The organism is Peribacillus sp. QJM3NY_7, assembly GCF_056173225.1.
The window spans coordinates 4,755,781-4,813,451 of record NZ_CM149663.1 but is presented as its reverse complement, the minus strand read 5'-3'; the positions used below and the strand labels follow the sequence as shown (position 1 = coordinate 4,813,451).

Annotated in this window: 50 protein-coding genes, 1 riboswitch and 1 other annotated feature (2 of these 52 only partly in view); of the genes, 35 read left to right on the top strand and 15 right to left on the bottom strand. The window is 40.9% G+C overall.

Annotated features, from left to right (window positions below; genetic code table 11):
* The 6 genes from AC0VX1_RS23170 to galE all read left to right on the top strand — a co-directional run.
* A protein-coding gene (locus AC0VX1_RS23170; protein ID WP_057279115.1) for a DsbA family protein crosses the window boundary here: on the top strand, positions 1–189 show its final stretch. Its footprint begins 504 nt before the window's first position; only the last 189 of its 693 coding nucleotides appear in the window; its start codon lies off the left edge, out of view; the stop codon is at positions 187–189.
* Positions 190–191: 2 nt separating this feature from the next.
* Positions 192–602, top strand: a complete 411-nt coding sequence (locus tag AC0VX1_RS23165) for a disulfide oxidoreductase (protein ID WP_063574908.1) — start codon at positions 192–194, stop codon at positions 600–602.
* 377 nt (positions 603–979) lie between these two features.
* Complete coding sequence (locus tag AC0VX1_RS23160) at positions 980–1,621, top strand: NAD(P)-dependent oxidoreductase (RefSeq protein WP_475469242.1); 642 nt, start codon at positions 980–982, stop codon at positions 1,619–1,621.
* Positions 1,622–2,024: 403 nt separating this feature from the next.
* The gene (gene galU, locus AC0VX1_RS23155; protein WP_098864690.1) at positions 2,025–2,912 is read left to right on the top strand and encodes a UTP--glucose-1-phosphate uridylyltransferase GalU; all 888 of its coding nucleotides are present in this window, start codon (positions 2,025–2,027) and stop codon (positions 2,910–2,912) included.
* A 137-nt stretch (positions 2,913–3,049) separates the two neighbouring features.
* Positions 3,050–6,652 (top strand): CDP-glycerol glycerophosphotransferase family protein, encoded by a 3,603-nt coding sequence (locus tag AC0VX1_RS23150; RefSeq protein WP_475469241.1) that lies wholly within the window; start codon positions 3,050–3,052, stop codon positions 6,650–6,652.
* Between the two features lie 93 nt (positions 6,653–6,745).
* Positions 6,746–7,717, top strand: coding sequence for a UDP-glucose 4-epimerase GalE (gene galE, locus AC0VX1_RS23145; protein ID WP_413022066.1), 972 nt, complete (start codon positions 6,746–6,748; stop codon positions 7,715–7,717).
* A 172-nt stretch (positions 7,718–7,889) separates the two neighbouring features.
* Here galE and AC0VX1_RS23140 read toward each other — a convergent pair whose 3' ends face one another.
* Positions 7,890–8,714, bottom strand: coding sequence for an ATP-grasp domain-containing protein (locus tag AC0VX1_RS23140; protein WP_475469239.1), 825 nt, complete (start codon positions 8,712–8,714; stop codon positions 7,890–7,892).
* Between the two features lie 65 nt (positions 8,715–8,779).
* Positions 8,780–8,992, bottom strand: a binding site (T-box leader).
* A 146-nt stretch (positions 8,993–9,138) separates the two neighbouring features.
* Here AC0VX1_RS23140 and AC0VX1_RS23135 point away from each other — a divergent pair.
* Positions 9,139–10,029, top strand: coding sequence for a PhzF family phenazine biosynthesis protein (locus AC0VX1_RS23135; RefSeq protein ID WP_413022067.1), 891 nt, complete (start codon positions 9,139–9,141; stop codon positions 10,027–10,029).
* Positions 10,030–10,153: 124 nt separating this feature from the next.
* On the opposite strand, the gene AC0VX1_RS23130 is transcribed toward AC0VX1_RS23135, so the two are convergent.
* Positions 10,154–10,858, bottom strand: coding sequence for a pentapeptide repeat-containing protein (locus AC0VX1_RS23130; protein ID WP_475469237.1), 705 nt, complete (start codon positions 10,856–10,858; stop codon positions 10,154–10,156).
* A gap of 32 nt (positions 10,859–10,890) precedes the next feature.
* Positions 10,891–11,169, bottom strand: coding sequence for a PadR family transcriptional regulator (locus AC0VX1_RS23125; RefSeq protein ID WP_222620182.1), 279 nt, complete (start codon positions 11,167–11,169; stop codon positions 10,891–10,893).
* A gap of 227 nt (positions 11,170–11,396) precedes the next feature.
* Here AC0VX1_RS23125 and AC0VX1_RS23120 point away from each other — a divergent pair, with 227 nt between their 5' ends.
* From AC0VX1_RS23120 to AC0VX1_RS23105, 4 genes are all read left to right on the top strand, one after another.
* On the top strand, positions 11,397–12,017 hold the full coding sequence (locus AC0VX1_RS23120) for a class I SAM-dependent methyltransferase (RefSeq protein ID WP_336059400.1): 621 nt from the start codon (positions 11,397–11,399) through the stop codon (positions 12,015–12,017).
* Between the two features lie 337 nt (positions 12,018–12,354).
* Positions 12,355–13,056: a class I SAM-dependent methyltransferase gene (locus AC0VX1_RS23115; protein ID WP_413022070.1), complete on the top strand. Its 702-nt coding sequence runs from the start codon at positions 12,355–12,357 to the stop codon at positions 13,054–13,056.
* 135 nt (positions 13,057–13,191) lie between these two features.
* The gene (locus tag AC0VX1_RS23110; protein ID WP_413011447.1) at positions 13,192–13,395 is read left to right on the top strand and encodes a hypothetical protein; all 204 of its coding nucleotides are present in this window, start codon (positions 13,192–13,194) and stop codon (positions 13,393–13,395) included.
* Positions 13,386–14,219: an STAS domain-containing protein gene (locus tag AC0VX1_RS23105; protein WP_475469234.1), complete on the top strand. Its 834-nt coding sequence runs from the start codon at positions 13,386–13,388 to the stop codon at positions 14,217–14,219. The genes AC0VX1_RS23110 and AC0VX1_RS23105 overlap by 10 nt, the downstream gene beginning before the upstream one ends.
* 120 nt (positions 14,220–14,339) lie before the next feature.
* Here the strand turns inward: AC0VX1_RS23105 and AC0VX1_RS23100 are convergent, their stop codons facing one another.
* Positions 14,340–14,996, bottom strand: coding sequence for a potassium channel family protein (locus AC0VX1_RS23100; RefSeq protein ID WP_034310793.1), 657 nt, complete (start codon positions 14,994–14,996; stop codon positions 14,340–14,342).
* 23 nt (positions 14,997–15,019) lie between these two features.
* On the bottom strand, positions 15,020–16,351 hold the full coding sequence (locus tag AC0VX1_RS23095; protein WP_475469231.1) for a TrkH family potassium uptake protein: 1,332 nt from the start codon (positions 16,349–16,351) through the stop codon (positions 15,020–15,022).
* A 152-nt stretch (positions 16,352–16,503) separates the two neighbouring features.
* Positions 16,504–16,646: riboswitch (cyclic di-AMP (ydaO/yuaA leader) on the bottom strand.
* 329 nt (positions 16,647–16,975) lie between these two features.
* Between AC0VX1_RS23095 and AC0VX1_RS23090 the strand changes: the two genes are divergently transcribed.
* A complete protein-coding gene (locus AC0VX1_RS23090) occupies positions 16,976–17,167 on the top strand; it encodes a hypothetical protein (protein ID WP_034310797.1) in 192 nt (63 codons plus the stop codon).
* Positions 17,168–17,577: 410 nt separating this feature from the next.
* Here the strand turns inward: AC0VX1_RS23090 and AC0VX1_RS23085 are convergent, their stop codons facing one another.
* Positions 17,578–18,177 (bottom strand): TetR/AcrR family transcriptional regulator, encoded by a 600-nt coding sequence (locus tag AC0VX1_RS23085; protein ID WP_063589913.1) that lies wholly within the window; start codon positions 18,175–18,177, stop codon positions 17,578–17,580.
* A gap of 118 nt (positions 18,178–18,295) precedes the next feature.
* Here AC0VX1_RS23085 and AC0VX1_RS23080 point away from each other — a divergent pair, with 118 nt between their 5' ends.
* Both AC0VX1_RS23080 and AC0VX1_RS23075 read left to right on the top strand, forming a co-directional pair.
* Positions 18,296–19,021 carry an ABC transporter ATP-binding protein gene (locus tag AC0VX1_RS23080; RefSeq protein WP_475469228.1) on the top strand — a complete coding sequence of 242 codons (726 nt, stop codon included), beginning with the start codon at positions 18,296–18,298 and terminating at the stop codon, positions 19,019–19,021.
* A complete protein-coding gene (locus AC0VX1_RS23075) occupies positions 19,018–20,034 on the top strand; it encodes an ABC transporter permease (protein WP_475469226.1) in 1,017 nt (338 codons plus the stop codon). Before AC0VX1_RS23080 ends, AC0VX1_RS23075 begins: the two co-directional genes overlap by 4 nt.
* Before the next feature lie 95 nt (positions 20,035–20,129).
* Here the strand turns inward: AC0VX1_RS23075 and AC0VX1_RS23070 are convergent, their stop codons facing one another.
* Positions 20,130–20,417, bottom strand: a complete 288-nt coding sequence (locus AC0VX1_RS23070; RefSeq protein WP_475471867.1) for a GNAT family N-acetyltransferase — start codon at positions 20,415–20,417, stop codon at positions 20,130–20,132.
* 1,317 nt (positions 20,418–21,734) lie between these two features.
* On the opposite strand from AC0VX1_RS23070, the gene AC0VX1_RS23065 reads away from it, so the two are divergent.
* The gene (locus tag AC0VX1_RS23065; RefSeq protein WP_413022078.1) at positions 21,735–22,433 is read left to right on the top strand and encodes a GntR family transcriptional regulator; all 699 of its coding nucleotides are present in this window, start codon (positions 21,735–21,737) and stop codon (positions 22,431–22,433) included.
* Positions 22,434–22,508: 75 nt separating this feature from the next.
* Here AC0VX1_RS23065 and AC0VX1_RS23060 read toward each other — a convergent pair whose 3' ends face one another.
* The gene (locus AC0VX1_RS23060) at positions 22,509–23,096 is read right to left on the bottom strand and encodes a TetR/AcrR family transcriptional regulator (protein WP_463500665.1); all 588 of its coding nucleotides are present in this window, start codon (positions 23,094–23,096) and stop codon (positions 22,509–22,511) included.
* A gap of 152 nt (positions 23,097–23,248) precedes the next feature.
* Here AC0VX1_RS23060 and AC0VX1_RS23055 point away from each other — a divergent pair, with 152 nt between their 5' ends.
* The gene (locus tag AC0VX1_RS23055) at positions 23,249–24,166 is read left to right on the top strand and encodes an ABC transporter ATP-binding protein (protein ID WP_413022080.1); all 918 of its coding nucleotides are present in this window, start codon (positions 23,249–23,251) and stop codon (positions 24,164–24,166) included.
* On the top strand, positions 24,166–25,770 hold the full coding sequence (locus AC0VX1_RS23050; RefSeq protein ID WP_475469223.1) for an ABC transporter permease: 1,605 nt from the start codon (positions 24,166–24,168) through the stop codon (positions 25,768–25,770). Before AC0VX1_RS23055 ends, AC0VX1_RS23050 begins: the two co-directional genes overlap by 1 nt.
* An 80-nt stretch (positions 25,771–25,850) precedes the next feature.
* On the opposite strand, the gene AC0VX1_RS23045 is transcribed toward AC0VX1_RS23050, so the two are convergent.
* The gene (locus AC0VX1_RS23045; RefSeq protein WP_475469221.1) at positions 25,851–26,600 is read right to left on the bottom strand and encodes a sulfite exporter TauE/SafE family protein; all 750 of its coding nucleotides are present in this window, start codon (positions 26,598–26,600) and stop codon (positions 25,851–25,853) included.
* Between the two features lie 524 nt (positions 26,601–27,124).
* On the opposite strand from AC0VX1_RS23045, the gene AC0VX1_RS23040 reads away from it, so the two are divergent.
* Positions 27,125–27,868, top strand: coding sequence for a hypothetical protein (locus tag AC0VX1_RS23040; RefSeq protein WP_475469219.1), 744 nt, complete (start codon positions 27,125–27,127; stop codon positions 27,866–27,868).
* Positions 27,869–28,563: 695 nt separating this feature from the next.
* Here AC0VX1_RS23040 and AC0VX1_RS23035 read toward each other — a convergent pair.
* On the bottom strand, positions 28,564–28,941 hold the full coding sequence (locus tag AC0VX1_RS23035) for a hypothetical protein (RefSeq protein ID WP_057279094.1): 378 nt from the start codon (positions 28,939–28,941) through the stop codon (positions 28,564–28,566).
* 46 nt (positions 28,942–28,987) lie between these two features.
* The gene (locus tag AC0VX1_RS23030) at positions 28,988–29,284 is read right to left on the bottom strand and encodes a hypothetical protein (RefSeq protein ID WP_475469217.1); all 297 of its coding nucleotides are present in this window, start codon (positions 29,282–29,284) and stop codon (positions 28,988–28,990) included.
* Positions 29,285–29,580: 296 nt separating this feature from the next.
* Here AC0VX1_RS23030 and AC0VX1_RS23025 point away from each other — a divergent pair, with 296 nt between their 5' ends.
* Together AC0VX1_RS23025 and AC0VX1_RS23020 are read left to right on the top strand one after the other, a co-directional pair.
* A complete protein-coding gene (locus AC0VX1_RS23025) occupies positions 29,581–30,993 on the top strand; it encodes a glycoside hydrolase family 18 protein (protein ID WP_475469215.1) in 1,413 nt (470 codons plus the stop codon).
* A 303-nt stretch (positions 30,994–31,296) separates the two neighbouring features.
* Positions 31,297–32,082, top strand: coding sequence for a PhzF family phenazine biosynthesis protein (locus AC0VX1_RS23020; protein ID WP_475469213.1), 786 nt, complete (start codon positions 31,297–31,299; stop codon positions 32,080–32,082).
* A 225-nt stretch (positions 32,083–32,307) separates the two neighbouring features.
* Here the strand turns inward: AC0VX1_RS23020 and AC0VX1_RS23015 are convergent, their stop codons facing one another.
* Positions 32,308–32,892, bottom strand: a complete 585-nt coding sequence (locus tag AC0VX1_RS23015; RefSeq protein WP_063574929.1) for a LysE family transporter — start codon at positions 32,890–32,892, stop codon at positions 32,308–32,310.
* Positions 32,893–32,995: 103 nt separating this feature from the next.
* Here AC0VX1_RS23015 and AC0VX1_RS23010 point away from each other — a divergent pair, with 103 nt between their 5' ends.
* From AC0VX1_RS23010 to AC0VX1_RS22970, 9 genes are all read left to right on the top strand, one after another.
* Complete coding sequence (locus tag AC0VX1_RS23010; protein WP_098936291.1) at positions 32,996–33,550, top strand: helix-turn-helix domain-containing protein; 555 nt, start codon at positions 32,996–32,998, stop codon at positions 33,548–33,550.
* A gap of 182 nt (positions 33,551–33,732) precedes the next feature.
* On the top strand, positions 33,733–34,206 hold the full coding sequence (locus AC0VX1_RS23005) for a MarR family winged helix-turn-helix transcriptional regulator (protein WP_413022086.1): 474 nt from the start codon (positions 33,733–33,735) through the stop codon (positions 34,204–34,206).
* Positions 34,207–34,277: 71 nt separating this feature from the next.
* Entirely contained in the window at positions 34,278–35,129 is an 852-nt protein-coding gene (locus AC0VX1_RS23000; RefSeq protein ID WP_475469210.1) for a pirin family protein, read from the top strand.
* 1,364 nt (positions 35,130–36,493) lie between these two features.
* Positions 36,494–39,304: a bifunctional metallophosphatase/5'-nucleotidase gene (locus tag AC0VX1_RS22995; RefSeq protein ID WP_413022088.1), complete on the top strand. Its 2,811-nt coding sequence runs from the start codon at positions 36,494–36,496 to the stop codon at positions 39,302–39,304.
* Positions 39,305–39,358: 54 nt separating this feature from the next.
* On the top strand, positions 39,359–43,690 hold the full coding sequence (locus tag AC0VX1_RS22990) for an endonuclease (RefSeq protein WP_475469207.1): 4,332 nt from the start codon (positions 39,359–39,361) through the stop codon (positions 43,688–43,690).
* Between the two features lie 725 nt (positions 43,691–44,415).
* The gene (gene sdaAB / locus AC0VX1_RS22985; RefSeq protein WP_034310833.1) at positions 44,416–45,078 is read left to right on the top strand and encodes an L-serine ammonia-lyase, iron-sulfur-dependent subunit beta; all 663 of its coding nucleotides are present in this window, start codon (positions 44,416–44,418) and stop codon (positions 45,076–45,078) included.
* A gap of 40 nt (positions 45,079–45,118) precedes the next feature.
* Complete coding sequence (gene sdaAA, locus AC0VX1_RS22980) at positions 45,119–45,994, top strand: L-serine ammonia-lyase, iron-sulfur-dependent, subunit alpha (RefSeq protein WP_096340651.1); 876 nt, start codon at positions 45,119–45,121, stop codon at positions 45,992–45,994.
* Positions 45,995–46,274: 280 nt separating this feature from the next.
* A complete protein-coding gene (locus tag AC0VX1_RS22975; protein ID WP_214792514.1) occupies positions 46,275–46,433 on the top strand; it encodes a YuzK family famiily protein in 159 nt (52 codons plus the stop codon).
* A gap of 162 nt (positions 46,434–46,595) precedes the next feature.
* Positions 46,596–47,132: a DinB family protein gene (locus tag AC0VX1_RS22970; RefSeq protein WP_475471865.1), complete on the top strand. Its 537-nt coding sequence runs from the start codon at positions 46,596–46,598 to the stop codon at positions 47,130–47,132.
* A 286-nt stretch (positions 47,133–47,418) separates the two neighbouring features.
* Here the strand turns inward: AC0VX1_RS22970 and brnQ are convergent, their stop codons facing one another.
* Complete coding sequence (brnQ, locus tag AC0VX1_RS22965; protein ID WP_323603437.1) at positions 47,419–48,759, bottom strand: branched-chain amino acid transport system II carrier protein; 1,341 nt, start codon at positions 48,757–48,759, stop codon at positions 47,419–47,421.
* A 332-nt stretch (positions 48,760–49,091) separates the two neighbouring features.
* Between brnQ and AC0VX1_RS22960 the strand changes: the two genes are divergently transcribed.
* The 6 genes from AC0VX1_RS22960 (at position 49,092) to AC0VX1_RS22935 (ending at position 55,811) form a co-directional block, all read left to right on the top strand.
* On the top strand, positions 49,092–49,313 hold the full coding sequence (locus AC0VX1_RS22960; protein WP_475469203.1) for a hypothetical protein: 222 nt from the start codon (positions 49,092–49,094) through the stop codon (positions 49,311–49,313).
* Positions 49,314–50,079: 766 nt separating this feature from the next.
* The gene (gene speB / locus AC0VX1_RS22955) at positions 50,080–51,018 is read left to right on the top strand and encodes an agmatinase (RefSeq protein ID WP_475469201.1); all 939 of its coding nucleotides are present in this window, start codon (positions 50,080–50,082) and stop codon (positions 51,016–51,018) included.
* 56 nt (positions 51,019–51,074) lie between these two features.
* Positions 51,075–52,442 (top strand): APC family permease, encoded by a 1,368-nt coding sequence (locus AC0VX1_RS22950; protein ID WP_475469199.1) that lies wholly within the window; start codon positions 51,075–51,077, stop codon positions 52,440–52,442.
* 43 nt (positions 52,443–52,485) lie between these two features.
* Positions 52,486–54,129 carry an amidohydrolase gene (locus AC0VX1_RS22945; protein ID WP_475469197.1) on the top strand — a complete coding sequence of 548 codons (1,644 nt, stop codon included), beginning with the start codon at positions 52,486–52,488 and terminating at the stop codon, positions 54,127–54,129.
* Between the two features lie 111 nt (positions 54,130–54,240).
* Positions 54,241–54,819: a TetR/AcrR family transcriptional regulator gene (locus AC0VX1_RS22940; protein ID WP_413011787.1), complete on the top strand. Its 579-nt coding sequence runs from the start codon at positions 54,241–54,243 to the stop codon at positions 54,817–54,819.
* A gap of 497 nt (positions 54,820–55,316) precedes the next feature.
* On the top strand, positions 55,317–55,811 hold the full coding sequence (locus AC0VX1_RS22935; protein WP_475469195.1) for a DinB family protein: 495 nt from the start codon (positions 55,317–55,319) through the stop codon (positions 55,809–55,811).
* Positions 55,812–56,074: 263 nt separating this feature from the next.
* On the opposite strand, the gene AC0VX1_RS22930 is transcribed toward AC0VX1_RS22935, so the two are convergent.
* On the bottom strand, positions 56,075–56,605 hold the full coding sequence (locus AC0VX1_RS22930; protein WP_475469193.1) for a PadR family transcriptional regulator: 531 nt from the start codon (positions 56,603–56,605) through the stop codon (positions 56,075–56,077).
* A 46-nt stretch (positions 56,606–56,651) separates the two neighbouring features.
* A protein-coding gene (locus AC0VX1_RS22925) for a YhgE/Pip domain-containing protein (protein WP_475469191.1) crosses the window boundary here: on the bottom strand, positions 56,652–57,671 show its 3' portion. The gene runs 162 nt beyond the window's last position; the window shows 1,020 of its 1,182 coding nt (coding positions 163–1,182); the start codon falls outside the window, past its right edge; it ends in the stop codon at positions 56,652–56,654.

Here is a 57,671-nt window from a genome sequence, read left to right as displayed (position 1 = left end):
GATGTGAAAAAAGTCGTTACCTCGTTTAAAGCCAAAAAGTCCGAGGACCAATGGAACAAGGATATGGAGTTGGCCGACGAATTGGGCGTTACTGGAACACCTTCCTTATTTGTCAATGGCAAGAAGTTTGAAGGAAATACAATCGATGATTTAGTGAAAATGGTTGATGATGCAGCGAAGGAGAAATAGTGATGAACAAGCCTCTATTATTTTCTTGGATCCTGTCCATCATTGCCACTGCCGGAAGTCTCTACTTTAGTGAGGTTCTCCATTATGTACCCTGCACCTTTTGTTGGTACCAAAGGATCCTGATGTACCCGCTCGTCATCTTATTGGGCCGGGCATTTTATGAACAGGACCTGAAAATCTATCGATACATCCTCCCATTATCGATTTTGGGCATGGCGGTGTCAGGGTATCACTATAGTCTGCAAAAAATTCCAGCATTACAGCATTTCGAAATGTGCCAAAGCGGTGTTCCCTGCTCAGGTGAGTATATAAATTGGCTAGGATTCATCACGATCCCGTTTTTGTCATTCATCGCCTTTACGCTCATCACAATCTGCATGGCACTGCTAATGAAAAAGAAAATCAGCATGTAATGAAGCGCACCATTCTAAAAGGAATGGTGCGTTTTTATTTATATCGGATGAAAATATCGACGAAAATCAGGATATTTCATCAAAACTCGGACTATATCGACGAAAATTAGCAATATATCAGCGAAAATCGGATTATATCTCCAAAAATTAGCAATATATCATCGAAACCTGGATTATATCCACGAAACTTCGGATATATCTCCGAAAATTGCAATATATCAGCGAAAATCGGCAATATATCTCCGAAACTGCGGATATATCTCCGAAACATCTCTAAATAATAAAGTTGACAAATTGGTAACCTGTAACTTATATTGTTACATGTAAGTAATTTAGTTACAATTAATTTTAAAAACAATATATAGGAGGAATGTAAAATGAAAATCGGTATTATTGGTGCGAGCGGAAAAGCTGGAAGTCTGACTTTAAAGGAAGCATTGACTAGGGGACATGAAGTTACGGCCATTGTCAGGGATGAAGCTAGAGTCCAAATTCAAGGAGCTTCCGTATTGGAAAAAGACATATTCGATCTGAAAGCAGAGGATATTAAAGAATTCGATGTTGTAGTGAATGCATTTGGCGCTGCTCCGGGGAAAGAACATCTGCATGTGGACGCAGGAAAAATCTTGATTGAAGCAATGAAAGGCGCTCCACAAACGAAACTGATCGTTGTTGGCGGAGCTGGAAGCCTTTTTGTTGACGAAGCAAAAACGATTCGTGTCCTGGATACGCCTGAGTTTCCTAAAGAATACTTTGCAACAGCGTTTAATCAATCCAAGAACCTTGGAGATCTGCAAAACGCCACTGATATACAATGGACCTTCATCAGCCCTTCCGCCTTCTTTGATCCGCAAGGAAATAGAACAGGCAGGTATAAACTGGGTAAAGACAATCTTCTTGTAAACTCAAAGGGCGAAAGCTATGTAAGTTATGCCGATTTTGCCCTTGCAGTACTTGATGAAATTGAAAATCCGCAGCACATCAACCAGCGCTTTACCGTTGTTGCCGAAGCTGAATAATTTAGTGACGTCTCTCCTCTGGGGTGACGTCTTTTTTTTCGCTAGTAACTTCTGAAATCGGCGCAGACTCGCCAAGGAAGCCGTTAATGTATATTTCATTGCTGATGAGGATCAAAGAGCTGACGGTGGGCACCGATAGGGAAGAAGCCAAGCGGAAATTTGAAGCGGGTGAGATGATCAATAATTGATAAGTCTTTAGATCTATGGGCTGAAAGTAAGAAAAATAAGACCTTTTCCTTAAAAACGGGGAAAGGCCTTAAATATTTTGGTTACGTTTACAAATGAAGGAATTTTTTCTGTTAATATATTTACAAAAAACGAGTCTATGTTACTATAAAAAGGATGATTCAGAAAAAAATGGGGAATTTTGTTGATTTATCCTAATGTGAAGGAGCTACAAAGAATGAAAAAAGTTAAAAAGGCCATTATACCTGCAGCCGGATTGGGAACCAGATTCTTGCCCGCAACGAAGGCTATGCCTAAAGAAATGCTGCCAATAGTCGATAAACCAACTATACAATATATTATAGAAGAAGCCGTGAAAGCGGGAATTGAAGATATAATCATTGTCACAGGAAAGAACAAACGAGCGATAGAGGATCATTTTGATAATGCGTACGAACTAGAGAATAACTTAAGTGAAAAAGGGAAATTCGATTTATTGGAGAAGGTGCGATACCCATCCAATTTGGCTAATATCCATTACATTAGGCAAAAAGAACCGAGAGGCCTCGGACATGCTGTTTGGTGTGCACGTAACTTTATTGGTGATGAGCCGTTTGCCGTCCTTTTAGGCGATGATATCGTGGAAAGCGATGTGCCCTCCCTGCGTCAATTGATCAACGAATATGATGCGACAGGTTCGTCCATCATTGGTGTGCAGCCGGTGAATGAGAACGAAACACATAGATATGGCATCATCGACCCGCTTACGCAAGATGGCAGGAGATACGAAGTGAACCGTTTCGTCGAAAAACCAAAACAAGGAACGGCACCATCCAACTTAGCCATAATGGGAAGATACATACTGACTCCGGAAATATTCGATTTCCTGGCCAAGCAGGAAACAGGGGCTGGCGGTGAAATCCAGTTAACGGATGCCATCCAAAAACTGAATGAAATCCAAAGTGTCTTCGCTTATGATTTTGAAGGGAAACGCTATGATGTCGGAGTTGTCGATGGCTTTGTGAAAACGACAATTGAATTTGCCCTGCAACGTCCCGATTTAAGAGACGACATTTTAAAAGTAATGGAAAATATCCTCGAAATGCACAAGGCAGTGGATAAGTGATCTTTTAAATTAATAGAGTAATTAGTTTAGAAAAAATCTCCAACTATTGATCATTCATAGTTGTTATTTTTGGTTACTGAAATGCAAACATAATTTTGAATGGTGAATATAAATCCATAAAAGGGGATGCCTATTTAGTGAATAAGAAGGTAATAAAAAGAAAAGTCGATTTCCTTAAACAGCCTATTGTTAATTTCCTATTAAAGGAAAATCATCAGCGTGTAAATAGATATGCAAAGTATTATGAGAAATTAAGCATTCAAAAAAACACCATTCTATATGAGAGCCGTGATGGAAACAGTATGACCGACAGTCCATACGCGATGTTTAAATATATGCTGGAAAATCAGGACTATCAAGATTTTGTGCACATTTGGTCCATCCAGGATTTCAGTGTCCTCTCAGGTGTAATGGCGAAGTATAAGGATATGCCGAATGTTCAATTTGTTCAACGTAATTCAAAGGAATATTTAAAGTGGTTGGCGACAAGTGAGTATTTAATCAATAATTCCACATTCCAGTCTTTCTTCATCCCTAAAAGCGATCAGATTTACATCAATACCTGGCATGGAACGCCCCTTAAGAATATGGGCTTTGATATACCCGGTAATCCTTCGGTCTCTCAAAACGTGGTCAGGAACTTCTTGAGTGCAGATTTCATTTTGAGCCCTAATGCCCATACTACCAACATATTTACACATAGCTATAAGTTAAATGGATTGTATAAAGGTGAAATAATAGAAGAAGGATATCCGAGGATCGATTTGACGCTGAATACGAATCCGGAGGAGTATAAGGATTATTTAAGGACCCTGGGTTTGAAAATCAGTGATGCTAAGGAAAATATTTTATATGCCCCGACTTGGAAGGGGACGAACCTGGCCAAGGTGGATAATGATCTTCTTCAAATCATTGCTGATATTCATTATTTACAAAGTCAAATCGGTGAACAATATAACTTATTAATTAAGGTGCATCCATTTCTATATAAAGAAGCGGCCAAGCATTCGGAAATCAAGGATCGGCTAATACCAGACCATGTGGATACAAATGAATTGCTTGCTGCAGTCGATTTGCTTATCACGGATTATTCCAGCATTTTCTTTGATTACCTTGTTACCGATAAGCCCATTCTATTTTACACTTGGGATACGGACGTTTATGCAGAGCAAAGGGGACAATATCTCCAAAATGACGAACTTCCGGGACCCATGCTTTTTAACTCAAAAGAATTGGCGCTAGCCATTAAAGATATTAAAGATGTGAAATTGAGATATTCCGATAAATATAAAAAAATGCAGGAAAAGTTCACGAACCATGAAGATGGAAAAGTAACAGAGAGAATAGTCAAAAATATATTCAATAAGTCTACGAAACAACTAAACACAATTACCGGGCTGGATTCCGCAAAGGAAAAAATATTAATTTATCCGGGCGGTTTGAGGGATAACGGGATTACATCCTCTTTCCTTAACTTAATGAATAATATTGATTATGATAAATATGATGTCAGCTGTTTTACGGGCACTCCTCACTCATACGAGGTTTTGAAAAATATGGGCAAGGTTAATAAGAATGTGCGTTTTCTATTCAAACCTGGCTTGCCTGTTTATAACATATTGGAAGTCTATAAAGATAAATTCATCCATAACAGAGGGGAAAGAGGTTTCTTAGGGAAGAAGCTTTACCCGGAAAATGCCTATATTAGAGAGCATGCACGTTTATTCGGCAAAACAAAGTTTGATTTTGTTATCGATTTTAGCGGTTATAGCCATTATTGGGCTAAGTATCTGCTTGCGGCGGATGCAAAAAAGAAAGTTTGTTATATGCATAATGATTTGCTTTCTGATAGTGAACGCATCATTAACGGAAAAAGACCGCACCGGATTAATCTAAGGGGGATTTTTTCGGTATACAATCGATTTGATAAACTGGTAAGCGTGTCTGAGGGAACGATGGAATTAAACCGAAAGAATCTATTGGAGTATGCAGACTTCGATAAATTTGATTATGTAATGAATTCCATCAACCCGGATAAAATCCTTCAAATCGAGTCAAATGAGCCTGAAGGTAGCGAAAATGATGAAAAGGCGATGATCACAGAAAACTTCAAAGCGAGGGCGATTTTAAGGGATGTCAAGGATCATCCTGTTTGGAATACCCTTCCTGGAATTTCGAATGCCGCTCAATTTCCATTGGAAGAACGATTTGAAGGTGCTGAAATCGTGATTTCGAGGAAAACCCATGCTGATCAAAAGACTTTTTATAAATTCAGTCATGACAATCAAATAATAGGCTGGATTAGTGAAGAAGCTGTGGAGCTTCTGCCAGACAGCATCATTTATGAAAAAGAAGTGGATAAAATAGCAAGGTTAGTAAGACCTCGATCGAACTATATTTGGTCCTTGCCGTATAAAGTTGAAGGAACGTACAAAGTTTCCGGCAGTCATGATTTTAAAGGGATCATTGTAAAAGTCGATAGGGAAGCAAAAACCCAGCATTCGATTTATAGCAGAATATCAGTAAAAGACAAGATCATAGGCTGGATAGATAATTCGGCTTTATCCGTGCTTGAACATTGTACAATCAATGAAGACATGAGCTATAATGACAAGCTGCAAATCATGATGAAAAGAAAATATATAATATCGCGAAACTATAAAAACAATAAAAAGTTCATCGATAAGATCGAGAATAGAACGCTGAAGGAAATAAACACCGGTAATCAGAAGTACGGTAAAATAACCAACCCGGAAGATCATACAATCTGGACGAAGGCATATCCGAACTACAAGGCTAAAAGAGTGAGCAAGGCAATCGATTTTGAAGGGCAAATCGTTAGAATCATCAAGTATAATAGAACCAACAAAGGCGGCTATTACCTTTTCGAGATAGACAATAAGATAATAGGCTGGCTAAATACTGGAGCATTTGAAATGATAGAAGAGCCAATGGTGTTAAAGGAACGGGAAGTGCGCGGCACTGCCGAAATTAAATTAGGCGATTATCATATATGGGATAAGCCTTATGGGCTGCAAGATGCCATGGTCTTGGAAAATGGGCCATCCTTTAATGGCCGGATCGTTGAATTCGATAAAGAAGCGGTTACTCAACTTGGTACATATGCCCATATATCATTGGATGGGGTATCTATAGGCTGGATCGATAAACAGGCGTTAATCGTACAAGGGGTCCATGGGTTGGAAGTGAATGATCAATTCGTTCCATATCCTGATAAAAATGATTTTAACTTTGTCAATATGGGAAGGTTATCCCCTGAAAAAGGGCAAGATAATTTGATTCGTGCATTCGCAGGCTTTCATGGGAAACACAAAAATAGTAAACTGTATATTTTAGGACAAGGACCTTTAAAGGAAGATTTGCAGGCAATCATTGATGAGCTGGACTTAAATCATTCCATTCATCTTTTGGGTCAGCTTGAAAATCCATTTTCGTTCATGGAAAAATGTGACTGCTTCGTTCTTTCCTCACATTATGAAGGCCAGCCTATGGTATTATTGGAGGCAATGACCTTAGGAATGAAAATCATGGCTACTGATATAGTGGCTAACCGGACCGTTTTGGAAAACGGTAAATATGGTTTGCTTGTCGAAAATAGCATAGATGGACTGGAAAAGGGCTTATCTACCATGGTTAGTGATGATAATCCTGAACTAGCGAAGTTTGATTACACCCAATATAATGGATTGGCCATGGAAACCTTCAATAAATGCTTATAAAACGAGGGAGGTCCTTATAATTAGACCTCCCACTAATGACATATGCGAGATTTAAAGATTCATTCAAGCTTAAAGTAAAAGGGGTAATACTATATGATTTTGGTCGTTGGCGGTGCAGGATATATTGGAAGCCATCTTGTAAAAGAGTTAGTGAATACTGAAGAGGTTGTCATTCTGGATAATCTCTCAACTGGATTTCGTTCGCTGGTTGATTCGAAGGCCACCTTGGTGGAAGGGAATTTAGGGGACGAAGCGGTCTTGAATGAAATTTTCCTTAAGTATCCGATTAAAGCGGTCATGCACTTTGCCGCTAATAGCTTGGTCGGGGAGTCTGTTCAAGATCCTTATAAATACTATGATAATAATGTAGGTGCAACTCTTACATTATTGAATACCATGCTTAAGCATGATGTTAAGAATTTCATTTTTTCATCAACGGCAGCTACGTACGGGATACCAAATGTGGATATGATTGATGAAGGTCAGCCAACGAATCCGATTAACCCATATGGCCGCTCTAAATTGATGGTGGAACAGATCTTAGGGGACTTTGCAAAGGCATATGGACTTCATTATGTCGTCTTGCGTTACTTCAATGCGGCCGGAGCACATGCGTCAGCAGAAATCGGTGAAAGCCATGATCCGGAAACACACCTGATTCCAATCATTTTACAGCATTTATTAGGTCAACGTGAGAAGATTTCCGTGTTTGGTACGGACTATGACACAGAAGATGGCACATGCATTCGTGATTATATCCATGTAACGGATCTAGCCCAAGCTCATATAATCGCGCTTCAAGCCCTATTAACCGGGAAGAAGGATACGGCCATTTACAACCTTGGGAATGGAAAAGGATTTTCGGTTAAGGACGTAATCGACACTTGCGAAAAAGTCACAGGAGTTAAACCGACAGTTGAGTATGCAGACCGTCGCCCTGGAGATCCAGCCCGCCTGGTTGCTTCGGCCGACAAGATATATGAAGAACTCGGTTGGAAGGCATCGATAAATTTGGAAGAAATCATTGAAAGTGCGTGGAAATGGCATAAATCTCAAATGAATTAATGGTCCCTTAGGGCTCGGTAGTCATTTCAGACTGCAGACAAACTCGAAGAAAAAAAACGAGTTTGCCTGCAGTTTTTTTATTTGAAGAATGTTCCAGCTGTTTTCAGAAATCCGCCCCCTTTCCGCCAACTGTGTCGGGTCTTGGCTAGCCAGTAATACGGCAGTTTTCATTCTAAGCTTGAAGAGCTTTCCGGATTGATTTTTTCAGGGCTTTTACAAAGTTCTGACGTGTTTCTTCGGTTAATTCCAATAGGGAAAGGTACGGATTTAAATCTTCCAGCTCTACTAATAAAAGTTCACCTTGCTCATTCCGACAGGCATCTACTCGTTGGATGCCCCAATCAAGATTGTTCCAATCAATAAATCTTTTAGCAAAAGCCAGGTCTGCTTCAGTAGGGACATATTCTTTTAATTCCCATCTTTTCTCTTTATCAGGCGCATAAAGGGCGTATTGAAATTCCTTATCGATAAAATAAAAAGAGACTTCATACTCAAAGTTGATAAATGGCTGTACCAATGTGTTCTTTGATTTTGCATCCATTTTATCTCCCAATTCTTCTTTCGCGGCAAATTCCAAACCGATGGAATCCGCGCCATCTTTAGGCTTCACTATATACGTTTCCACATTGGGAAGTTTATGTAAAGATTCAAGTGTATCGATGGTCGGAATGACAGGGAATTGGGCATTCGTCAGTTCAATTAAGTATTCCTTCCCGTTCATATCAGCCTTTCCAACAAATGAGTTGTATGTTTTCAGATGGCCAGCAGCCACTCTATTACGGAATGCTAGATATTTGTCTATAAAATTGGCTACTGGACCGGCATTTCGAAAGACGATCAAGTCAAAGTCCTTTTCAAACGTTTCAATGTCTTCAGGATGGCAAAGCACTAACTGAAAATCCTCCCTAAGCTTCGAGGTAAGGAACAAATCCTCCTCATAATAATTTCTTCCCTTTGCCTCATAGTATAAATCCGTTACGAATAATAGTGTCTGCATGACTCCTGCACCCGCTTTCCCGATATTTTCATTGATTGGTTTACATACAAAAAAACCCCATCTCATTAAGAGACGAGATTTGAACTCACGGCACCACTCTTGTTTAATAATTAAACGCACATCCCATTTAACGGGGGGAAACCGGTAAAGCTTACTGAATCTTCGGCTTTACTTCTCTGGGATGATATTCGGCCAGATTCTGGACACTGGCTTTCAGCAAAGCACCAGCTCTCTTTGGAACAGAACGATAACGTACTCCTTCCCTTCATGGAATTTTACATTTGATGAATTTGAGTAATTGTATAATAGTCAGAAAATAAAATCAATGGTTGTTTCACTTACTATAGGACGAAAAGGGAATATGGATAGAGATATAGAATTACTATTCAAGTGAAGCACCATCATTTAATAGGAGATGTTAGATTTGAAAACGGTAAGGGTTTTTCATTACGATGCGTTCAGCAGTAAACCGAATAAAGGAAATCCGGCAGGTGTGGTTTTAGATGCGGATGGACTGACCGAAAAGGAAATGCAGGATATAGCGATGAAGGTGGGGTTCAATGAAACCTCTTTTCCGATGGAATCAGATATTGCCGATCTTAGGATCCGTTATTTTACACCGGGACACGAAATGAATCTTTGCGGACACGCGACGATGGCTACCATCCATGCACTGAAGACCAGGGGATTATTGGATAAAGATGAGCTGATGATTGAAACAGGAGCGGGAATATTGCCAATCAAGATCCATGCGGCGGCGGGGCCTGATATATATATTACGATGAAGCAGGCCGCACCGCAGTTTGAAGCGTTTAACGGAGATAAAGCTGGCTTAGCCAGTTCTCTCGGCCTTGATATAGAAGATCTGGAAAGTGAATTACCTATTGTTTATGGAAGTACAGGTTTATGGACTTTACTGGTTCCGGTAAAAGAAAGAAGCTCATTTAAAAGGATGAAGGCCAACAATAGCCTGTTTCCGCAATTATTAAAGGAAATGCCAAGAGCTTCCGTTCATCCCTTTTGTTTGGAGACGTACGATAGTGATGCCCATATGCATGCCCGGCATTTTTCCTCGCCCTTTTCAGGTACGCTTGAAGACCCGGTTACAGGAACGGCTTCAGGTGTAATGGGGGCTTATTATGCAAAATACCTAAAGGGTGATCTTGAAGATGAGGTGCATCTGTTAATCGAACAGGGGCATGAAATCGGAAAGGATGGCAGAGTTCGCGTTACAGCTACCAAGAACGATGGCACATACGATATTGAAATCACCGGGAATGCTGTCTACGTTAAAGAATTTGAAGTGGAAGTCTAAAGACATAATGAGATACAAGCCTGAAAAAGTATATTGAAAAAAACCCTGTGCCAAGACGTTACGTGTCTTAGCACAGGGTTCTTGTAAATCAGAAACACGGGGTGGAAGCGCCAATCGCTGTCCTTTAGATGAGGGTCACGCCGCTAAGATCAACCTTTGCTCCATGTAAAAAGTTGTAAGTGAGTTTATCCATCGAAGCTCCAGTAAAGTCGATTTTCTTTAAATCGGACATCCGAAATTGAACATTGATGAGGGTGGTATCGCGGAATGATGCCTTTCTCAATGATGAGCCTTCGAACATGGTTTGTTTGAAAGTTTCCCCATCGAATATAAGTCCAGATAAATTACAGCTTTTAAAATGGGTTTTATTATAAATGCTGTTCTTGAAAGTTACGCCTTTTAAATTGGCACTTTTAAATAAGGTGCCAGTTAAATTGGCGTTTTCGAAGATGCAATGATCTAAGTTACTGTTTTTAAATGTGCTGTTCGTCAGGTCGGAATGGCTGAAGTCAGAACGGCTTAAATCGCAGGAATTGAACTTCCCATCATGTACCGAAACCGAGCGGAAGTCGGAATCCAACAAGCGATGCCTGGAATAGTCCATGTTTATCGCCTGCTCAAGCACATTATATTGCAGGTTGAGGGATTCCATGAGCTCTGATACCTCCCCAATCGAATCAACAGTCAGTTTATACGCTTCCTGTTCACTGGCATCATTCCTTCTATGGTCACTATATTTTTCCAGTAAGTTTTGCAGCAGTTCTTCTTCCAATTCCTTTGCTGATTTTTGCACTTTTGTACGGAGCAAAAATGCTATGAACATGTGCATTCAGTTTTTCAATCACATTTCATCTTCCCTTCTTAGAGAAGGCGCTCAAGTATTCGCTTGGCCTGCTCCCAGTCATTTTTATTTTGGATATATGTGTTTTCCCCGATTGGGGTGATTTTGTAATATTTCCTTCTTCCGCCTTGTGTGGCATCTCCCCAATAAGAGATGATGCAACCATCCTTTTCCAGACGCTTTAGGCTGGAGTACATCGTCGCTTCCTTAATTTCATATTGCTCGTTGGAATTCGTATATATCAGTTTGCTGATTTCATAACCATATTTATCGCCACTTTGCAGGAGTTTCAGAATCATCGTATCTACATGTCCGCGAAGCAAGTCAGAGGATAGTTGTCGTTGAACCAAGGTAGTTTGGTTACTATGGATCATACAGATTTGGAGGGTTTATGAAAAGAAACATGCCAATTTTCGTGAAACACTGCATCGCATACTTTTTAATTGTACTAATTTTCCAGAGATATTATCCGCTTGGAAGGGATTTATGATGTTTCATGGAAGAAGTATGTAAGGGGGTGGGCATGTTGAATAATTCGTGGAATAAAGTGATTTATAAATTTTGGTCGCCCGTTTATGACAAAATCTTCAACTCTCATCTCTTTTTAGATGCCAGGAAAAGAATGTTTGAAGAGCTGGATTTTCATGATCATGCAAAGGTCCTGTTTGTGGGCGTAGGTACGGGGGCCGATTTGGAGTTGATCAAAAACCTTGACCTTGAGATAACGGCAATAGACCTGTCAGCGGATATGTTAAAAAAAGCGATGGGGAAATTTGATGATGCATCGATCAATTTCCTCGAGATGGATGCACAGCATATGGAATTCACTAATGAATCGTTTGACTATGTAGTGGGAAGTTTGGTTCTTTCCGTCGTACCTGATGCCAATGAATGTCTTCGGGAAATGATCAGGGTTGTAAAAGGCGAGGGGAAAATAATACTATTCGATAAGTTTATTTCTAAAGATGAAATTCTTTCAGTGCCCAAAAAGCTTCTGAGGCCGATCATTCAATTTTTGGGAACGGATATTGGCTTGAGGTTTGAAGACTTGTTCAGTGGACATGGGGATATTATGGAAATTGAAGAAGATCGGCCGATCATGCTGAATGGAATGTATAGAAAGATAATCATCAGTAAACGGTTATGAGGACATCACCAGATAGAGCTGAGTTTTGCTTTTTGGAAGCTAAACCGGATACGCTGTAAAGAGCATGTAATATTTGACATGCATGTATAAAACCCATGTCTTCACTAACATGGTTAATGAGCTGATCATCGGGTTATTGAGTAAGAACGGATCATACCATCAGAAGGCAGTTTACATGCATCATTGATTCCTTTAAATTCTAGTGAGCAATATATAACAACAAGGTCCAATGGTGTCTGAACGTCATATGTAACGCATTTTTGATGCACCTGTTACATAGGCACTGGGCGAAATCAGTATAATTAAATCGTGGGATAAAATGGAAGAGGTGATGGTTTTGTCGGAGACGATTACAACCTATGAAGATCTATTGAACATGCTGGACTCATTATTGCGTGAACCAACTGGATTCTGGAATGGTTTTTATGAAGATCGCACAAAAGGGGTTCCCTTTTTCGAAAATTTCCCAGATGAGAATTTGGTTTCATATTTTGATGGTGGGTTAATTGGGCCAGGGAAGGTTCTTGAGCTTGGATGCGGACCTGGCAGAAATGCCATTTACCTTGCTCAAAAGGGCTGTTCCGTTGATGCGGTGGACCTTTCGAAGGAAGCCGTTGAATGGGGAAAAGAACGGGCAGGAGATAAAAATGTCCAAGTGAACTTCATTCAAGGGAATATATTTGATTTGGATATTGCAAAAGGACAATATGACTTCGTATATGATTCAGGTTGTTTTCACCATATTGCTCCACATCGAAGGATGAATTATTTGGAGATGGTGAAAAAGGTGTTAAGGCCTAAGGGGTTCTATTCGATTACTTGTTTTGTCGAAGGCGGCATATTGGGTGGTGCCGATATTTCAGATTGGGAAGTATATAGGCAAAGAAGCCTTAATGGCGGTTTAGGTTTTACTGAAGAAAAACTCAGAATGATCTTCAAGGAATTCGAAGTGGTGGAAATACGGAAAATGAGGAAAATGGAACAATCGGATGAAACCTTTGGGGTGCAAGGTTTATGGACGGCTTTATTTATGAAGTGAGAAGGAGAAATGGTTTTAAACCGAAGGATCTGGGATCAGGTCCTTTTTTGCGTGGAAATTGTTAACAAAAAATAAAAATGGTAAACTATAACAACACTATAAAGTTTTAGAAACGGGTATTTACCAGAATGATAGATGAAGGCTTTTGCTGATCTTTTTTTAAAAAACATGGTTTCAAAAACAGCTGGGAAGGTAAATGGAAAGAGGGGGCCATCAGGAATCAGAGAGCTTAAGGTTTTAAGTATGGAAGAGGTTGTCTTTGATGCTTGCTGTTTTGATAAATTAGATTTATCGATTGCTTTTTATAAAAAACTAAATAGGAGGAGTTTATGCACGTAAATAAAGAATTATATGCCTTTTTATTGGGTGTGGCAGCACAATTGACTGAGGATTGGTACGCATCCTTGAATAAAAGTGATAGTACTGGTGTATATAGCTCAACCGATCCCAAAGTGATTAAAAAACTTAAGCAGCAAAATAATGAATTCCATTTACGTTTCTTTCAGGTTTTTGATACAGAGGAGAGGGAATTCTTTAAGCAGCTTGGTGATTGGATTGAAGCGATCGGTCAGGATCAGCAGCATTTAAACACACCCATCTATTTTATATTGAGGGAGTTTTTCCGTACGCAAGAGCAATACCTGGGTTATATTGACCGGTTTGTGAAATTACATGGAGATCAATATACACAGGAGGAAATAAACTCCTGGTATCGGATTGTGGTGAAGGTGTTCAGTGAAGTGATGGAGAGGTTTACGGAAGCGAATCATAGGTATGCCAATAAAATCATGAAAGCCCAACAGGCAACGATCGATGAATTGAGCACACCCATCATTTCCCTTAAAGATAACACGGCATTGCTTCCCCTGATAGGCGATATTGACACGACGAGGGGCATGTCCTTGCTTGAAAACACCTTACAAAAGTGCGCTGAAAAAAATGTCACCAGGCTTTTCATTGACCTATCCGGCGTTCATTCAATAGATAGCGGATCCGCACACCAGCTGTCTCAATTGATTGAATCCTTGCATTTGATCGGAATTCAAACAACCCTTTCAGGACTTCGGCCGGAAATAGCCATGACTGCCGTTAAGCTTCAACTGCCTTTTGATAAAGTGACAATAAAGTCCACTCTTGCCCAAGCGATCAGTACGATAAAATAATACATACATACCCAGGGCTCGGGGATGTTCGTTATAAGTTTCATCGAGAAGGCCTCCATATGGCGGTCTTCTCGTATGTATTAGCCTTCAAAAGGAGCAAGAGCCGGAACCTGCCGGATTTTATTCAATATTGGCAAAGACGGCTAGATCTTCTTTATTGCCAACCACTAAAAGCATATCTTTTTCATGGATATCCTGATCCGGTGACGGTGCTATGATGATTTCTCCATTACTCACGATGGCAATGACGCTGATATTATATTTTGCCCGTAAATCAAGCTCCCTGAGGCTTTTTCCCTTCATGCTCATGGGGAGGATGATTTCCTCGATATTGTATTCTTTAGAAAGCTCGATATAGTTCAGCATGTTAGGGGAAAGGAGCTGGTTCGCGACCCGTTCCCCCATATCCCTCTCAGGATAGATGACCCAGTCGGCACCGACTTTTGTGAGCACCTGACCGTGATTTTTATTAAGTGCTTTGGCAATGACTTTTTTGATCCCAAGCTCTTTTAAAAGCAAGGTAGTTAAAATGCTCGATTGCATGTCATTTCCGATGGCTACGATGACACAATCGAAATTACGGATTCCGATTGCTTTCAATGTCTCTTCTTCGGTCGTATCCGCCATGACGGCATGGGTAACGTTCAGTTCCGCATTTTCGACTCTTTCCTCGTTCACATCAATACCCAAGACCTCTTGGCCTGCCGTATATAATCTATGGGCCACACTGGTTCCGAATCTGCCTAAACCTATCACGGCGTATTGTCGTTTTCCCATCTTTTACACTCCTTCATTCATTATTAACCAATCATGATTTTCCCTTTTGGACGTCGGAACGGATCTGGCTTGCGCCTCATGGCGATAGCAAAGGCCAAAGTCAAAGGACCGACACGGCCTGCAAACATCGTGAAAATGATGAGCATCCGGCCAACCGGTGATAATTCCGGGGTCAAACCCATTGAAAGTCCCACGGTGGCGAATGCTGAAGTGGCTTCGAACAAAATCATCAAGAAATCAGTTCCGCTTTCAGTGATGGTCAGCAGAATGGAGATGATGGAAACCATGAATACACCAATGAACGTAACGGATAATGCTTTAAAGATCGTTTCACTCACGATGCGGTGACGGAACAAGACCACATCACCCTTACCTTTGATCTGTGACCAAACCGTTCCTACAAGCGTGGCCAATGTCGTCGTTTTAATCCCGCCGCCAGTCGATCCGGGTGATGCCCCAACGAACATCAAGAAAATGATGAGCAGTAATGCAGGCTGTGTTAAATCAGGGATATTCAGCGTGTTGGAGCCTGCCGTCCTTGGTGATACCGATTGAAATAAGGACGACAGCATTTTACCCATGAAAGATAAAGGCTGCAATGTCTTGGCATTGCCGTATTCGAATAAAAAGATTAAAATCGCGCCGGCAATCGTAAGGGTCACGCTAGTCGTCAGAACGATCTTCGTATGTACGGATAAACGATGTGCATTCCGATATTCGTATAGTTCATTCATCACGATAAAGCCTATCCCGCCAACCGTGATGAGGAAGGCGACGGTAAGGGTTACGAATGGATCCGATGCATATGGGGTCAAACTCCTGAATTCCCCCATTAAATCAAAGCCGGCATTATTGAAATTCGAGACGGAATGAAAAACCCCGTAATAGATCGCTTTGCCGGTTGGCATGTCAAAAGAAAAGCGAATCGATAAGATAAGGGCACCCACACCCTCAATGATGGCCGTGAAAATTAAAAGCCGTTTCACTAATCTGACTACACCCGCCATGGATAGATTATTTAAGGACTCCTGCAAGAGTAACCTGCCTTTTAAGGAAATCTTTTTGCCTAGAAGGAAAAAGAAAAACGTCGCAAATGACATGAACCCTAAGCCGCCTATCTGAATCAGTGTTAAGATGACCAACTCACCAAAAGTGGTGAAGGTCGATCCCGTGTCCACTACGACCAGCCCTGTTACACATGTAGCGGAAGTCGAGGTGAATAAAGCATCCAGAAAAGAAAGACCATGGCCATTTTCTGTGGAAACCGGCAGGGTCAATAAATAGGCCCCGATAAGTATCAGGATGGCAAAGCCGAGTACAAGTATTTTTGGCGGATCCAATAAATTTTTTGTCATTCTCAAATGATCATCCCTACTGTATGACTTTTAATCAACAATCTGCTTTTCGAATCTTTTTAAAAGCATAATAAAAAGACCTGCGAAAACATCGAATAGCTGTATTGCCACAAAAAGCGTGCAAAAAAAGCTCCCGAAATAGGCGGTCTTATGACCTCCTTCGCTTTAGCCGACGAAGTTAGCTGACGGGTAGGATGGCGAAAGAGCTGATCTCATCCCTTCTGCAAGGCAGAATTAACCCCAAATGATTGGGTCCTCCGTACTCATTTACCATGAGTTTTGGCCGAAATGCATTAAATTGATAAACGTATTCTACTCCCATCATTTAGCAGTTGTAAACCCCTAAATCGGAAAAATATATTTCTTTAACAAAACTGAAAATTTACGTTTTATTTACATTAAAAAAACGTATTGACAAATATTAGTTAGCACATTATGATAGGTTCGATTAATCCAATTATGATAACCGGCATCGATGTACTTTATTCAATAATTTCAAGCAGAACATGCTATTGCCAATCAAAATTTGTAATAGATATATTATATTTCTTTTGTAAAAGATAAAGAAAAAAGCAGTACATTATTAGTTAAATTCAATACATTTTATTAAAAAGGCGGGCAATTATGGAGAAGACGTTCAATAGATATGTTATCAATGCTACAGGCAAGGGTGGCCAAACATATTTAACACAATGCCAGGATAAAGATGCACTAAGGAAATGGATAGCCGATCATGAGGATCAAATCATCATGAATGAATTAAGGATAACGGATAAGAAAAAGAATCCGTTTTTAAAACTGTTTTCCCCAAGGTAAATCAACTGATTCCAACATTCATAGCGGTATTCAATTATTGTAATCCCTGTGTTCTATCCAGGAACGGTGAGCGAAAAATCCATATCTTGTTTTGCTTTTAAACTCATTATATTTAATGAGTTTTTTTGCGTTATTTACAGTATCGAACTATTAATGTTAAAATTTAGTAATTAATAATGTGGACGTAGAGAAGAGAAAAGTAAAATGAAATGAAATGACCACTTTCCGAGAGCAATCGAGGATTGTTGGGTATGTATGGGGGGCATCGCAAATTGGTCGCGTTCCTTGGGGACGGGGTTTTTTATTGTACGGTCAAAGGGGGAGAAGCGATGACATTAAGAAATGCATTAGTATCCTGGAAATACCCTTCCATTCTTTTGTGTGGAATAGGTATCTCCAACTAAAATCGTTCATTGGATGAATGTGCGCAATTGGCTGATGAAGTTCAAGATTTGAAAATGGATTTTCGCCATTTCTTCCGCCGTTTGTTCCTCACAGTTCTCCAGCCACTCAGTAATCACCCCTAAAATCGCCGATGTCAGGAAGGCGTGCATATACATGCGGAATGCTTCATCTTTAGCTGCAGGATGCAGGCTGATCAAACGCTCCAACAGTACTTCACCGAAAACCCGTTTTATTTTTTTCGCAAAAGAAGGGTCTCCCTGATCACCAAGAATGGCCCTTAATGCGTGAGCATGTTCACTGATGAATTGAAAAATCGCTATGAAAGGCGGATAAAGTTGCTGTTGATTAAGAGCCAAAAAAGCCTCTTTAGGCAAAATGGCAGTAATGCGGGTTTGAAGTTCATGTAACAATTCCTGCTGTAAGTGATCCATCAATTCATATTTATCTGTGTAGTGCAAATAGAATGTGCCCCGATTAATATTGGCGCGCTCTGCAATTTTCTTCACGGATACATGTGAGAACCCCTCTGCTTCGATAAGTGCAATAAAATGATGTTGTATCTGTTTTTTCGTCTTTTGTACCATATCCTCATGAATCGATGCCATGGAATGTCTCCTTCACTAAACATTTTTCCAAATGTGTTGATTGTATTAGACCGAATGCTACCTTAGAATGATGATACACTCAACACCGTGTTAATTAAAGAGGGAGGATGTGTGTGCAATGAAAAAGGCGATTTCCATTGATGGAATTGCTAAGGGTTTCAAGCAGAAGAAGGTCATTCAGCCAATGAGCCTGGATATTGAAAAAAGCGGAATTTTTGGTTTGCTAGGTCCATCCGGATGCGGAAAGACGACCTTGATTAAAATGATTGTCGGATTGATTAAACCCGATACGGGTAAAGTCACGGTTCTGGATCATGAAGTGCCAAATGAAGCCCTGTTAATGGATGTCGGCTATATGGCACAGTCCGATGCTTTATATACAGAATTGACGGGAGCTGAAAACCTCGAATTTTTTGCGAAGCTATACCGTTTTTCGAAAAAGGAACGAAGGGAACGCATTCAATATGCAGCTGAAATCGTACAGCTGACGAATGATTTGAACGTTCGGGTTGCCCATTATTCAGGGGGAATGAAACGCCGTCTTTCACTTGCGGTTGCACTCATCCAAAATCCGGAGATTCTCATATTGGATGAACCGACAGTAGGAATAGACCCTTTGCTGAAACAATCGATTTGGGAGGAACTTGAACGTTTAAGAAATGAAGATGATAAGACGATCATCATCACGACGCATGTGATGGATGAAGCGGAACGATGCGATAAACTGGCGATGCTGCGTGAAGGTGAAATCATCGCGGCAGGAACCCCTGCAGCTTTAAAAACTCAATTTGCCGCGGAAACGCTTGATGATGTTTTTTTAAGGATTGGAGGCGGCCTAAAATGAGAATTGCCTCTCTTGTTACTCGCATTACCCAGCAGATGCGCCGGGATCGAAGGACGCTCGCTTTATTTTTCCTGGCTCCATTGCTCATTTTAACGCTCATGTATTTTATTTTCGATACAGAGGCAAGTGATTTGAAAATCGTTGTTACAGGCAGTGATGAAACGATCGTTAAAGCATTGAAACAAGTGGATTTTCAAGTCACGGCTTCTGAGGAATTCTCTCAGGAAAAGATGATTGAAAAGGATACGGATGGCTGGCTGCATGTTGAAAATGGCAAAATGAAACTCACACTTTTGAACGACGAACCGACCCGGGCAAAGGCCGTTCAAATGCAAATGATGCAAGGCTTGCAAGGGAATGAAAAAAAAACTCCTTCAATTGAGGAGAAATATGTTTACGGAGATGCCAACACAAAGGGTTTTGATACCTTCAGTCCGATGCTCGTCAGCTTTTTCGTTTTCTTCTTTGTATTTTTAATAGCGGGGATCGCGCTTTTGAAGGAGCGTACAAGTGGTACGTTGGAACGGCTGCTTGCCACACCGATTAAAAGATACGAAATCGTAGCGGGCTATGTGATCGGATATGGCTTATTTGCTCTAATTCAAACCATAATTGTCGTGCTATATGCTGTCAATGTATTGGATATCGTCCTTGTTGGCTCCATTTGGCTCGTTTTACTGACGAATATACTGGTCGCGCTCGTTGCATTATCGCTTGGTACATTACTATCGAGTTTCGCGACATCCGAATTCCAAATGGTACAATTCATTCCATTGGTCATCGTGCCGCAAGTCTTCTTTACAGGGATTTTCCCATTGGATGGCATGTCAGACTGGCTCCAAAAAATCGGCAAGGTCATGCCTCTCTATTACGCATCGGATGCCATGAATGGCATTATGTACAAAGGTTTCACGTTCAATGAGGTCTTACTGGATCTGCTCATTCTCCTGGCCTTTGCCATCGTTTTCATCACCATCAATATCATTAGCTTAAAAAAATACCGTGCACTATGAAATCAACAACAACTTAACAAAAGAAGCCGGATCCCTGGAAAGTGAGGAAGCGGCTTTTTTTACTGCATACTTTTAGTTGAAAGGGATTTTGATACTTACACCTTTTTGACTATGAGCTTTTCATTGTTATAATCTGATTCGCCATTGAATGCAAAGCCGAATTTCCTATACAAATGAAGGGCAGCCTGATTATCTTCAACTATGCTTAAATAGATTTCAGGACAATCATATTCTTCTATTATTCTTTTTATTAAAGCCTCCAATATGATACTTCCAAGCCTGAAACCCTGATGTGCAGAGGCAATGAAAAAGCGGTCTAACCACACTCTGCCATTTTCGCCTTCCCCAGTGAAAAATCCATACATCGCAAAGCCGACCAAGATATCATCATAAGATTTCCACTCCAGGCCCTCGGGGTCTCCCTTCGACGCGCTTTTCCCACAGGAGTCTCGTACCTTCCGTTCTAGTCACCTTTGTTTTATTTAGATAGAACCCTTTTGTTCACAAACTAGATAATAATTGTTTGCCGACAGCTTTTTTGTGGGTTTGTAAAATGGGAACGTTGATTTCCACTCCAGGCACTCGCTTTCCGCGGGCGCGCCTGCGGGGTCTCCCATGCCACGCTTTTCCCGCAGGAGTCTCGTACCTTCCGTTCCAATCAACTTTGTGTTTTAAAAGAAAAGCTGCAGGCAGTTCACAAGTTTAAGACTAGGTTATCCTTTAAGTTTTTTTACCTATAATCCTCATTGGATGGAAGAAATATGCGACACTCCTGCCGAAAACTGTCTAGCCGAGACCCCAAAGGCGCTTGCGCCGAGGAGGCTTGGCAGACAGTCGGCGGAAAGGGAGCGGATTTCTGGAATCGACTGAAGCGTCCTTTAATTTAAAAAACTGTGCAGGCAAACTCTCTTTATATGTTTTTTATTGTTTTATGAATACGATATAGGATGGAAGAAGTGCGACACTCCTGCCGAAATACTGTCTAGCGAGACCCGGCAGGCGCTTACGCCGAGGAGGCTTGGCAGACAGTCGGCGGAAAGGGACGAATTTCTGGAATCAGCTGGAATGTTTTCTAGAACAAACTGTAGGCTGATCTATTCCGAACCAAGTTTAAAACTAGTTTATCCTTTAAGTTTTTTTCTGTAATCCTCATTGGATGGAAGAAATATGCGATACTCCAGCCGAAATACTGTCTAGCCGAGACCCCACAGGCGCTTAGCCAAGGAGGCTTGGCAGACAGTCGGCGGAAAGGGAGCGGATTTCTGAAATCAGCTGGAACGTTTTCTTGAAAAAACTGTAGGCTGGTCTATTCCGAACCAAGTTTAAGACTAGTTTATCCTTAAAGTTTTTTCCTGTAATCCTCATTGGATGGAAGAAATATGCGACACTCCTGCCGAAATACTGTCTAGCCGAGACCCCACAGGCGCTTGCGCCGAGGAGGCTTGGAAGACAGTCGGCGGAAAGGGAGCGGATTTCTGGAATCGACTGAAGCGTCTTTTAATTAAAAAAACTGTGCAGGCAAACTCTCTTTATATGTTTTCTCGAAAAAACTTTAGGCTTCTCTTCGGATTTGTCAGCAGTCTGAAAGTAACAGAGGTTTCTTTACAATCGTTATAAAATAAACTATTGTAAAGAAAACCTATCATTCATTCTAAGTTATTGTTCTAAATCATTATGTATAGAGGAAGGTATATGGAAATATGGTTGTAAAGTATAGAATGGTCGTAGAACAAATGGAGAAAGAAATATTAGATGGAAAATATACATTAAATACTAAGTTACCCACTGAAGAAGAGATGATGAAGAAGTTCGATGTCAGCAGGAACACCATTAGAAAAGCAATCAACATATTGGTTGAGCAGGGGTATATCTATCAAGTTCAAGGAAGCGGCATATTCCTTAGGGAATTTACCAGACCGGGCTGCATTTCGATGAGGGATATGGGTGGCTTAACAAAAGTGTTTCCAAATGATGAAATGAAAAGTAAAGTGTTGAAATTAGAATTAATAGAAGCTGATGAAAAATTGGCCAAACGAATGAAATGCAATGTAAAAACCAAAATCTATAACCTGAAAAGGGTTAGATACTTAAATGGTCAACCCATTGTAATAGAAGAGTCCTTTTTCAATAAAGATATCATTCCCATCATAAATAAAGAAATCGCAAATGGTTCCATTTATGAATATATAGTCGAGGATTTGAAGTTGAATATCGGGTTTGCGGATAAAATCATTTCGTGTGAAAAACTTAATGACGATGATGCTGGGCTTTTGGACTTGCAGCCAGGTGACCCGACTTTAATCGTTGAAAGTACGGTCTTTTTAAAAGCGGGAGCCGTTTTTGATTTATCAATCGAGAAATATAATTACACTTCAGCGAAATTATTAACATTGACTTAAAGAGTGCAGGAAAATTCTTAAACAAGATGTTACGGTGTGAATGGGAGATATCGATTCACACCGTTTTTTCTTCATTCATTTCTCTTTTTCCCCAACGATCCCATAAAACAAAATCTTCATAATATCCTCAGTCAAAGGCAGGATGCTTTGATAAACCTCTTCCCGTTGGATATATTCATTCATTGCTTTTATATAAAATAAAATCGCTTCATTAGATAAGTTCGGATCAACATATCCTTGTTCCTTCCCCTGGTTAAACAGATCGATAAAGCGGGGCAGGGCCTTTTCTGTATATATTTTTTCCATATAATTGACTCCGGAAGTATATTCCTTCATTAAATATTGATAAAAATCTTCATGAATTTGTTTGGCTGTTTCATTCTTCGTGAACATGAGCTGCTTTATTTTTTCAGGGAAGGCGATGTTGCTGGCCAGTATTTGTTCAAATTCATCCAATGCCTTATCTGTATAATAAACAAAAACCTCATGAATTAGATTATGTTTGCTTTCGAAGTAATTATATATCGTTACTTGAGATACATTTGCTTTTTTTGCTATTTCCCCAATCGAAATCTTTTGGACACCATACTCCATGAATAAAGCCAAGGCAGCCTCTAATATATTCAATTTTTTTTGTTCCCTGCGTCGTTGAAATCCGTCCATTTGTTTCACCTCAACCTTAGTTTAATTAAAAATATGTAATAGAACAATTAAATTAGTTCATTAACTATTGTCAGGAATTCTTCTTTTGTATATTATGAACTAAATCAGTTAAAATATTTCATATTTTTTAATGAGAAAGAGGTGGATGAGGAATGTCAGTATTGAAAACAACGGATTTAACGAAAAAGTTTGGAAAGTTCACCGCTTTAAATGGTGTGAACATTGAAGTGAATAAAGGGGAGGTATTTGGATTCATCGGTCCCAATGGTGCTGGAAAATCAACAACGATCCGTGTGCTGCTCGGGATTTTAAAAGCGACGGATGGGGAAGCGAAGATTTTTGGCAAGGATGCATGGAAAGATGCCGTTGAAATTCATAAGCGAATCGCGTATGTTCCGGGAGATGTGAACCTATGGCCCAACTTAACAGGCGGGGAAGTCATTGATCTATTTGTTGAATTACGCGGGACGAACAATAAAAGCAGGCGCGAAGAACTAATAAAAAAATTCGATTTGGATCCTTCCAAGAAGTGTGGAACGTATTCAAAGGGAAACAGGCAAAAGGTTGCTTTGATTGCTGCTTTCTCTTCTGATGCCGACCTTTATATATTGGATGAACCAACATCAGGTCTAGATCCATTGATGGAAAGGGTTTTCCAAGAATGTGTGATGAACGCGAAAAATGAAGGAAAAAGCATATTGCTGTCCAGCCACATTCTTTCTGAAGTGGAAAGGTTATGCGATAAAGTGGGCATCATTCGGCAAGGGCAAATAATTGAAACGGGAACATTGGATCAGTTACGACATTTAACGAGAACGAGCTTGCTTGTCGAAACGAAGCATCCTATTCCTGCTTTAGGGAATGTAAACGGTATTCGGGATATCGTGATGAAAGACCAGGCACTTTCATTCCAAGTGGATACAGATGAATTGGATAATGTCATGAAGTATATAAGCCAGTTTGGCATTGTTAAATTGGAAAGCGCGCCGCCTACATTGGAAGATTTATTCATGAGCCATTATGAAGGTGTAAGGAAGACTCCAGATTCTGGGGCGGGAGGTGCGTTATAATGGAGAACCAGTCTTATCATAATACAGGAAGGCTCTCCCGATTCATCGTACGGCAAGATCGGGTCCGGATCCCTGTTTGGATCATTTCCTTATCCGTCCTTACATTTATGGTTGCGATGGCATTCACCGATCTGTACCCGACTGGGCTAGAAAGGCAAACCATTGCAGAAACGATGAAGAACCCTGCAATGACAGCGATGGTGGGGAAAGGTTACGGCCTGGATGACTATACAAACGGAGCGATGATGGCGCATCAAATGTTACTATTAACCGCTATGGCCGTGGGGATAATGAATATTTTACTTGTTACACGCCATACACGCGCAGATGAAGAGGACGGCCGTATCGAAATGATCCGTTCTTTGCCGGCTGGACGATTGGCTAATTTATATGCAACCATTTCCGTATCGTTAGGAACGAATGCGTTGATCGCGATAATAATGGGTTTCGGGTTGTATGCTCTGGGAATAGAAAGCATGGATTTGGAAGGTTCCCTTATGTATGGAGCTGCGTTAGGGGCAACCGGTATTTTCTTCTCGGCAATAACGGCATTATTTGCCCAGCTTACCGAGAGTGCTCGAGGTACGATTGGGTACTCCATCACAGTATTGCTTCTCTCCTATCTTATTCGGGCGATAGGGGATGTCAGCAATGAAACACTTTCCTGGTTTTCACCCTTGGGTTGGGTTTTGGGTTCAGAAGTATATGTGAATAATTATTGGTGGCCAATCATCCTTACGATCGGTGTGGCAATCATTTTGGTTGCCTTATCTCTATATTTGAATGCCATCCGTGATTTGGAAGCTGGATTCATTCCGGCTAAGCCCGGTCGGAAATATGCTTCATCGTTTTTAAAAAGTCCGCTTGGTCTCGCGCTGAGGCTTCAGCGTACAGGATTGATCGCCTGGGCAGCCGGGATGTTCATTTTGGGAGCATCTTACGGTTCCGTTTTAGGTGATTTGGAATCCTTTTTTACAAAAAATGAAATGATGGCCGAACTATTGACGCCAGTTGAAGGCTATTCACTGACAGAACAATTCTTGACAATGTTGATGTCAGTCATCGCCATGATATGCACCATCCCGCCTTTAATGGCGATGTTAAAACTTAAAGGGGAAGAAAAAAAGAATCATACTGAACATTTACTGAGCCGTGCTGTATCCCGTACAAGGCTTATGGGCAGTTATCTTATCATCTCCGTTATTGGCGGTTTTCTCATGCTTGCGCTTGCTGACATCGGTCTTTGGGCAGTCGGGAATTCCGTGATGGATGAAGGGGTTGCTTTCGGCACTATATTTAGTGCAGCGGTGGTCTACCTGCCTGCGATGTGGATCATGATTGGTATCGCCGTGCTGTTTATTGGCTTTGCACCAAAATTATCCGGCTTGACTTGGCTTTACTTGACCTACTCAATCTTAGTCGTTTATTTAGGGGGAATGCTTCAATTCCCGGAATGGATGGGAAAACTAACACCGTTCGGCCATATTCCGAAGCTTCCTGTTGAAGATATGGATTTCATGAAAGTATCCATGCTTACAATCATAGCTATCTTATTACTGGCTGCAGGCTTTCTCGGATATAACAAACGGGATATCCGCGGTTGACGGTTCGACTATGATTCTATTATTCCTGAAAAAAGCCTGATTCCTCGTTGTTTTAATGAGAATCAGGATTTTATTGGTTATCAGTCATGGGGAATCAATAATAGTACACCTAGTGCAATGATGATGAAGAATAAATAACCTTCGAATTTCTTCGGGGGAATTCGCTTATTCATGAAGATTCCGAGACCTGTCGCAAGTAATATAGCTGGAATGGAATAAGCGTAAAGAATAAGTGAATCGGCTGTCCAAAGTCCGCCTAGCGCATGACCTGTCACGACCAGGATACCGGATATCAGGAAATGGGCTTGCAATGTTCCGCGGAATCGATCTGGATTCCATCTTCGCAAAGTTCCATAGACGACGACCGGCACCCCGTTAAAGTTATAGGCGCTGCCAAGGGCTCCCGACGCAAAGCCGAACGGCCATACCCAGCCCTTCGAGTTAAGTAGTGGTTTATCCACAGCCTGAAAAAGTCTTTGCTTTAGAAGAGAATATCCCCCATATGCAATCAAAAAAACACCCAGTGCAGAAGTAATGATCATAGAAGGTGCGTAATGGAGCAAAGCCAAGCCGGCTGGTATGCCGATCACCGTTGAAGCCGCCAGCCTGATTAATACCGAGCGTTCGATATGCCGCCATCCGCTAACGACGGTTAGTGAAGCGACGGTAAGACCAGCCAATCCAATCAAGGAAACCGAAGTATTAAGCGGAATGTGAAGTAAGGCAAGCAAAGGCATGCTGACAATCGCTTCACCGAACCCGAACATCGTCCGCATCAAGGCGCCGATAAAGACTGCCGCCACCACCAATATGATGCTGCTGATCGTCATTCGTTCACCTCCTAAAAGCACAGTACACCTTCTATAATTATACCATACCAATCCAGTTTTAGACCGAGGTAACCGCACTTGAAAACGGGTTATTTAAGGCGTTTTACGCTCTTTGTGAAGTGTTTGAAATGATATTTAATAGAGAGGTACATACCCCTTATTTTTGTTTCTTATGAGCCGGAAATATGGCTGGGAAAGAGGGGGGATATCTTGAGGTGTTAATATATTTTGTTGTGAGGGTTTTCTAACAGATTAATAGAGGTAGCGCAGAATCGTTTGTTAAATTAAAAAGTTTCCTAAAGTATTGGGGGATTTGCTTTAACTCTTGTTCCTCTACTGTAATCACTCCCTGGTTTTTCTCAATAAAGAATCCGGGCTCACATTGGGAAACAAAAATGATGCGTGTTTTTAGAATATTCCCTATATTAGAATATCTTTTTCTACTAAAAATCAATTGTATTTTTATAGAAAAATTGTTATTGTTAACTTTAACTTATAAAATATGGGAAAAGGGGAAAGTTATATTGAAAAAGATTAAAAGAGTATTAGTTTTAGTTTTAGCATTAACATTAACATTTACCTTTGTCACTCCAGGATCTAACACAAAAGCAGCAGAAACAAAAAGCAATCCTTTAGAATCACCAGAATCATACATTGATTATTTGAATCAATTTAAGAAACAAACTCAAACTCGAACTTTTAGTACAAATACTACTGATACTGATGATGAGAATGTCGAAGAAATAATTGATCAATTTTGTCAACTTTCATCTGAAAAACAAGAACTATTTTTAGATATTTTATCTAATACAGAATTAATGGCATTAGTGTATGCTGGAGAATCAGATGAATTAGGTGAATATGCCGAGTATATTCAATGGACTGAATCAGATGAAACTCCATTAATTTCTACTTTCGCATCAACTAAAACTAAAACAATTAGTCATACTGGAACTTTAGGAGTTTTAGGAGTCCCTATTACAAAATATAAAATCACAGGAAAATATAATTATACTTCTAGTGGTGCTACATCAGCCCTTTCAACTAAAGGAGAAGTAGTCTATCATTATAATCCAACCATCGCTACAGATTTAACTTATTATGGTGGTTATATTAATAATAAAAAATATTACGGAGAGGTAACTTTTTATTATAAAGTTGGAGTAGGATCGCTTGGTATTGTACAAATAGGAAATGTTTATCTTAAAGTATCAGGAAATCATCTAGGAAAACTCTCAGGTAGTATAAAAACTTCTGTAAAAAAATAAATTTTACATATAGTAGGTGATTATATGAAAACTTGGAAGAAAATACTTATTGGTGTAGTATCAATTCTAATAATCTCTATGATAATTGGAATTATAAGCTTTTATTCAATTTAAAGTTTAATCTGCTAACCAAAACAAAGACCATCATTATAAGATGGTCTTTGTTTATTGTGTGCCCAGCAGGGGTACACATTAAACGCCAAATCCTTTGATAGAGGTGAGTCCTTAAATAACAGAAGAGAAAAAAAGGTAAAAGTGAAAGACAATAAACCCCTTGGCTACAAGTGGTTTATTTTGGTGTAACTGCGTACAATATCGCTAAGTTTCATCAAAAAAAACAATGAAAAAGTAAAATTAATAAAATAGGGGGACATGAAAGGGACAGTGATGGTTTTATTAAGGGAGTTTTCATGTACCCACAAAAACACTAGGCTTTGCCCATTTCAACAACTTAGTTGGGGACAGTTCTTCCTTATGCTATTTCTTCTACCAACCTTTAAGTTATGACACTTTCCATTTAGATAAATCAAGTAGTTATTTTCCTGCATAAGAAAAGGCTGAAGTGGATATACATCAGCCTAAAAAACCCTATATATATTAGCAGTCATATTAAGGTGTTTACGCACTCATTCTAGAAGAATATCCTTTAGCATTTACGAATCAATCTCAGGTCTTTTTTTCATTCAGTTAGTGAATTAATCAAAAAAGATTAAATGCATATCACTGTTAGTCCTTGATTTCGCAAAAAATTCTGCTTCATTTCCTCCATCAACAAAGCTACCGATACCCCGGAAAATGCCACATTGGCCTCGATCTAAATATCTTACCCCTACATAATCATTATAACTGTCAGGATCATACTCCCATAATTCAACTTTTAACTTACCAGCCGGACCCACGTAAGAATCCCGACAAATCTTATAATCACCACCAGTAGAGGCAAACACATCACTTTCAGCACCATTAGAATAAAGAGATTGTTCTCCTAAGTAATCCCAGCCACTTGCAAATGTAGAAGAAGGGAACAACAACGCAGCGACCAATGCCACAGCACTCATTTTAAACATTTTCATGCTCATTCCTCCTCACCCGTTTTGACTTATTATTCTCCATATAATTCTAATCAATATTTTTTATATTATCATCTATCCAAAGATTCACTTTTTCATGAAGAGTTTTTGTAGTATCCACTACTTCATGCCCAAAATATGGAATTAGAGAAAAAAGTGAAATGTGCTCGTCATTCAGTTTTGAAATGTATTTCTGAGTCATCTTTAAACTTTTAAGCCTTCCCGGATCAGGTAAACGAATTACCTCTGAATCCACCATTTGTGTAGAGACGTCTCGATTTCTAATACCAGCAATCAGCAGCATTGTTGCTGCTAAACTAACACTGCAATCCATGGAATAGGCCAATGCTGAAATTCTTTCATGCTCATAAGCTTTGATCTTAAATGAATCCTTTCCTTCTGAATAATAGTTCTCGTCTGGATTACTTCGGCTACAAAATCCCCTCTAAAAATCGTATTATCATGCCTGCAGTCTCATTTAGAATACATGGACAAGCCCTCCATACATTCCCTGGAATCGATAGCTGCCATTATTATTTTTTTCCCTATATCCTTTACAGGCTTATGAACACAAAAAACATATTAGGGCTATCCAGGGAATAAAATGAAAGGGATATTTTAAAGGAAAGCGGGGCTGTGCATGTGAAAATCCATGTGGTGAATAGGGGGGATTCTTTGTGGGGAATTTCCCAGCAGTATGGTGTCAGTATCAACCGGATTGTTCGGATCAATGGCCTTGAAAATCCAGATAAGCTGGTGATTGGCCTAGCTCTTTTGATTCCTGAACCTTATCTTCAGTACAGGGTTCAGCAAGGGGATACTCTAAATAATATCGCAAATCAGTTTGGAATTACGGTACAGGAAATCATGCAATCGAATCGCATCACAAATCCTTCCGCTATCTATCCAGGGCAGAGACTAACCATCCCGGTTATTTATCATACCGTAAGGGAACGAGATACCCTTTATGATATAGCGAGACGTTATGGAACGACAGTTCAAGCCATTATGCAGATGAACAGGATTGCAGATCCGGCCAATATCCATATCGGACGGATAATAAGGATTCCCCAGAAACCAAAACCCATCATTGAAGTAAATGGTTTTACAAACGTTTATGGGCAAGCCGGTGCGGAGCAGGTACGTGAAGTAGCCTACGATTTGACCTACGTAAGTCCATTTGGTTATAGAATGAGGCAAGATGGCAGCTTAGAAGTCATAGATGACATCCCGACGATCCGGGCGGCACAGTCGACTGGCGTCATACCCATGATGTGCATAACGAATTTTTCTGCGACGGAAGCGGGAACTCAGCTTGCCCATACGATACTTTCCGATTTAAGTTTAGTGGAAACATTATTAACCAACGTCATAAAAACGATGAAAGATAAAGGATACCGTGGATTGAATATCGATTTTGAAAGTGTAAGACCAGAGGACCGTGATTTCTATAATCGCTTTCTCCAAAGAGCAGTGGAACGATTGCATCCTGAGGGTTACTTTGTGTCATCCTCCCTTGCCCCAAAAACCAGCGCCAATCAAAAGGGGCCATTAGTTGAGGCACATGATTATCCAGTTCACGGACGGCTGCTCGACTTCGTGGTGCTGATGACATATGAATGGGGTTACCGAAAGGGGCCGCCGCAGGCAATCTCTCCCATTAATGAAATAAAGCGTGTCCTTGACTATGCCGTAACGGTGATACCAACAAATAAAATCTTCATAGGGTTTCAAATTTATGCACGGGATTGGCTTATTCCTCATGAAGAGGGACAGGAAGCAGAGACTTTCCATATGCAGGAAGCCATCAGACGCGCCGTCCAATATAATGCAGAAATAAAATATGACGAGACAGCCCAATCCCCTTATTATAGGTACAAAGATGATCAGGGACGCACACATGAAGTTTGGTTTGAGGACGCACGCAGTGCCAAAGCCAAATTTGATCTGGTGAAGATTTACAGGTCAAGGGGTCTCAGTTATTGGGTACTTGGTTATCCGTTCCCCCAGAATTGGGAACTGCTTGGGGATACATTCATTGTACGGAAACTGTAGGGTGTTTTGTTACGGCAAGGTAGATCATATAATTGATATAGTGATGGGCAGCTTTTTTTATAAAGCTGTCTATTTTAGTGATTTCGAAATGCACTACAAGAATTACCGGTTTTTTATGACAACGTTTAAAATCGTCTGGAACCTGAGTAGATAAAGGGACTTAATCGAGGACGCCATATGGTGGTCCTTTTCATTTTAATGAGAACTCTTTAAAAAACCAAGGGAATGGTCATTCAAAAAAGGAAAAGGGCTCCTCATTGTGGAATTAGGAGACTAGAATATCACTTACCGGAGGCTCATTTTATGGAACTAACCATCATAAATACGTTTACAGATCAACCTTTTAATGGAAACCCTGCTGCAGTCTGCCTTCTTACCGGGGAAAGTGACAGCGAGTGGATGCAGAGAATAGCTAAAGAGATTAATATGCCTGTTACCGCTTTTATTCAACCTCATAATGGTGAATGGAAGCTGCGATGGTTCACACCTTCCATTGAAATCCCGATTTGTGGACATGGGACGCTGGCAAGCTCTTTCTTTTTATGGGATAAAGGATACGTGCCAAGGAATCAGCCGATTGCCTATCAGACGAAAAGCGGGCTTCTTATTGCAAAATTCGTTGAAGGAATGGTTCAGCTGGAATTTCCGTCATTAAGGGAGAAGGAGACCGCTGCCCCTGATTTACTGATAAAGGCTTTAGGTGTTGTGCCTGCGTATGTTGGGCAAAACAAATGGGATCTTCTAGTCGAAGTTCAATCAGAGGAAATCGTAAGGAATTTAAAGCCGGATATAGACTCCATTGCCCAATTGCCGGTTCGGGGCGTCATCGTGACGAGTCAATCCGATAACAGTGAATATGATTTCGTTTCACGTTTCTTTTCCCCTGCGCAAGGCCTTGACGAAGATCAAGTAACGGGCTCGGCCCATTGCTGTCTGGGACCCTATTGGAAAAGCAAGCTGGACAAAAGTATTTTTATAGCTTATCAGGCATCGGAAAGAGGCGGACTGTTGAAAGTTGAAGTAACGGAAAACACAGTTAAACTTTCCGGCGATGCCGTCACAATATTTGAAGGGAACTTAACCATTTAATGCAGGGGGAAGATTTGAGTGGGTTCCATCTGAATTTTTAAAAAAGTTGATTGGAGCTGGTTTTCGAGACTCCTGCGGGAAAGGCGCTTCCAAGGGGGGGCCCACAGGCACAAAGGCGCCGGGGGCGGACCGCCCGCGGAAAGCGGGTGCCTGGAGGGAAATGAACGTTCGAAATTTACAAATCAGCAATCCTTCTTAATGAAGGTTTGTGCCCTTTACCTTTTTTTAGTGTGTAAGAATCGAAATGGCACTATACACTAATAACAAAGCCATGATTACATTAAACTGACTTCTATACTTTGATAAAAACGTTTGAAAAACAGAACCGAACATACTCCAGCAGAACGTACTCATAAAACCAACGAAAGCCAGAAATAATGAAAAGAATAGTAAACTGAAATTTGAAGAGTGATAAGGTAGGATGAAGGTCGATATTGCCGTGATGCCATATAAGATTCCTTTTGGATTTATGAATTGTAAAAGCATGCCTGCTATAAAACTGTTGTTCTTGTCATCATTATCGTCCTTCGCTTTATTTGAACTGGAAATGATTTTTATGGCCAGATACAGCATGTAAATTGCACCAAGGATCGTCATGATAAATTCAATCTTTGGTATGAAATTTTCAAGCAAAACATTAAAATAACTGCACAATAACATGATTACAAAAAAACCGGCACCTACTCCGAAACAAAATTTAATCGTCTTTTTTAACCCGTACTTGTTCGCAAATAACATGGCCATGATGTTATTTGGACCCGGAGTGAAACTTGTAACAAAAACAAATAGCAAAAAAGATAGTAATGGCATGGTTGACTCCCCTTTGTATGCTATAATGACCAAAAATGACACTATAACGATTTCCTTTTTATTGTACAATGCCGACGTTATATTGTAAATAAGGAGCATTTATATGGAAGAAATAAATTTTATTATTGCTAACAATTTAAAGGCCATCAGGGAAAGTAAGAAATTAAGTCTTGAAAAGGTTGCAGAATTGACTGGAGTAAGCAAAACGATGATTGGACAAATAGAAAGGGGAGGATCGAGCCCTACGATTACGACGATTTGGAAAATAGCCAATGGATTAAAGATTTCATTTTCTTCACTGATAAATAGTCCGCAGCCGGATACAAAAATTGTTTTAAAAAGTGAAATTCAATCATTATCTGAAGATAACGGCAAATATCGAGTTTATCCCCACTTTCCCTTTGAGGATGAGAAGCGCTTTGAAGTATATTCAGTCGAGATAGAAAAAGGTGGATTCCTAAGTTCCGATCCACATAGGGAAGGAACCGAAGAGTACATAACTGTTTTTGAAGGGGAAGTGACAGTACGTGTAAATAACGAAGAATATACGGTCGGGAATGGTGATTCTATCAGGTTCAAGGCTGACAGACCGCATGCCTACCATAATTCAGGGGACACAATAACTCGATTAAGCATGATCTTATATTATCCAACTTAAAAAATGGAGTAATGTAGTTCTGTTAATATATCTTAGCAAAGTGAATATCCCCTATGGATTGACTGTTGGTATGGTCTACCTGTTGGGGATACTGATTCAACAAGTCAAAGGCCCAACGATTTGACTTGTTATCAAATTACTAGTAAACTGATGGTGCATCAGAGATGGGAGGCAGGCTTTACATGGATAGACGGGGATTTTCGGATGAGAACAAATTGAGTTTGCTGATTTGGCTGCGAATGGTTCGTTTTTATCAAAGAAGCAATCAGCTTTCGAATGAACACTTACAGCATTTCGGCGTCACCGCTGCCCAATTCGATATGTTGGCACAAGTACTTATCCATCAGCCTGTTTCACAAATCGAATTAGCGGAGCACCTAACGATAAGCCGTGGAGGCGTATCACATATGCTGACAAGGCTGGAAAAAGAGAACTTGATCGTCCGTAATCAACAATGGAAGGTTAAATATATTTCATTAACGGAAAAAGGGAAAAAGTTAATGGAAAAGGTCATGCCTATTCAATCCGATTTCCAAGCTTCATTATTCGATATATTGGATGATGAAGAAAAGAAGCGCATGCATGAGATGATGATAAAGATTCATAGACATAGTTTACAGACGGAAGTGCCTAATGCCAGCCAGGAGGAATCCTGAGACTGGATCAGGCAGCCATAATGATAGCATTTTTATCAGTTTACTAGTAACCCTAAGGGAGGAATGGAGTAATGAAAAGTGAAAATCATTTTAAACGAGATATTGTCGAAGTGAAAGATGTGAAGCTTCAAAGGTATAGTCCGATTCATACGGCCGGACCAGTCATAGAACCAGGAAACTGGGAAAAGAGTGATCCGTTCCTTTTAATGATGGAGGATAAATTTCAAAAGGGATCATTCGATATCCACCCGCACAGGGGAATCGAAACCGTTACATTCGTCATTGACGGAACGATCGAGCACTATGACAGTCATACCGGGGATGGAGGGATACTTGGACCTGGTGATGTCCAATGGATGACAGCGGGAAGCGGCGTTGTGCATAATGAGGTGCCTTCCGAAGGTGTGACTGCCCATTCTCTTCAACTTTGGGTCAACCTTCCCCGGAGTGAAAAGATGACGACACCAAGATATCAAAACTTAATGGCAAAAGATATGCCGGTCAGAAAAGAAGAAGGAGCACTAGTCCGTGTCTTTTCCGGATCATCCAAGGATGTTATCTCAACAACGAAAAACCATGTTCCCGTTACGATGGTGGAGATGGTCCTGGAGCCTGGAGCATCGATCACACAGAATTTACCTGGAAGCTACAACGGAATCATTTATTTAATAGAAGGAAGCGGAATTTTCGGTAAAAACGAAGTGAGAGCTTCAAAGGGACAGGTCTTATGGCTGGGTACTTGTAAAGAAGCAGGGGAAAGTGAAGTTGATATAACGGCAACTGAACCTTTAAGACTTGTTTTATATGCAGGAGAACCTTTAATGGAGCCTGTTGTTGCCCGCGGACCGTTTGTCATGAATACTGAAGAGGAAATCGATCAGGCATACCTTGAGTATCGGCAAGGCACTTTCTTGAAGCATTAGAATAAGATTTTTGACAAGGGCATCGTAACTGATGCTCTTTTTTTGTTTTTTTGGGGGTTTGCAAAATTGCGTTGATTGGACGGTAGGGGACTCTCGTTCCGCGGACGGTCCGCCCTCGGCGCTCACCTGTGGGATCTTCCTTGGACACACGTTCCCACAGGAGTCTCGAACACCCGCTCCAATCAACTTTGTTTTAAAGTTTAGATAGAAACCCTCCTTTTGACAAAAGGGTATGTGTAATGATTTCCACCCCAGGCACTCGCTTTCCGCGGGCGGCCCGGGAGCCTCCTCGGCGCTCGCCTGCGGGGTCTCCATTGGCCACGCTTTTCCCGCAGGAGTCTCGCACCTTACGTTCCAATCAACTGGAACTTCTTTTTTTAGGAATATTTTAGGAAAACTGGCTCTTCTTTTCCAATTCGTCTACAGTCTGGCGGTTCCACCAATTTTCCGGCAAAAGGAGTTTTGAATTGTTCTCGCCGCGAACCATGATTTTAAAACAAGACTAAAATATCCATAATGTTTTTTTACTATAATCCTCATTGGATGGAAGAAATTTGCGACACTCCTGCCGAAATACTGGCTAGCCGAGACCCCGGAGACGTCTGAGTCGAGGAGGCTTGGCAGCCAGTCGGCGGAAAGGGAGCGGATTTCTGAAATCAACTGGAACGTTCTTTGAAAAAACTGTAAGCAAACTGGCTTTCTTAGAATTTGTCTACTATTAGAGGTTCGGAATAGTCTCGCCCCGAACCATGAATTTAAAAGAAGACTAGAATATCCATAATGTTTTTTTACTATAACCCACATTGATAGAAGAAATTTGCGACACTCCTGCCGAAATACTGGCTAGCCGAGACCCCGGAGACGCCTGAGTCGAGGAGGCTTGGCAGCCAGTCGGCGGAAAGGGAGCGGGTTTCTGAAATCAGCTGGAATGTTCTTTGAAAAAAACGCAGGCAAACTCGCTTTTCTTCGAATTTATGTACAGTCTGAGAGAGAGCTAAATCTCTCTCTTTTTTATTTTTGGTTAATTTAGGTATAAAGACCAAGGGTGATACCAACTGAAACTGATGCTATTTTACTAGTGAAACGTTTTTTTGATATATCATCTAGCTGTTACTAGGTATTTTAGGGTGATTATAATGAAAATATTCTGTTAATATTCGGTGTGTTATTGTAAATTTGTTTTAAAATTGGATTATTTTGTTGTAATATAGGAGATACACGAATCTTTAGAGGAAAAAAGTAGGGTGGATTTGTGTATGGGTATGTAAATTTGTCTGAATTCAGTTTTTGGAAAAGCGTATCAATTATATGGATAAGTTAGCAGAATGTTATGCCAGTATAGAACTAATGGGGGGATTACGATAATGGGGAAAAAGAAAATCGTAAAAATTGCTTCAGCTACCATAATGGCTGCGACAACGATCGTAGCAGTAGCGCCGGCACCATCGGATGCTGCCACTAGCCTGAATAGTAAAATCAAAACGGCCAAGGCCGCCATCAAAAAACCATTCGATACTTATTTCTACACTTCTAAACTCGCTTCAGTGTCCACTATTGAAAAACAAATCAAGTCTGCAAAACAAGCAAAAAAAGACATCAACTCTACCATAAAAAAATCAATGTTAAGCAAAAAAGAAAAAGATGCCAAATACAAAGAAATCGAAGCTTATGATAAGTACATCACTCGTTCGGAAGGTTATGTAAAAGGATATAAAGCGGCTGAGAAAGCAAAAGCTGCACATGGCAAATCGATTGGCAACCTTACGAATTCGATACTTGCCAAGAAATCCATTGATATAAGGAATCAATACGAGGCACTGGATAAAGCCGTGAAAAAGGCAGATAAGGATATTAAAGATACGGTTTACGGTGCGAAAATCGAAAAGCTCCTATACGATAAATTCACTAAAGCGACCAAAACAGCTTTGAACGGTGACCTGAAAGTTCCATACTACTATGAAAAAGCTGCTTACTGGGTGAAGAAAGGTGATTTGAAGACCGCGGATAAGCGCATGCAAACCGTTTCTGCGCAATTGAAGAAGGTCAGCAAAACATCCAAGCTCGGAAAAGGCATACACGCCTATGTTAAAGAAGTGAAAGGTAAGTATGATGATGCGGTATATGCAGAAAAGAAAAAAGAAGTGGCAAAGCGGGTCAATGCCTATGTAGCTCTTGCCAATGGGGAACTTAAAACGAAAGAACAGATAAACGCGGCTAAAAAAGCGAAAGCAGCGATTCATTTAAATGGAATCAAGGAGTCGGACCGAAAGGAATTCCTTTCGAAAATGGCATTGGCGGATAAGAAAGTCGCTGCCGCTGAAGAAGCTTTGAAAAATCCTGCGAAAGCGATCACGCTTTCCTTGATGCATACGAACGACACGCATGCCCACTTGGATAATGTGGCCAAAAGGGTGACGGCTGTCAAGGAAGTGCGTAAGAATAAGCCGCAAGCTCTTTTAGTTGATGCAGGTGATGTATTCTCGGGAACTCTCTATTTTAATGAATTCAAAGGGCAAGCGGATCTTCGCTTCATGAATTTAATGAAATATGACGTCATGACATTCGGGAATCATGAGTTTGATTTGGGTTCCAGCGCCGAAGGTCATCAAGCTTTGGCTGACTTCATCAAAGGGGCAAAGTTCCCGTTTGTCAGTTCCAATGTGGACTTCTCCAAAGATGATAAGTTCAAGGGACTATTCTCGGACCTGATTTCAAGTAAGCCGGAACAAGGGAAGATATACAATGGCATCATAAAACAAGTGGATGGCCAAAAGGTAGGGTTCTTCGGGCTTACAACTGAAGAGACGAAAGATATTTCAAGCCCAGGAAGTATAGAATTCGAAAACTATCTTGAAGAAGCCGAAAAGGCGGTCAAGGCGTTCAAAGGCATGGGGGTCAATAAGATCGTTGCCGTATCCCATATCGGTTACGATGACAATGCAGCCTATGACAATGATTTGACATTAGCTGCCAAGGTCAAGGGCATCGATGTGATCGTGGGCGGACATAGCCATACGCAGTTGGACGCCCCCGTTGTTGTCGACAAAGATGATAAAGGCAAAACGAAAGAGCCGACTGTCATCGTCCAAGGGTATCAATATAGCGACTATTTAGGAACGATCGATGTGGAATTCGATAAGCAAGGCAAGATTGTCGGACAAGCCGGTCAGCTGATTAAGCTTTCTGAAAAACAGGATGATGCCGAAGCGGCAAAAGTGCTCGAAACCTATTCCTCGAAGATTAAGGAACTGAAGGAAACGAAGACAGGTGCAACAGCTGTGAAGGCCTTGGAAACACCGCGTGATGCAGGGGATGCAACCAAGCCGAGCGTCCGCAAAAATGAAACGGAACTGGGTAATTTAATTACGGATGGAATGCTTAGTAAAGCGAAGGAATTCAATAAGGATACGGCAATCGCATTCCAAAATGGAGGGGGAATCCGCGCTGGCATCGATCAAGGTGAAATCACTTTAGGGGAAATCCTCACCGTTTTGCCGTTTGGGAATACGTTAGCGACGATGAAGCTTACGGGTGCAGAAATCAATGAAGCATTAGAGCATAGTGTAAGTCTCGCCCCTAAGGAAAATGGCGGCTTCCTGCATGTTTCCGGAATGAAATTCACCTACGACAGCTCGAAGGAAGCAGGCAATCGTGTGACAAAGGCGGAAGTCCTTGGACAAGATGGAACATATTCCGAATTGGATCCAGCGAAGGAATATGTCGTGGCGACCAATGCTTTTACAGCCAAGGGCGGAGATGGATTCACCGTTTTCAAGAAGGCTTATGAAGAAGGAAGAGTGACGGATATCGGACTCGCTGATTGGGAGAATTTACGTGATTATGTAAGCGGGCTGAAAACTGTCGATCCAAGCATCGAAGGACGCATCAAGGATGTGGCGGGAAGCCATGCAGACCCGACCGTGGTATTGGCTAAAGACTTTGGCGGAACGGCTGATGCGCCAAAAACACATGAAGGCAATGTAGTTGTGGATATCACGGATATTGCTTCATTGGAACATGCAGTGGTTAAAGGGAATCTTACATTAACGGGAACTCCTCCGGATGATTTTACTTTTTCAGAGGTTACAGTAGAGGGTGATTTGGATTTATCGGGACTTAACGGTAAGAACGTAAGCCTGAGCGGTGTCACGGTGAATGGCGAAACCATTCTTTAAGCGGTTTTCAAATGATTGCTGAGCCTATGGAAAAAAGTTGGAGGGGTTGAGATCTTGAAGAAGAACGGGATAAGCAAGCTTTTCTTTGCCATACTGATCGTACTGTCAACGGTTCTGCCAAATGCAGCTGCAGCAAATGCCGAAGGGACAATATCGGTCGTGGAAGCGATTAATAATAACAGCGGAACGGCGACGGTGAAGGGATATATCGTCGGTACAGCTAAAAGCGGTACAAGCTATCAACAAACATCGCCTTTTACTGAAAGTACGAACATAGGCATTGCCGATAGTCCGGATGAAACGGATGTTAAGAAAATCATGCCTGTTCAGCTTCCGGCCGGAAGTATCCGAACGGCCTTGAATTTGGTCGAACATCCGGAATTACTTAAAGCGCAGGTGACGATTACGGGGAATTTGGAAAAGTACTTTTCAGTACCCGGCCTGAAATCCGCAACGGATTTCACGATTATCACTGATGGGGGAACAACTCCTGAACAGCCTGATGTGAAGGTTCTTGATTCCATTGCCGAGGCGCGCACGAATACGGAAGATGTCGTGCAGGTCGATGGGGTGGTCACGACGGGACTTGGTTATTGGGGAGGAAAAGGTTTTTATATCCAAGATGAAACGGCAGGGCTATATGTTTATGGTTCTTCGTGGCCTGCGGAAGTAAAGCAAGGGGATAAGGTTAGATTAATCGGACAAGTATCCGCTTATAATAAGGAATTACAAATCCAACCAACTTCCCTTGAAGTCGTATCTTCTGATAATGAACTTCCTGAAATCCAAACGATTGATGCCTTAGGGGTCAATGAGGATACACAAGGTGAGCTGGTCACCATCGATAAGGCGACCATTACAGAATTGGCCCCATCGGGCACATACGGAACATTCGAATTCAAAGCGGAAGATATTGAAGGGAAATCCGTCATCGTTCGCCATGATAACCGGACCGGTTCGAGCTATGAAGATTTCGTGAAAAGCTTTAAAGCAGGGGATGTCATTTCCGTAACCGGAATCGGATCGAGGTTCAATGACACGTACCAGTTGAAGCCGCGTGGTATTGAAGATTATGAACTGGTGAACAAACCGGCCGTTTACACGGATATTTTCCCTGGTACGGTTAGTGAAAATACAAAGGTATCACTTGAATCTGGTTGGGAAGGAGCGAAAATCCATTATACGCTGGATGGATCCGCACCAACGTCTTCAAGTGCTGTGTACACAGAACCTATCATTTTAACGAAAGATACGGTCATCAAGGCAATCGCTGTCAACGACAAGACATCGGAAGTTTTCACATTTGCCTATACCGTTAACAAAACCACTGAAGTGAAGATTCGTGACATTCAGGGGATGAATCATTTTTCATCTTATGAAACTCAACTCGTCTCAGGTGTGGAAGGTGTCGTCACTTATGTAAAAGATGCGAATAACTTTTACATGCAAGATCCCAACCCGGATAAGGACTTAACGACTTCCGAGGGAATACTTGTGTATAACAAAGCGCATGGCCTAAAAGCGGGCGATCATGTCAAAGTGGCAGGTAAAGTCGCCGAATGGTATATCGAAGGGTACGCTGAAATGAAAACGACGGATCTGCCAACAACTGAATTGACCAATACGACGATTGAAAAGCTTGGCACTGCATCGATGCCAGAACCGATCGTCATCGGAAAGGATGTCATTCCGCCGTCTGAGAACATTGATGATGATAGATTGACAGATTTTAATCCAGGTGAAGACGGTATTGATTTCTACGAGAGTCTGGAAGGAATGCTTGTAGAAGTATATAACCCGAAAGTGGTTGCTCCCCAAGACTATGGTGAATTGGTCGTGATCCCAGGGAATATGGAAACGACGACTGCAGTTGGAGGCGTCAAAATAACGGAAACGGATTTCAACCCTGAAAGAATTACCCTGGATATAAATGATGAATCATTTGCAGCCAAAACGGGTGATTTCTTTGAAGGCTCGATTACGGGTGTGATCAGCTATGGATATAGCAACTATAGGGTAGTGACGGATAAAGCCCAGCTGCCTGAGTTAAAGGATGGCGGTGCGGTCAGGGAAGTGACATCTTTAGAGAAGGATGCTGATGAGCTATCGATCGCTTCCTATAATATAGAGAATTTCTCCACTCAAACCGCTAATTCCAAAGTTGAAACGATCGCAACATCCATCATTGCCAATCTGAAACAACCCGATATCATCGGCGTAACGGAAATGCAGGATAATGATGGGGCAACAGATAGCGGGACAACGGATTCTGCCCAAAGTGCCAAGAAGTTAACCGACAAAATAAAAGAGCTGGGCGGACCGCAATATCAATACATCGATATCGCTCCGGAAGATAAACTTGATGGCGGTGCACCTGGCGGGAATATCCGTGTAGGCTTTTTATATAATGTCGACCGTGTCAAATTGGCTGAAGGAACGAAAGGGACGGCAACACAGTCCGTGGCTTTCAAAGATGGAAAACTTACCTTGAACCCTGGACGAATCGAGCCTGCCGATCCCGCCTTCAAATCAAGCAGGAAGCCTTTAGCGGCTCAATTCGAATTTAAAGGCGAAAGCGTAGTGGTGGTGGCCAATCATTTCAATTCCAAGGGCGGTGACCAGCCGTTATTCGGCAAAAACCAGCCACCTGTCCTTTCAAGTGAAACGCAAAGGCTTCAAATTGCCTCGATCGTCAATCGGTTTGTCAGTGATATCAAGTCACAGGATGCCGAAGCGAATATCGTCTTGCTTGGAGACTTTAATGATTTTGAATTTTCGGCTCCGCTTAAAACATTGAAGGGCAAGGATTTAACCAATATGATCGAGAAAGTCCCTTTTGAGAAACGTTATTCTTACACATATCAAGGCAACTCACAAGTACTGGACCATATCCTGGTATCGAATAATATGGCCGCGGCCACAAAAGTCGATATTGTCCATATTAATTCATCCTTCATGGAAGTTCACGGAAGGGCTAGTGATCATGACCCTGTACTGATTTCAACCATTTTATCTGAATCAGGCGGAGTTGAAACTCCCGCTCCAGAAAAAACATATAATCTGACAAACGTTATAACAAAAAAACTTACGATTGCTTCACCTAGTGCTTTGATCGATATTGACGAAACATCCAGCATCGAAGAAGGTATCTGGTTAAAAGGTTCATATGCTGTACTCAAAGGCCTTGGGCTGAAGAATGCTGCTGTGACGATTAAACCGGATAAGGATGGTGCAATCATTGATTTTGGCGGCATGGCGGTGAAGGAAGTCATCATTGATAATGCCAATGTAAAAGAAATCAGAGGCGCTGAAAATGTTCAGAAATGGTCGGTAACAGAAGGTGTCGACACATCGAATATCAAATTTGTCGATTCCAAGGGGGAAGCAATTGCTTCCCCTTTCGACCCTAAAGAAAATCATGCGCCCGTCTTAACGAAAACACTGGAAAATCTTGAAGTGAAAGCCGGTTCAAAGGTCACCATCGATTTAAGTGAGCACTTCTCAGATCCTGATGGGGATAAGCTGACCTTTTCATCCACTATCGGTACAGTCACTGGTCAGACATTAATGCTTCCTGCAAATGAAGCTGGAACATACCTTGTCGCAGTCAAGGCCGAGGACCAGCTATCGGAAACGGTTGCCCGTTTCACGTTGACCGTATCGAATGATAAGCCGCTTGAAGCTTATTACGAAACGGCGGCAGGAAAAACGGGAACGGGTTTGAAAGCGGTTCTGCACTCGATAATTAAGGGCCATACGATGTTATCTTATGATCAAGTGTGGAATGCCCTTAAAGAAACGGATGAAGATCCGGTGAACAAACAGAATGTCATTTTGCTTTACTCTGGAAAATCGATCTCGGAGAACGCGAATGGGGGCAATGCCGGACAATGGAACCGCGAACATGTTTGGGCAAAGTCCCACGGTGATTTTGGGACAAGCAAAGGTCCCGGGACAGACCTTCATCACCTCCGTCCCGCTGATGTGACAGTCAATGGCAAACGGGGCCACCTTGATTTCGACGAGGGGGGTCAAACATATAGTGGATGTGAATGTAAGTTTGATTCAGATTCATGGGAGCCGCCAGACCATGTTAAAGGCGATATAGCACGGATGCTATTTTACATGGCCGTCCGATATGAAGGAAACGGCGAGTTGGATCTTGAATTATCAGATACAGTCAATACGTATCCGAAGCCGCTTCATGGAAAGCTATCGACACTTTTGAAATGGAATGAGCTCGATCCAGTCGACGATTTCGAGAGCCATCGCAATGATGTCATTCAGGATTGGCAAAATAACCGCAATCCATTCATCGACCATCCTGAATGGGCATCCGAAATTTGGGGTGCCGCTGAATCCAGAGATGAAAAAAAGGCAAGTTAAATCGGAGATCGAAGGGAAAAGCAGCCTGATGGCTGCTTTCAGACTGTAGACAAACTCGATGAAATCGAGTTTGTCTACTTTTTTGGCTTGTAACGTGATTTCCACCCCAGGCACTCTCTTTCCGCGGGCGGTCCGGGAAGCCTCCTGGGGGCTCCCCTGGACACGTTTTCCCGCAGGAGTCTCGTACCTTACGCTCCAATCAACTTTGTTTTACCTTTTAGAAAGAGCCCCATTTGTCTACAAACTCGATAATACTTGATTTTTCCTACAGTATTCTTGAGTGTTTATAGAATTGAAACGTTTATTTCCATTCCAGGCACTCTCTTTCCGCACAGGAGTCACGAACACCCGCTACGATCAGCTTAGTTATAAAATTAGATGCAAACCGTACTGATCGGTTGAAGGAATTGCTTTGGGTCAGCTGGTTTAGGAACATCCTTATTAAAAGTGGCCACCAGGCTGCTTTTTTTTGTTTTCTTCAAATTTAAAGGATAAAGGTTAATTATCTTAAAATACTGAAAAATCAAATATTACTTCTAAATTAAATAATAAAAAATATTGGTAGGTATGTTATGTAATATATGTTAATATGGGATATGCAATGAAAGGGTTTTCATTGCGGAAATGATAAAAATATTTTAATATAGTAATAATGCCGCTTTTTGATCTTCATTCACTTTAAAAGACGGTTAAAAAATTTATTGCCAGAAATGGGGCATTACACGATGAAATACAGATCTGCATTCGATATAATCGGTCCCGTCATGATTGGACCTTCAAGTTCACATACAGCAGGAGCTGCCAGAATTGGCAGAGTAGCAAGGACATTATTCGGAAAGCAACCGAAGAAAGCGATTATTTCTTTATATGGTTCTTTTGCAAAAACATACAGGGGACACGGTACGGATGTTGCTGTCGTCGGCGGGATCTTGGATTTCGATACGGATGATGAACGAATCCCTGCCTCTTTAACGATAGCGGAAGAAGCCGGTATGGACGTTTCCTTTACAATCGAGGATACTGTGATGGATCATCCTAATACAGTCAAAATCAGATTGTTCGACGAGGATAAGGAATTGGAACTTGTCGGGATCTCGATTGGCGGCGGAACGATAGAAATAACGGAGCTGAATACATTCAAGCTCAAATTGTCAGGGGAAAACCCAGCCATTTTAGTCGTGCATAACGATGTGTTTGGAATCATATCTTCCGTTTCGACCGTATTGGCGAATCATGAAATTAACATTGGCCATATGGAAGTCTCACGAAAAGAAAAAGGCCAAATGGCCCTCATGGTGATTGAAGTCGATCAGAAAATCCAGAGCGATGTCATGATGGAAATTGAAGGATTGGAAAACGTGTCGCAAGTCATAAGGATGGTTGAATGATCATCATTAAAAGTGCTGGCATAGATATGGAGGTAAAAACATGTTCCGAAATGTAGCAGAGTTGGTTGAACTTGCTGAAAGTAAAAATGTGAAAATCGCGGAAATCATGATTTTACAAGAAATGGAGTTCTCAGGCCTGTCGAGAGAACAGATCATCGAAAAGATGGACAGGAATTTGACAGTGATGGAACAAGCGGTGGAAAGAGGCCTGAAAGGTGTGCAATCCGTGACAGGCCTAACGGGCGGAGATGCCGTTCTTTTGCAAAATTATATCAAGTCGGGCAAGGCACTGGCAGGTAATTTATTATTGGATGCCGTCAGTAAAGCTGTTGCGACGAACGAAGTGAATGCAGCAATGGGAATGATCTGTGCCACTCCGACTGCAGGTTCTGCGGGAGTTGTGCCCGGTACATTATTTGCCGTGAAAGAAAAATTAAACCCGACCCGGGCAGAGATGATTGAATTTCTTTTCACTTCCGCTGCCTTCGGATTCGTGGTTGCAAACAATGCTTCCATTTCTGGAGCGGCTGGCGGCTGCCAAGCAGAAGTGGGCTCGGCAAGCGGAATGGCCGCAGCTGCGATAGTGGAACTGGCCGGCGGTACACCAAGCCAAGCGGCAGAAGCGATGGCGATCACTTTGAAGAATATGCTTGGATTGGTTTGTGACCCAGTGGCTGGATTGGTTGAAGTTCCTTGCGTGAAACGTAACGCAATGGGTGCATCCAACGCAATAACGGCAGCTGATATGGCGCTTGCAGGCATTACGAGCCGCATTCCATGTGACGAAGTGATCGATGCCATGTATAAAATAGGATTGACCATGCCGGTTGCACTTCGCGAAACGGCAGAGGGCGGGCTGGCTGCGACTCCTACTGGGCGTAGGTTGGCAAAGGAAATTTTCGGTTCATATAAATAAACATTCAGTCCCATTAACAAGAGGTTTGTTAATGGGACTTTTAATTTGTCTTCAACCTGATCATTTTGTGAATAAAAAAAGGAAATTAGAGGAAGACCGAGGGATTTGGCGTTTCTGTACACGGAGATAGAAACAGCCGGTAAAAAATCTGAATTATCAGTGAATATGGAGCCATAGCAACTTTGTGAGTTATCACTAACAATGATAAGATGAGTACGAAATTTACTATGGGAAGGATTGATTCTTCATTAATTTTCTCGAATTAACGTACACGTCGGCAATGGAAAAAGCGATGTTTCAGGCTCATGGAATCGGCTATGCACAATATGCTCAAAAATTGGAGCAACGCATGATGGTTGAACAAGAACGGGAACAGGATTATCTACAAAGCAGGCGTATAACAGAGGAGATGAGAGCCAATCTCTTTTTGGGGAGTTAATTTCGATCTAGGATATCGATGACATAAACGAAAAAATCTGGCAAAAGGAGCAATCGAAAAGATTGCTCTTTTTGCCCGGCCATAAAGGGTATTTTTCCATTAAAAAGAAGGAAACAACACTTTTAAATAGAATGTACGTTCATGAAGAGGAGGATGATCTTGGTGGAGAGAAGAGCATTACTGGTATCTGCATTACCGGGATATGAAGAGGAAATTGGGCGGTGGCTATGGTGTTTAGAAGATGTTCGCCGTACGCTTATAGCGGAATTGACTGGAATCAGCCAAAATTTACTCGATTCGAAAATCGATGAAAGGCAAACGATTGGCTCGCTGTTATATCACATCGCGTTGATAGAGGCAGATTGGTTATACGAGGAGGTCCTTGTTACGGAATGGGATTCGGAAATATCCGCGTTGTTTCCATTAGGGTGCCGTGCTGAAGATGGCTCCCTAAATCATATTGAAGGACAAACATTGGACGAACATTTCTACCGACTCAATAAGGTGCGTGAGGTATTTCTTTCAAACTTCCGCACGATGGACAAGACGGATTGGCGTAAACCGAGGGTACTTGATCAATATGACGTCACACCTGAATGGGTCGTTTATCATTTGATTGAACATGAATCACATCATCGAGGTCAGATTTTCCAATTGCTGAAGAAATTACGGAATAAATGTGAAATTAAAGAAGCGTGATGTTTTAATCCTGCTATCAACATGGTCTCACCCCGAACCATGATTTTAAAACAGGACTAGATTATCCTTAGTGTTTTTTACCGTTATCCACAGGAATGTTTAATAAATAAAGAACCCGAAGATAAACTTGCTTTTCTTTCAGTCTGGAGCTGCCTTTATGGCAGAAAAATTAGCCATAAAAAACACCCCGTAAATGTTAGTTTGGTGTCTAACATTTACGGGGCAGTTCAACTCGCTTATCTCGAGTTCGTCTACAGTTTATATGCCTGGACTGACTTTATATCATTTAATCTATTTGGTGATCATGACCGAATTTCGACTTTAAGACGCTGCTTGCATACCCAATGAATCCTCCAACAATGGCAGGGACGATCCACCCAAGCCCAGCTTCATACATAGGAAGTATTGCAGTGAAGAAATCATTGATGAAAGTAATGTGTACACCTGCTCCATTTAATCCATCAAATAGACTGACGATGAATGTTAAAAGTAAGCTGCCTTGATAAACTTCAGGTCTTCCCTTAAATAAGGAATGAAGAAATGTTAGGAAGATCAAAACAATGGCTAATGGATAAATGGCTGTCATAACCGGTACTGAAATGGCAATTAACTCAGTTAGTCCAATATTGGCAATGATTGCACTGAAAATGGATAAACTTATGGCAATCGTTTTATAAGGCAGACTTGGAAATAGTTTATGGAAGTACGTCGAGCAAGAGGTAATGAGTCCTACGCTCGTCGTAATACAAGCTACTGTGATCATTAAGCCCAATAATAGCCCGCCATATGATCCAAAGTAGTAATCCGAGACTTTGGCCAAGATAATGCCTCCATTATCCAAGCGTCCAAGTTCCCCAACGCTGGAAGCACCCATATAAGAGAGAGCAGTATAAATGGTAGCAAGGATAACCGCCGCAATGGCAGTCGCTTTTCCACAAACGATCATGATTTGTTTTTTTGTTTTGGCACCTTTTTCTTTGATGGCATTAATGATGATGATGCCAAAAACAAAAGATGCAAGAGTATCCATGGTTAAATATCCTTCTCGGAACCCGTTGAAAAATGGCTGAACCATATAGTGCTCGGCAGGTGCTTCAAAATCTCCAATTGGATTAACGAAAGCGACTACCACTAGGATTCCAATGAACGTCAACTTGATGGGTGTCAAAACTTTCCCCACAATTTCGACAATTTTCGCGGGATTGAGCGAAAGAAGGCATGAAACTGTAAAAAAGATGATGGTGAAAATAAGTAAAGGCAATGGACCTGGATCTTCAGGCAAAAAAGGTTTTACACCGATCTCAAAAGAAACGTTTCCTGTTCTAGGCATGGCGAATAATGGACCAATGGCTAAATAAAGAATGGTTGTGAATACAATACCAAAGACTGGATGGACACGGCTTGCTAATGATTGTAAGTCATCTTTTCCAGAAAAACCGAGTGCCAGCACACCAAGTAACGGTAATCCTACTCCTGTGACCAGAAACCCTGCATTGGCCGACCAGATATTCATACCTGCCGATTGACCAAGCATTGGCGGGAAAATTAAATTCCCTGCACCGAAGAAAAGGGCAAATAACATGAACCCAATCACTACTATAAATGAAGATGGAACCTTATTAGACAAAATAAACCCTCCGACCAAAATTTGCTATTTTAGAAAATTATTAAATTTTCTAAAAATTATATAAACAGTAATACTAAGACCGTACAGTATTATAACTAAATTAAATTGATATTTCAATATATTTTTTGTTTTTTATTATTTACCTTGATGATCAGTGATCCGCCCTTATCTTATTTTGAACATCTAAAGGCTGCTCATACTCATTAAATTTGAAATATAAAGGAAATGAGGATACGGAAAAAACTGCTTTGCGTCGTGCAGTTTGAGCTCACGATAAAAAGTGACGGTTTAGATGGGGGATTAATTGTGGAAAATAAAGGAGGTGTTTTAGAATGGTTGAAAAAATACTGGGATTGTTCTTTGAAAAACGGAAACAAAACAAAAAGGATGTTTTATCCCTAATTTTGATATTCGGCCTTTCCATAGTTAATATGGTAGGGTATTTCACGGAAATGGACTTATTTTGGTTATCTGGCATTGTATCAATTGCAATCATTGCTCTTGCGGCATCGATATATTTTGAAGGAAAAAGAAGCAGGGAAAATGATAGATAATACTTCGGTTTTTGTTTGAGGGGACGGTAGGCTAATTGTAGTTGTTTAGGGAAAACCGCGTCGAGGAGGCTTGGCAGACAGTCGGCGGAAAGGGAGCGTAATTCCGGAATCACCTGAAATGTAATTTAAGAAAAAACCGTATGCTGGCTCATTAGAACCAAGTTTAAGACTAGATGCTCCTTCATGGTTTTTTACAGTAATCCTTAATGGATGGAGGAAATTTGCGACACTCCTGCCGAAATACTGGCTAGTCGAGACCCTACAGGCGCTTGCGTCGAGGAGGCTTGGCAGGCAGTCGGCGGAAAGGGAGCGTATTTCCGGAATCACCTGAAATGTAATTTAAGAAAAAACCGTATGCTGGTTCATCAGAACCATGTTTAAGGCTAGGCGCCTTGATGTTTTTTACTATAACCCTTATTGGATTGAAGAAATTTGCGGCACTCCTGCCGAAATACTGGCTAGTCGAGACCACAGGCGCTTGTGTCGAGGAGGCTTGGCAGGCATTCGGCGGAAAGGGAGCGTATTTCCGGAATCACTGAACGTTTTTTTGGTATTACGAAATAGTCAAATCGACTATAAAAAATAGTTTGACTTTTTTAACAATTATGTTTATATTTGGTTTAACACTAACTACCGTTAGTTAATATAGTGCAAAAAAGTAGGTGTTAGACATAAAAAGTAATCCACTGAATCATGGTTTGTAAGCGATTACACGTTGTATTTGTAAATCATATCAGAAGAATTTTAAAACCAGGAGATGATAATTATGAAATATCCACTTACACCAGATGTAAAGCCAGAGTTTTGTACAACAGGGACTTTTATGCGTTTACCTTCTCAAAAGCATGATGCAAAGCTGGCAATCGTAGGTATGCCTTTTGATACAGCAGCGTCTTTTCGGGTAGGAGCCAGGTTTGCTCCCCAAGCCATTCGCCAATCATCCATGACCCTGTTTCCCTATCATCCGATTCATAATGTATATCCTTTTGAACAAATGAACGCCATTGATATTGGCGATATCCCTGTTATTCCCCATAATATTCATCGAAGCTATGAGCTAATGAAGGAATCCATTCATGAATTGATGTCCAAAGGGGTCATACCGATTGGATTAGGGGGAGACCATTCTATTACTTTAGCTAGTTTACGAGCTGCGGCAAAGGTATATGGACCTGTAGCCATGATTCATTTTGATTCCCATACAGATACCTGGGATACATATTATGAGGAAAAATATTGGCATGGATCTCCTTTCATTCGTGCCCACGAAGAAGGTTTATTGCAGGAAGATAAAGTGTTTCAAATAGGAATCCGCGGCACGCTAAACCACTCTGGAGATTTACAGGCAAGCCTTGATTTAGGCTATCGCCTGATTACAACTGGTGAACTTTCCAATCGTGGATTTGAAGATGTTTTGAAAGAGATTAGAAAAACGATTGGTAACACCCCTTGTTTCTTGACATTTGATATAGATTTCGTTGATCCTTCTTTTGCCCCAGGAACAGGTACACCTGAAATAGGTGGTTTTAGCAGCTATGATACATTAAAAATGATACGTTCCCTAACTGGATTTAACTTTATAGGATATGACGTGGTTGAAGTGCTGCCTTCATATGATCCAAGTCAAATCACTTCACTTTTAGCGGCAACACTTGTACATGAATTTGCCAGCCTGGCAGCATTAGGTGCGAAAGAAGATAATTAAAATCACTTCAACTTAAAAATAGCCCATTTATTTAATAAAGGAGGCAGCTCTTTGCGATGAAAGGATTACCCGAGCTTAAGCGTTCACTGAATACAAGATATGTAATTGTATTTGGACTTTCCTTTATGGCGCCTGTGACAGTCTTTAGCACATATGGCATCGCTATTGATCGTACCCATGGAATGATTCCGACAGCATACATAATCGCGTTAATTGTCATGCTATTCACTTCATATAGTTACGCAAAAATGGTTCAGGTATATCCCACTACCGGGTCAGCTTATACCTTTGTGCAGAAAGGAATTAATTCACACCTTGGTTTCCTGGTAGGATGGGTGATTTTATTGGATTATCTTTTCAGTCCTATGATCAGCGCTTTACTTTTTGGGATTATGGTGAATGCTTACTTCCCTGGTATTCCTATCGCTGCCGTTATCATTTCTTTTATCATTGCTGTGACAACGATTAATATTTTTGGGATTAAGGTCGCAGCAAATGTGAATACCTTTTTGGTGATATTTCAATTTCTTTTTATCATGATCTTCAGCCTGCTTTGCATAAATGGACTTTTAGCAGGAAAAGGCACCGGAGAGTTGTTTTCTAAATATCCTTTTTTTAGTCCAGACGTGAATATTAATAATCTGCTTTCGATTGTACCTTTATTATGTTTTAGCTTTCTTGGGTTTGATGCGGTTACTACACTTGCAGAGGAGACCAAAAATCCGAAAAAAACACTTCCTAAAGCTATTTATGCTACGACATTGATTGGAGGGCTATTATTTGTTGCAGCTACCTATTTTGCACAATCGATTTTCCCGAACTTCAATGCTTTTAAGAACCCTGATACAGCTATAGTCGATATCATGATTTATACCGGGGGTAATTTTCTGAATAGTTTGTTTGTTTCTGTCGTAGTGACATCCGCTACTGCTTCTGCGATAGCTTCAGGAGGCAGCGGAGCCCGGATTTTGTATGCAATGGGGAGAGATAATGTTCTGCCTAAGCGGATTTTCGGATATGTTTCTCCAAAATTTCAAACGCCCGTATTCAATATCTTGCTCATTGCTTGTGTTGCAATGAGCGCCGTATTTTTGGATATCGCAACGGCTACTTCTTTCATTAATTTTGGGGCACTGTTTGCTTTTACATTCGTTAATCTTGCCGTGCTTATCCATTATTTTGTGAGACAGAAGCAGAGATCTCCTAAAAGTATCATTTTATATGTCCTTCTTCCCTTAATAGGCACCGGCATAACTATATGGTTTATGACAAAGTTGGATATCCATTCATTAGCATTAGGAATCACTTGGATGACAGTAGGGTTCATTTACTTATTGTACTTAACAAAAATGTTTAAGGAACGTCCTCCTGAACTGAATTTTGCAGAGCAAAAAGAAGAATTCGATGTAAAACTCGTGCAATGATCAGTTCCTGTTTTATTATTTTGAATGAAATGAGGTAAACTCCATGACTATTAAAAAAGCGGATATTGTCCTTTCCAGCGATGCTATTTTCACAGGGCTTACACATGAGCCAACGTCTGGGGCAATAGCTATCTTAGGTGACAAAATTTTGAGTGTAGGTTCAAAAGCAGAGATTGAACCTTTTATAGGAAGTGGGACAAAAGTATTTAACTATGGAAATCAATTGATTATGCCTGGATTTCATGATTTTCATCTCCACATTATGTTCAGTGCACTAAGTTTAACTAGTATTAATTTATTTGAAGCCAGGTCAGCTCAAGAAGCGGCTGCAAAAGTACTGGAGTTTTCTAAAGAATGTCCTGGGGAAGAATGGATTATCGGCATGCAATGGGACGCAGGTTATTGGCATGATAAACAAGAGCCCCATTATAAAATTCTTGACGCTGTCATTCCAGATCGTCCTGTCGTTCTTTTTCATGCTGAAGGTCATTATACATGGGTGAACAGTAAGGCCATGGAATTAGCAGGAGTTACTGAGGAAATACGTGATCCGGATTTTGGTCGGTATGAAAGAGATAAGAATGGTTTACTTACTGGAATTTTATATGAAGAAGCCCAGCAAATCGTTTTAAAAGAGGCATTACGGTTAACACAAAATAAAAAAGAAACGATATTAAAAGAGTTTTTACGATTGTTATCGCAATATGGAATTACTTCTGTAAACGATTTGTTTGCGCCAATGGATGACTTCCTTCAAGACTATGATCTTTTTGAGAAATTGGATAAGCAAGGAGAATTAACGACTAGATTTCATATCACTCCTGAATTGGATGGCAATTTGGACAAAGCTCAAATACTGAGAAATAAATATGAGTCAAAGAAGCTGCAATTCTCAGGATTAAAGCAATTCGTTGATGGAACAGTCACGGGTCATACCGCTTACTTCCTGAAACCTTACTCCGATCAATTGGATATTTGCGGTCATCCAGCTCTAGATCCAGAAGTATTGATCGATCGAGTTGTTAAAGCGGATGAACTCGGATTTAGAATCAGGTTTCACGCTATTGGAGATGCGGCAATTCGTTTAGCTTTAGACGCATTTGAAGAAGCTGTACGCAAGAATGGAAAAAGAGACTCAAGGCATACAATCGAGCATATTGAAGTAATCGATTCGGATGACATTGAACGTTTTTCAAAATTGGGGGTCATTGCATCGATGCAGCCTGATCACATGGCTGCTTCATCAAGAGAGGTATATTCTTCAATAATAGGTCCTGAAAGGGAAAAAAATGTGTTCCTGACGAAGTCGCTATTAAATACAGGTGCATCTTTAGCTTTAGGAACAGACTTTCCGGTTTCCATCTCATTAAATCCAATGCGCCAAATATATACTGCGATTACTAGAGTGGATAGTAGCGGAGATTCACAAAACACATGGCACCCTGAACAAAAACTCACTTTGGCAGAGGCATTGCAAGCATATACATATGGCTCAGCCCATGGATGTTTCAGGGAGCACGAGCTAGGTACAATAGAAGAGGGGAAACTTGCTGACCTTGTGGTTTTAGACAGAAATCTATTTGATATTCCAGAAAGTGAAGTGCTCAAAACTAAAGTGGAACTAACAATAAACGATGGGAAAGTTGTGTATAAAAGCGAAGAAACTTCTTTATCAAGCATATTCTAATTCTTATCTTTTAGAGAAAGAACCATGTTCCAAGGTGTTAAATATTTAGTTTAAAAAAGGAAATGAGTTTATAATGAAATTAACTGACGTTGGATAGTTTGGAGGCTCATTATGACAAAAAATGAAATAAAAAACATTTCCTTATCACTTTTTACCAAGTACGGATACGAGGGAACTGCTTTATCGGAAATTGCCAAGAGGGTAGGTATACAAAAACCCTCAATCTATAACCATTTCAAAAATAAGGATGACCTTTTCTTGTGTCTGTTTGAAGAAATCCTGGAAGAGCATATACACCAGGTCGAACAATTTGCCGAAGAGATAAATACCCTCTCTTCTGAAGAAAAGCTAAAGCACATCCTTCTAGATACTTGTAACTATTATAAAAACCATGAAGATAAAGCAACATTTTTAAAGAGGGCAATGATCTTCCCGCCGGAGCATTTGAAGCACATCTTAAATGATAGTTTCCTTAGATCTGAAGAATCATTTTCCGCTATCTTACATGCTATCTTTGTCGAAGGAATCGACAAAAAAGAAATACGCCAGGGGAAAGTCGAGAACTTAATCATGTCCTATTTCTGTTTGATTGATGGGATATTCATGGAATTTTCTTATTATGGTAAAGAGAATATGGAACCTAGAATTCAGAATATATGGGAAAACTTTTGGTATGGACTAAGTGAATGATACGTTCAAAAAGTTCATGCTCTAACAACGATCAAATAGGAATACTTATCTGCTCATTCCGATTAAGTCTGTGAGAGGTGTACAATGATTCGTTGATTGGAACGTAAGGCACTCGCTTTCCGCGGGCGGTCCGCCCGCGGCGCCTATGTGCCCGTATGGTCTCCCCTGGATACGCGTTTCCCGCAGGAGTCTCGCGCCTAAAATCGAAGTCTCTTCCAATATCCTCAAATTAGTGAAGTCCCATCAAACATATAAAAGATAACTTAACGATTACTAAAATGGTCAGTTGTTCTTTCTCAGTCAACACAACTTATGATAAACTGGTATTATCAGAATTTTCCGAATAAAAGAACGTTCATTGTTCCGTTAAAGGGCCAGCTTAATTGAACAAGGAATTGGCATGACACCTTGGTTAGTTAGTTATCTAAAACACGTCGCAAATGAATGTTGACCAAAGGGATTATCTATTAAAGGGATTAAATTGGAGGGAATGGAAAATGGATGTAAAGACCCTTTTGTTACAACAATGGGCAAGCTGCTTAGATGAAGAAGACTGGTTTCCGCCACTTGAAAAAGTGCTAGAGGATATTACTTTTGAACAGGCAATTTGGAAACCAGCTGATGGGGCAATGAATTCCATTTGGGAATTAGTTTGTCATTTACTTTTCTATGAAAAGAGATTTCTGATGCGGTTTCTTGGTGAAACAGAGAATGAACCACAGGCAGAAAATAATGAATCTACATTTCGACTACCAACTGAGACGTTAGAAAATTGGAAAGAAACAAAACAAGAATACTTTTATGTTCATCGTGAACTTGGAAAAGTACTAGCAAAATCAGAACACGAAGATTTGTATAGACAGGTCCCGGGAGAAGATAATTCATTAGTGCTTGAATTGAAGAGTTTAGCCATGCACGACGCATATCATATTGGGCAAATTGTATTCCTTAGTAAAATGCAAGGAGTTTGGCCAGAGAAACGCAGCTTTTAAAAATGCTTCATTAGCTTTACAGTTATTCGTTTATAGGGAGCTTTAATGAATAAGAACGGGAACGTCCAGATCGGACGTTCCCGTATTTTATCCTACTTTTTATAGAGAAGAAACCCTCATTGGATGGAAGAAATACGTGACACTCCGCCGAATAACCGGCTAGCCGGAGACCCCACAGACGCTTGCGTCGAGGAGGCTTGGCAGGCAGTCGGCGGAAAGGGAGCAGATTTCTGAAATCAACTCGAATTTGCCTGCAAGTAAACTCACAATTCCTTTGTCTTAATCCTTTTGATTAACTCTTCAAACCAAGATATTGTGTGATCTGTCCTGGTCGAAAAATAACCCTCTAAAAATTCACGAATATTCTCGTTGCCTTTAGGTTCTGGCTCGAAATTCCCAAGCTGCTCCCAAATAGCCTTGATGGACTTTACTTTTTTTTCTAATATATCTACTACTTTATCCCGGTCCACATACTTGATGTTGGCTAAACCGACAATCATATCCTTGATTTCATCCGCATTTTCAAATAATTTATAGATTTTTTTTGGTAGTTCTTCGCGACCCTTATCCGTAATCGCAAATACCTGTTTATCAGGCCGATGTTCTTCTTTTATCACTTCAACTGGCTCGACTAAACCTTGTTTCACCAATGATTCAAAATGGTAGTACAGTTTACTTTCCGTTAATCCGCCCAGGCGATCCAATGGAATGGGTTCTGAAAGCTGCTTTTTTAATTTATAAGGATAATTTTTATCCTCCATCAGCTTGCTCAATATAAAAATTTGAATAGACATTTTCTACGCTCCTTTAAGAAGTATTATCTCCTTATTGTAGCAAAACCTAAGCTGTGATTTCTGCCGCTTTCTTTTCAACTTCTGTTTCAGAAACTTGTACTGGCATCGGTTTGTGTAAAAACGCGACAATAGCCATGTTAATTAACATTGCAGCGGCACCTACCGCAGCCATTGACCAAATATACGGACTTGGACTGATGCTGCCAAATAGGTTTGCAAAGTATGCTTGTACCGAGTAATACATCGGTGAAATGTGGCTCATCCATTCATATGGTGCGTGCATCATATCACGTGTGATGGTGGCACCATTCGCTATTGTTTGCATTAATAAAATCGGTAAGTTTAAAATCATGCCGCCTTCACCAAATAAGAAGATTAAAATCGCGGTGAAATTAAAACATACCATATAGTTCAGTATTTGTTGACCTACTATACCGAAGAATAGGTCACCGCTCGGCTTATCAATTAAATAGGCTACACCTACAGCGATGATTGATGAAACCACGGCAATCAATAATGCAGCCATTTGCACATAAGCGAATAACCGTGTTTTGCTTGCTTTTCCCCGGCTGGCTCTAAATGCACCTACCAATTGCATGGCCCCGATCATTGCCCCTACATAACCGGCCATTGTTAAGAACATCGGCAGCATATTATGATTCATTCCATCGGGTATTTCATTGATTGTAACGACATTTCCTACATAGGATTTCTCAATGTTTTCGGCTAATTCAGCGGCTTTCTTTTCTGGTACATTAAAGTTCATCAATACGCCCTGAGCTGTTTGTTGCGAGAATTGTGTGCTTAACTGACTGTTAATTTCAGTTACGACAGAATTCATGGTAGAAGAAACGACTGTTGCGCCTGCCTCATTGATTGTAAAGTCGATGCTTGATGACGCTTCACCTTTTTGAATATTTTCTGAGAAGGTTTTTGGGATGTGTACGACTAATGCTAAATCATTGTGCTCCAAATCTTTTAGGGCTTGTTTATTTGTTATATCCGTCTCGATTTCTTTAAAGGGTAAATTTTCTTGTAAATTTTCGGCGATCATTGCCCCATTATT

What these genes read in the sequence shown, in the direction of transcription:
- AC0VX1_RS22995 (WP_413022088.1), top strand. Translation starts at nt 36,494, where the DNA reads ATGGGGAAAAAGAAAATCGTAAAAATTGCTTCAGCTACCATAATGGCT.
- AC0VX1_RS23060 (WP_463500665.1), bottom strand. Translation starts at nt 23,096, where the DNA reads ATGGACGGATTTCAACGACGCAGGGAACAAAAAAAATTGAATATATTA.
- AC0VX1_RS23095 (WP_475469231.1), bottom strand. Translation starts at nt 16,351, where the DNA reads ATGACAAAAAATTTATTGGATCCGCCAAAAATACTTGTACTCGGCTTT.
- AC0VX1_RS23050 (WP_475469223.1), top strand. Translation starts at nt 24,166, where the DNA reads ATGGAGAACCAGTCTTATCATAATACAGGAAGGCTCTCCCGATTCATC.
- AC0VX1_RS22935 (WP_475469195.1), top strand. Translation starts at nt 55,317, where the DNA reads ATGGATGTAAAGACCCTTTTGTTACAACAATGGGCAAGCTGCTTAGAT.
- AC0VX1_RS23125 (WP_222620182.1), bottom strand. Translation starts at nt 11,169, where the DNA reads ATGATTCTGAAACTCCTGCAAAGTGGCGATAAATATGGTTATGAAATC.
- AC0VX1_RS23015 (WP_063574929.1), bottom strand. Translation starts at nt 32,892, where the DNA reads ATGCCATTACTATCTTTTTTGCTATTTGTTTTTGTTACAAGTTTCACT.
- AC0VX1_RS23020 (WP_475469213.1), top strand. Translation starts at nt 31,297, where the DNA reads ATGGAACTAACCATCATAAATACGTTTACAGATCAACCTTTTAATGGA.
- galE (WP_413022066.1), top strand. Translation starts at nt 6,746, where the DNA reads ATGATTTTGGTCGTTGGCGGTGCAGGATATATTGGAAGCCATCTTGTA.
- AC0VX1_RS23165 (WP_063574908.1), top strand. Translation starts at nt 192, where the DNA reads ATGAACAAGCCTCTATTATTTTCTTGGATCCTGTCCATCATTGCCACT.
- AC0VX1_RS23045 (WP_475469221.1), bottom strand. Translation starts at nt 26,600, where the DNA reads ATGACGATCAGCAGCATCATATTGGTGGTGGCGGCAGTCTTTATCGGC.
- AC0VX1_RS23080 (WP_475469228.1), top strand. Translation starts at nt 18,296, where the DNA reads ATGAAAAAGGCGATTTCCATTGATGGAATTGCTAAGGGTTTCAAGCAG.
- AC0VX1_RS23085 (WP_063589913.1), bottom strand. Translation starts at nt 18,177, where the DNA reads ATGGCATCGATTCATGAGGATATGGTACAAAAGACGAAAAAACAGATA.
- AC0VX1_RS23005 (WP_413022086.1), top strand. Translation starts at nt 33,733, where the DNA reads ATGGATAGACGGGGATTTTCGGATGAGAACAAATTGAGTTTGCTGATT.
- AC0VX1_RS23090 (WP_034310797.1), top strand. Translation starts at nt 16,976, where the DNA reads ATGGAGAAGACGTTCAATAGATATGTTATCAATGCTACAGGCAAGGGT.
- AC0VX1_RS23140 (WP_475469239.1), bottom strand. Translation starts at nt 8,714, where the DNA reads ATGCAGACACTATTATTCGTAACGGATTTATACTATGAGGCAAAGGGA.
- AC0VX1_RS23055 (WP_413022080.1), top strand. Translation starts at nt 23,249, where the DNA reads ATGTCAGTATTGAAAACAACGGATTTAACGAAAAAGTTTGGAAAGTTC.
- AC0VX1_RS23000 (WP_475469210.1), top strand. Translation starts at nt 34,278, where the DNA reads ATGAAAAGTGAAAATCATTTTAAACGAGATATTGTCGAAGTGAAAGAT.
- AC0VX1_RS23065 (WP_413022078.1), top strand. Translation starts at nt 21,735, where the DNA reads ATGGTTGTAAAGTATAGAATGGTCGTAGAACAAATGGAGAAAGAAATA.
- AC0VX1_RS22975 (WP_214792514.1), top strand. Translation starts at nt 46,275, where the DNA reads ATGGAAAAAGCGATGTTTCAGGCTCATGGAATCGGCTATGCACAATAT.
- AC0VX1_RS23100 (WP_034310793.1), bottom strand. Translation starts at nt 14,996, where the DNA reads ATGGGAAAACGACAATACGCCGTGATAGGTTTAGGCAGATTCGGAACC.
- AC0VX1_RS22940 (WP_413011787.1), top strand. Translation starts at nt 54,241, where the DNA reads ATGACAAAAAATGAAATAAAAAACATTTCCTTATCACTTTTTACCAAG.
- galU (WP_098864690.1), top strand. Translation starts at nt 2,025, where the DNA reads ATGAAAAAAGTTAAAAAGGCCATTATACCTGCAGCCGGATTGGGAACC.
- AC0VX1_RS22950 (WP_475469199.1), top strand. Translation starts at nt 51,075, where the DNA reads ATGAAAGGATTACCCGAGCTTAAGCGTTCACTGAATACAAGATATGTA.
- AC0VX1_RS23035 (WP_057279094.1), bottom strand. Translation starts at nt 28,941, where the DNA reads ATGAAAATGTTTAAAATGAGTGCTGTGGCATTGGTCGCTGCGTTGTTG.
- AC0VX1_RS22945 (WP_475469197.1), top strand. Translation starts at nt 52,486, where the DNA reads ATGACTATTAAAAAAGCGGATATTGTCCTTTCCAGCGATGCTATTTTC.
- AC0VX1_RS23110 (WP_413011447.1), top strand. Translation starts at nt 13,192, where the DNA reads ATGAAGGCTTTTGCTGATCTTTTTTTAAAAAACATGGTTTCAAAAACA.
- AC0VX1_RS23160 (WP_475469242.1), top strand. Translation starts at nt 980, where the DNA reads ATGAAAATCGGTATTATTGGTGCGAGCGGAAAAGCTGGAAGTCTGACT.
- speB (WP_475469201.1), top strand. Translation starts at nt 50,080, where the DNA reads ATGAAATATCCACTTACACCAGATGTAAAGCCAGAGTTTTGTACAACA.
- AC0VX1_RS22930 (WP_475469193.1), bottom strand. Translation starts at nt 56,605, where the DNA reads ATGTCTATTCAAATTTTTATATTGAGCAAGCTGATGGAGGATAAAAAT.
- AC0VX1_RS22960 (WP_475469203.1), top strand. Translation starts at nt 49,092, where the DNA reads ATGGTTGAAAAAATACTGGGATTGTTCTTTGAAAAACGGAAACAAAAC.
- sdaAB (WP_034310833.1), top strand. Translation starts at nt 44,416, where the DNA reads ATGAAATACAGATCTGCATTCGATATAATCGGTCCCGTCATGATTGGA.
- AC0VX1_RS23075 (WP_475469226.1), top strand. Translation starts at nt 19,018, where the DNA reads ATGAGAATTGCCTCTCTTGTTACTCGCATTACCCAGCAGATGCGCCGG.
- AC0VX1_RS23010 (WP_098936291.1), top strand. Translation starts at nt 32,996, where the DNA reads ATGGAAGAAATAAATTTTATTATTGCTAACAATTTAAAGGCCATCAGG.
- sdaAA (WP_096340651.1), top strand. Translation starts at nt 45,119, where the DNA reads ATGTTCCGAAATGTAGCAGAGTTGGTTGAACTTGCTGAAAGTAAAAAT.
- AC0VX1_RS23105 (WP_475469234.1), top strand. Translation starts at nt 13,386, where the DNA reads ATGCACGTAAATAAAGAATTATATGCCTTTTTATTGGGTGTGGCAGCA.
- AC0VX1_RS23130 (WP_475469237.1), bottom strand. Translation starts at nt 10,858, where the DNA reads ATGCACATGTTCATAGCATTTTTGCTCCGTACAAAAGTGCAAAAATCA.